50 protein-coding genes (2 of these 50 cut by a window edge) are annotated in these 56,236 nt (G+C 70.3%); 22 read left to right on the top strand and 28 right to left on the bottom strand.

The genetic code is table 11. From position 1 onward, the window contains the following. The 3 genes from pepN to JMJ56_RS06485 all read right to left on the bottom strand — a co-directional run. Positions 1-1,313 carry the 5' portion of an aminopeptidase N gene (gene pepN, locus JMJ56_RS06495; protein ID WP_236037431.1) on the bottom strand. 1,309 nt of this gene lie to the left of the window's left edge, so only the first 1,313 of its 2,622 coding nucleotides appear in the window; its start codon is at positions 1,311-1,313; the stop codon falls past the left edge of the window. Between the two features lie 263 nt (positions 1,314-1,576). Next, positions 1,577-3,232, bottom strand: coding sequence for an ABC transporter substrate-binding protein (locus JMJ56_RS06490; protein ID WP_202830737.1), 1,656 nt, complete (start codon positions 3,230-3,232; stop codon positions 1,577-1,579). A 52-nt stretch (positions 3,233-3,284) separates the two neighbouring features. Next, positions 3,285-4,262, bottom strand: coding sequence for a Bug family tripartite tricarboxylate transporter substrate binding protein (locus JMJ56_RS06485; RefSeq protein ID WP_202830736.1), 978 nt, complete (start codon positions 4,260-4,262; stop codon positions 3,285-3,287). A gap of 275 nt (positions 4,263-4,537) precedes the next feature. On the opposite strand from JMJ56_RS06485, the gene JMJ56_RS06480 reads away from it, so the two are divergent. Then, entirely contained in the window at positions 4,538-6,259 is a 1,722-nt protein-coding gene (locus JMJ56_RS06480; protein WP_236037430.1) for a PAS domain-containing protein, read from the top strand. A gap of 16 nt (positions 6,260-6,275) precedes the next feature. On the opposite strand, the gene JMJ56_RS06475 is transcribed toward JMJ56_RS06480, so the two are convergent. The 5 genes from JMJ56_RS06475 to JMJ56_RS06455 form a co-directional block, all read right to left on the bottom strand. Next, positions 6,276-7,241, bottom strand: a complete 966-nt coding sequence (locus JMJ56_RS06475; protein WP_202830735.1) for a Bug family tripartite tricarboxylate transporter substrate binding protein — start codon at positions 7,239-7,241, stop codon at positions 6,276-6,278. Further along, entirely contained in the window at positions 7,241-8,353 is a 1,113-nt protein-coding gene (locus JMJ56_RS06470; protein WP_202830734.1) for an S-(hydroxymethyl)glutathione dehydrogenase/class III alcohol dehydrogenase, read from the bottom strand. Before JMJ56_RS06470 ends, JMJ56_RS06475 begins: the two co-directional genes overlap by 1 nt. A 67-nt stretch (positions 8,354-8,420) precedes the next feature. Continuing rightward, positions 8,421-8,825 carry a DUF3597 domain-containing protein gene (locus JMJ56_RS06465; protein ID WP_202830733.1) on the bottom strand — a complete coding sequence of 135 codons (405 nt, stop codon included), beginning with the start codon at positions 8,823-8,825 and terminating at the stop codon, positions 8,421-8,423. Positions 8,826-8,884: 59 nt separating this feature from the next. Continuing rightward, entirely contained in the window at positions 8,885-9,541 is a 657-nt protein-coding gene (locus tag JMJ56_RS06460) for a DUF1028 domain-containing protein (protein WP_202830732.1), read from the bottom strand. Then, complete coding sequence (locus JMJ56_RS06455; RefSeq protein ID WP_202830731.1) at positions 9,538-11,097, bottom strand: acyl-CoA carboxylase subunit beta; 1,560 nt, start codon at positions 11,095-11,097, stop codon at positions 9,538-9,540. The genes JMJ56_RS06460 and JMJ56_RS06455 overlap by 4 nt, the downstream gene beginning before the upstream one ends. Before the next feature lie 71 nt (positions 11,098-11,168). On the opposite strand from JMJ56_RS06455, the gene JMJ56_RS06450 reads away from it, so the two are divergent. Both JMJ56_RS06450 and cutA read left to right on the top strand, forming a co-directional pair. Then, complete coding sequence (locus JMJ56_RS06450; protein WP_202830730.1) at positions 11,169-12,347, top strand: acetyl-CoA acetyltransferase; 1,179 nt, start codon at positions 11,169-11,171, stop codon at positions 12,345-12,347. A gap of 2 nt (positions 12,348-12,349) precedes the next feature. After that, positions 12,350-12,679, top strand: coding sequence for a divalent-cation tolerance protein CutA (cutA, locus tag JMJ56_RS06445; protein WP_202830729.1), 330 nt, complete (start codon positions 12,350-12,352; stop codon positions 12,677-12,679). A 3-nt stretch (positions 12,680-12,682) separates the two neighbouring features. Here cutA and JMJ56_RS06440 read toward each other — a convergent pair whose 3' ends face one another. After that, positions 12,683-13,438 (bottom strand): SHOCT domain-containing protein, encoded by a 756-nt coding sequence (locus JMJ56_RS06440; RefSeq protein WP_202830728.1) that lies wholly within the window; start codon positions 13,436-13,438, stop codon positions 12,683-12,685. A 101-nt stretch (positions 13,439-13,539) separates the two neighbouring features. Between JMJ56_RS06440 and JMJ56_RS06435 the strand changes: the two genes are divergently transcribed. Beyond that, positions 13,540-13,944, top strand: a complete 405-nt coding sequence (locus JMJ56_RS06435) for a hypothetical protein (RefSeq protein ID WP_202830727.1) — start codon at positions 13,540-13,542, stop codon at positions 13,942-13,944. 260 nt (positions 13,945-14,204) lie between these two features. Here the strand turns inward: JMJ56_RS06435 and JMJ56_RS06430 are convergent, their stop codons facing one another. Beyond that, positions 14,205-15,359, bottom strand: coding sequence for a bifunctional 2-C-methyl-D-erythritol 4-phosphate cytidylyltransferase/2-C-methyl-D-erythritol 2,4-cyclodiphosphate synthase (locus tag JMJ56_RS06430; RefSeq protein ID WP_202830726.1), 1,155 nt, complete (start codon positions 15,357-15,359; stop codon positions 14,205-14,207). A 122-nt stretch (positions 15,360-15,481) separates the two neighbouring features. Here JMJ56_RS06430 and dusB point away from each other — a divergent pair, with 122 nt between their 5' ends. The 11 genes from dusB (at position 15,482) to JMJ56_RS06375 (ending at position 28,088) form a co-directional block, all read left to right on the top strand. After that, positions 15,482-16,573: a tRNA dihydrouridine synthase DusB gene (gene dusB, locus JMJ56_RS06425; protein ID WP_202830725.1), complete on the top strand. Its 1,092-nt coding sequence runs from the start codon at positions 15,482-15,484 to the stop codon at positions 16,571-16,573. Continuing rightward, positions 16,570-17,721, top strand: coding sequence for a two-component system sensor histidine kinase NtrB (locus JMJ56_RS06420; protein ID WP_202830724.1), 1,152 nt, complete (start codon positions 16,570-16,572; stop codon positions 17,719-17,721). The genes dusB and JMJ56_RS06420 overlap by 4 nt, the downstream gene beginning before the upstream one ends. Beyond that, positions 17,718-19,157, top strand: a complete 1,440-nt coding sequence (gene ntrC / locus JMJ56_RS06415; protein ID WP_202830723.1) for a nitrogen regulation protein NR(I) — start codon at positions 17,718-17,720, stop codon at positions 19,155-19,157. The genes JMJ56_RS06420 and ntrC overlap by 4 nt, the downstream gene beginning before the upstream one ends. Continuing rightward, positions 19,157-21,478, top strand: coding sequence for a sensor histidine kinase NtrY-like (locus JMJ56_RS06410; protein ID WP_202830722.1), 2,322 nt, complete (start codon positions 19,157-19,159; stop codon positions 21,476-21,478). The genes ntrC and JMJ56_RS06410 overlap by 1 nt, the downstream gene beginning before the upstream one ends. Then, positions 21,468-22,877 (top strand): nitrogen assimilation response regulator NtrX, encoded by a 1,410-nt coding sequence (gene ntrX / locus JMJ56_RS06405; protein WP_202830721.1) that lies wholly within the window; start codon positions 21,468-21,470, stop codon positions 22,875-22,877. The genes JMJ56_RS06410 and ntrX overlap by 11 nt, the downstream gene beginning before the upstream one ends. A gap of 32 nt (positions 22,878-22,909) precedes the next feature. Beyond that, positions 22,910-23,782: a D-amino-acid transaminase gene (locus JMJ56_RS06400; RefSeq protein WP_202830720.1), complete on the top strand. Its 873-nt coding sequence runs from the start codon at positions 22,910-22,912 to the stop codon at positions 23,780-23,782. Then, positions 23,779-24,426 (top strand): HAD family hydrolase, encoded by a 648-nt coding sequence (locus tag JMJ56_RS06395; protein ID WP_202830719.1) that lies wholly within the window; start codon positions 23,779-23,781, stop codon positions 24,424-24,426. Before JMJ56_RS06400 ends, JMJ56_RS06395 begins: the two co-directional genes overlap by 4 nt. Before the next feature lie 162 nt (positions 24,427-24,588). Beyond that, positions 24,589-24,906: an RNA chaperone Hfq gene (gene hfq / locus JMJ56_RS06390; RefSeq protein WP_202830718.1), complete on the top strand. Its 318-nt coding sequence runs from the start codon at positions 24,589-24,591 to the stop codon at positions 24,904-24,906. Then, on the top strand, positions 24,902-26,251 hold the full coding sequence (hflX, locus tag JMJ56_RS06385) for a GTPase HflX (protein WP_202830899.1): 1,350 nt from the start codon (positions 24,902-24,904) through the stop codon (positions 26,249-26,251). Before hfq ends, hflX begins: the two co-directional genes overlap by 5 nt. 23 nt (positions 26,252-26,274) lie before the next feature. Next, positions 26,275-27,081 carry an inositol monophosphatase family protein gene (locus tag JMJ56_RS06380; RefSeq protein ID WP_202830898.1) on the top strand — a complete coding sequence of 269 codons (807 nt, stop codon included), beginning with the start codon at positions 26,275-26,277 and terminating at the stop codon, positions 27,079-27,081. A gap of 110 nt (positions 27,082-27,191) precedes the next feature. After that, positions 27,192-28,088, top strand: coding sequence for a pirin family protein (locus tag JMJ56_RS06375; RefSeq protein ID WP_202830717.1), 897 nt, complete (start codon positions 27,192-27,194; stop codon positions 28,086-28,088). Positions 28,089-28,271: 183 nt separating this feature from the next. Here JMJ56_RS06375 and mazG read toward each other — a convergent pair whose 3' ends face one another. From mazG to JMJ56_RS06330, 9 genes are all read right to left on the bottom strand, one after another. Further along, the gene (gene mazG, locus JMJ56_RS06370) at positions 28,272-29,093 is read right to left on the bottom strand and encodes a nucleoside triphosphate pyrophosphohydrolase (protein ID WP_202830716.1); all 822 of its coding nucleotides are present in this window, start codon (positions 29,091-29,093) and stop codon (positions 28,272-28,274) included. A gap of 234 nt (positions 29,094-29,327) precedes the next feature. Beyond that, a complete protein-coding gene (locus JMJ56_RS06365) occupies positions 29,328-30,122 on the bottom strand; it encodes an MBL fold metallo-hydrolase (protein WP_202830897.1) in 795 nt (264 codons plus the stop codon). 6 nt (positions 30,123-30,128) lie between these two features. Next, positions 30,129-30,905 carry a TatD family hydrolase gene (locus tag JMJ56_RS06360; protein WP_202830715.1) on the bottom strand — a complete coding sequence of 259 codons (777 nt, stop codon included), beginning with the start codon at positions 30,903-30,905 and terminating at the stop codon, positions 30,129-30,131. 3 nt (positions 30,906-30,908) lie between these two features. Then, positions 30,909-32,429 carry a methionine--tRNA ligase gene (metG, locus tag JMJ56_RS06355; protein ID WP_202830714.1) on the bottom strand — a complete coding sequence of 507 codons (1,521 nt, stop codon included), beginning with the start codon at positions 32,427-32,429 and terminating at the stop codon, positions 30,909-30,911. An 11-nt stretch (positions 32,430-32,440) separates the two neighbouring features. Further along, positions 32,441-33,457 carry a DNA polymerase III subunit delta' gene (locus JMJ56_RS06350; protein WP_202830713.1) on the bottom strand — a complete coding sequence of 339 codons (1,017 nt, stop codon included), beginning with the start codon at positions 33,455-33,457 and terminating at the stop codon, positions 32,441-32,443. Then, positions 33,454-34,074 (bottom strand): dTMP kinase, encoded by a 621-nt coding sequence (gene tmk, locus JMJ56_RS06345; RefSeq protein ID WP_202830712.1) that lies wholly within the window; start codon positions 34,072-34,074, stop codon positions 33,454-33,456. Before tmk ends, JMJ56_RS06350 begins: the two co-directional genes overlap by 4 nt. After that, a complete protein-coding gene (locus JMJ56_RS06340) occupies positions 34,074-35,333 on the bottom strand; it encodes a D-alanyl-D-alanine carboxypeptidase family protein (RefSeq protein ID WP_202830711.1) in 1,260 nt (419 codons plus the stop codon). Before JMJ56_RS06340 ends, tmk begins: the two co-directional genes overlap by 1 nt. 110 nt (positions 35,334-35,443) lie before the next feature. Then, complete coding sequence (locus JMJ56_RS06335) at positions 35,444-36,340, bottom strand: septal ring lytic transglycosylase RlpA family protein (protein WP_202830710.1); 897 nt, start codon at positions 36,338-36,340, stop codon at positions 35,444-35,446. Beyond that, positions 36,337-37,296: a lytic murein transglycosylase gene (locus JMJ56_RS06330; RefSeq protein ID WP_202830709.1), complete on the bottom strand. Its 960-nt coding sequence runs from the start codon at positions 37,294-37,296 to the stop codon at positions 36,337-36,339. Before JMJ56_RS06330 ends, JMJ56_RS06335 begins: the two co-directional genes overlap by 4 nt. 102 nt (positions 37,297-37,398) lie before the next feature. Between JMJ56_RS06330 and JMJ56_RS06325 the strand changes: the two genes are divergently transcribed. Then, on the top strand, positions 37,399-38,799 hold the full coding sequence (locus JMJ56_RS06325; protein WP_202830708.1) for an MmgE/PrpD family protein: 1,401 nt from the start codon (positions 37,399-37,401) through the stop codon (positions 38,797-38,799). Positions 38,800-38,839: 40 nt separating this feature from the next. Here the strand turns inward: JMJ56_RS06325 and nrdR are convergent, their stop codons facing one another. From nrdR to rpiB, 3 genes are read right to left on the bottom strand one after another with little or no spacing between them, the layout of a single operon-like run. Then, entirely contained in the window at positions 38,840-39,292 is a 453-nt protein-coding gene (nrdR, locus tag JMJ56_RS06320) for a transcriptional regulator NrdR (protein WP_202830707.1), read from the bottom strand. Beyond that, complete coding sequence (glyA, locus tag JMJ56_RS06315; protein WP_202830706.1) at positions 39,289-40,590, bottom strand: serine hydroxymethyltransferase; 1,302 nt, start codon at positions 40,588-40,590, stop codon at positions 39,289-39,291. The genes nrdR and glyA overlap by 4 nt, the downstream gene beginning before the upstream one ends. A 4-nt stretch (positions 40,591-40,594) precedes the next feature. Further along, complete coding sequence (gene rpiB / locus JMJ56_RS06310) at positions 40,595-41,038, bottom strand: ribose 5-phosphate isomerase B (protein WP_202830705.1); 444 nt, start codon at positions 41,036-41,038, stop codon at positions 40,595-40,597. Between the two features lie 158 nt (positions 41,039-41,196). Between rpiB and JMJ56_RS06305 the strand changes: the two genes are divergently transcribed. Genes JMJ56_RS06305 through JMJ56_RS06295 form a run of 3 tightly spaced genes read left to right on the top strand, consistent with a single transcriptional unit; the run spans position 41,197 to position 44,311 of the window. After that, on the top strand, positions 41,197-42,489 hold the full coding sequence (locus tag JMJ56_RS06305; RefSeq protein WP_202830704.1) for an O-acetylhomoserine aminocarboxypropyltransferase/cysteine synthase family protein: 1,293 nt from the start codon (positions 41,197-41,199) through the stop codon (positions 42,487-42,489). After that, on the top strand, positions 42,486-43,505 hold the full coding sequence (hemB, locus tag JMJ56_RS06300; RefSeq protein WP_202830703.1) for a porphobilinogen synthase: 1,020 nt from the start codon (positions 42,486-42,488) through the stop codon (positions 43,503-43,505). Before JMJ56_RS06305 ends, hemB begins: the two co-directional genes overlap by 4 nt. A 14-nt stretch (positions 43,506-43,519) precedes the next feature. Beyond that, entirely contained in the window at positions 43,520-44,311 is a 792-nt protein-coding gene (locus JMJ56_RS06295; RefSeq protein WP_202830702.1) for an SDR family NAD(P)-dependent oxidoreductase, read from the top strand. Here the strand turns inward: JMJ56_RS06295 and JMJ56_RS06290 are convergent. From JMJ56_RS06290 to JMJ56_RS06275, 4 genes are read right to left on the bottom strand one after another with little or no spacing between them, the layout of a single operon-like run. Continuing rightward, on the bottom strand, positions 44,280-45,266 hold the full coding sequence (locus JMJ56_RS06290) for an alpha/beta fold hydrolase (RefSeq protein ID WP_202830701.1): 987 nt from the start codon (positions 45,264-45,266) through the stop codon (positions 44,280-44,282). The genes JMJ56_RS06295 and JMJ56_RS06290 overlap by 32 nt on opposite strands. 30 nt (positions 45,267-45,296) lie before the next feature. Further along, on the bottom strand, positions 45,297-46,517 hold the full coding sequence (locus JMJ56_RS06285; protein WP_202830700.1) for a CaiB/BaiF CoA transferase family protein: 1,221 nt from the start codon (positions 46,515-46,517) through the stop codon (positions 45,297-45,299). Positions 46,518-46,573: 56 nt separating this feature from the next. Continuing rightward, a complete protein-coding gene (locus JMJ56_RS06280; protein WP_202830699.1) occupies positions 46,574-47,899 on the bottom strand; it encodes an SLC13 family permease in 1,326 nt (441 codons plus the stop codon). Positions 47,900-47,952: 53 nt separating this feature from the next. After that, positions 47,953-49,422 (bottom strand): malonyl-CoA decarboxylase, encoded by a 1,470-nt coding sequence (locus JMJ56_RS06275; RefSeq protein ID WP_202830698.1) that lies wholly within the window; start codon positions 49,420-49,422, stop codon positions 47,953-47,955. Between the two features lie 72 nt (positions 49,423-49,494). Here JMJ56_RS06275 and JMJ56_RS06270 point away from each other — a divergent pair, with 72 nt between their 5' ends. Further along, positions 49,495-49,794 carry a hypothetical protein gene (locus JMJ56_RS06270; RefSeq protein ID WP_202830697.1) on the top strand — a complete coding sequence of 100 codons (300 nt, stop codon included), beginning with the start codon at positions 49,495-49,497 and terminating at the stop codon, positions 49,792-49,794. A gap of 62 nt (positions 49,795-49,856) precedes the next feature. Continuing rightward, positions 49,857-51,368, top strand: coding sequence for an aldehyde dehydrogenase family protein (locus JMJ56_RS06265; RefSeq protein WP_202830696.1), 1,512 nt, complete (start codon positions 49,857-49,859; stop codon positions 51,366-51,368). A 111-nt stretch (positions 51,369-51,479) separates the two neighbouring features. On the opposite strand, the gene JMJ56_RS06260 is transcribed toward JMJ56_RS06265, so the two are convergent. After that, positions 51,480-52,835, bottom strand: a complete 1,356-nt coding sequence (locus JMJ56_RS06260; protein ID WP_202830695.1) for a glycerophosphodiester phosphodiesterase family protein — start codon at positions 52,833-52,835, stop codon at positions 51,480-51,482. A gap of 189 nt (positions 52,836-53,024) precedes the next feature. Here JMJ56_RS06260 and JMJ56_RS06255 point away from each other — a divergent pair, with 189 nt between their 5' ends. Then, entirely contained in the window at positions 53,025-53,978 is a 954-nt protein-coding gene (locus JMJ56_RS06255; RefSeq protein WP_202830694.1) for a TIGR03557 family F420-dependent LLM class oxidoreductase, read from the top strand. 36 nt (positions 53,979-54,014) lie between these two features. Here the strand turns inward: JMJ56_RS06255 and JMJ56_RS06250 are convergent, their stop codons facing one another. After that, a protein-coding gene (locus JMJ56_RS06250) for a 1-deoxy-D-xylulose-5-phosphate synthase N-terminal domain-containing protein (RefSeq protein ID WP_456318777.1) crosses the window boundary here: on the bottom strand, positions 54,015-56,236 show its 3' portion. 175 nt of this gene lie beyond the right edge of the window; only the last 2,222 of its 2,397 coding nucleotides appear in the window; the start codon falls outside the window, past its right edge — the gene reads right to left on this strand; the stop codon is at positions 54,015-54,017.

Here is a 56,236-nt window from a genome sequence, read left to right as displayed (position 1 = left end):
AAGGAGGAGAGATCGACCCCCGATGCCTCCTGCATCGCCGCGACGAAATCCTCGATCGTCACCGCCCGGTTGTCGCAACGCGCGATGTAGAGATCCATCCCCCGGCGGAAGGCCGCCGGCCCGATCCGCGTATGGATCAGCCGCACCACCTCCGCGCCCTTCTGGTAGACGGTCGGCGTGTAGAAATTGTCGATCTCGATGTAGCTGTCCGGCCGCACGGGGTGCGCCATTGGCCCCGCATCCTCCGGGAATTGCGCCGCCCGCAGCCCCCGCACGTCGCGGATGCGCTTCACCGCCCTGCTTCCCTGGTCGGCGCTGAACTCCTGGTCGCGGAAGACCGTCAGCCCCTCCTTCAGCGAGAGCTGGAACCAGTCCCTGCAGGTGACGCGGTTGCCCGTCCAATTGTGGAAATACTCATGCGCGATGACGGTCTCGATGCCCTGGTAGTCGCCATCCGTTGCCGTCTCCGGCCGGGCGAGCACATATTTGGTGTTGAAGACGTTGAGCCCCTTGTTCTCCATTGCCCCCATGTTGAAGTCGGAGACGGCGGCGATGTTGAACACGTCGAGGTCGTATTCCAGCCCAAACACTTCCTCGTCCCAGCGCATGCTGCGGATGAGGCTGTCCATCGCATGCCCGCAGCGATCCTCGTCGCCCCGCCGCACCCAGATGTTGAGCGCCACATCCCGCCCGGAGCGGGTGACGAAGCGGTCGCGCACCGCAACAAGGTCGCCCGCGACCAGGGCGAAGAGGTAGCTCGGCTTCGGATGCGGATCGACCCAGCGCGCCCAATGCGTCCCGTCCTCCCTATCGCCCGTGCCGTCCGGATTGCCATTCGACAGCAGCACCGGGCACCGTGCCTTGTCGCCATGGAGTGTCACGGTGAAGCGCGCCATCACATCCGGCCGGTCGGGGAAGAAGGTGATGCGCCGGAACCCCTCCGCCTCGCATTGCGTGTAGAAATTCCCCCCCGAGGTATAGAGCCCCGACAGCTCGGTGTTCTTCTCCGGCGCGATCCGCACCAGCGTCTCCAGCACGCCCTGGTCGGGCGCATCGCCGATGGTCAGCGACCCATCTGCGCCGAGCCTCGTCCGTTCCTCCGCCAGCGCCACCCCGTCGAGCCTCGCCTCCAGCAGCGTCAGCCCATCCCCGTCCAGCCGGAACTCCCCCGGCCCATTCCGCCGGAAGGCCAGCCGTGCCCGCACCAACGTCGCCGCCGGATCGAGCCGGAATTCCAGCTCCACCGTATCGATGTGGAAGGCCGGTGGCCGGTAATCGGCCCGGCGGGTCGTCTGCGGAGCGCTATCGGGCATGTCTCGTATCCAGTCCATCACGCGCCCAACCGGCGCAGCACAATCTCGAGCCTGCGGAAAATCGGGTCCGCATGGCCAATGTGCCAGGGCAAATCCCGAACAGGCGGCAGAATCTGGCCGCAGACAGGCGCTCGACCGGACGATGGCTCAAAGCGTGAGCCGCCCCATGGCTCCCCGGCAAGGCGACGCAGCCCGAAGCCCCGCCCCGTCAGAAGCCCCGCCCCGTCACGGGCAACCCCCGCCCGCAACGACGCCCCGCCTTCCTACCCGGCGGCGATATCCAGCCGCGACCAATCGACATAGAAGCCGTTCGGCGCCGCATAGCCGCTGATCCGCGCGCTGATGGCCCGCGGCGACACGTCGTGCACGAACCAGACGAAGCAGGCCTCCTCCACCAGCCGCGCATGCAGCCGCGCGAGCGCCGCGTCGCGCTCCGCCGCATCGAAGCTGGTGCGCGCCGCCGCCGTCAGCCGGTCGAGCTCCGGGTCGCTGACGAAGCCCCAATTGTTGGACACCGGCGGCGCCATCCGCGAGTCGGCGAAGCGCGCCACCGCGAAGAAGGGATCGATGGTGGCGATCGAGACATTCGTCGCCGTCGCCCCGCGCGCCACCGGCGCCCGCGGCCCCTCGCGCCAATTGGCGAAGAGCGTGCCCCACTCCAGCACCTCGAAGCACACCTCGAAGAAGGCCCGCGCCAGTGCCGCCTGGATCGCCTCGTTCATGGCCAGCGACTGCATCTGCCCCGAGCCGACCGAGGTGACGAGCACCTTCACCTGGGCCGGCCGCTGCGCCGAATAGCCCGCCTCCATCATCAGCCGCCGCGCCTCGGCGAGGTCGTGCCGCAGCACGAAGCCCGGCTCGCCGAACCAGGGATGCCCCCGCCGCACCTGGCCGAAGGCCGGCTCCGCCAGCCCCCCGTTCAGCAGCACAAGCTCCTCGCGGTCGATGGCGAGGTTGGCCGCATGCCGCACCCGCCGGTCGCGCCAGGGCGAGCCCTCCAGCATCGAGAGCTGCCAGGGCCAGACATGCGCCATGGCGCTGGTGACGATGTTGAAGCCCCGCGCCCGGATCGAGGGCGCCGCATCCGGCGGCGGCGCCTCGATCCAATCCACCCGGCCGGACAGCAGGGCCGCCGTTCGCGCGCTGGTATCCGGCACGGGCAGGAAGACCAGCCGGTCAAGCTTCGGCACCCGCGCCCGGTCCCAGTAGGCTGCGTTGCGCACCAGCTCCAGCCGCTGCCGCGGCACCAGCCGCGCCAGCCGGAATGCGCCGGTCCCGGAAGGGTCGAGGCTGAAAGCCTCCCAGGCGCGGATCGCCCGCTGCGCCGGGTCTGCCACCTCCGCCGGCACTGCCGCCAGCTTCGCCGCCCATTGGGCCGGCGAGGCGATGAAGAGGTTGGCGATGTTGAGCGGCAGGAAGGCATCCGGCTCGGCGGTGACCAGCTCGACCGTCAGCGCGTCGATCGCCCGCCCCGCCCGCAGCGTCGGCATGCGCGAGAGGGTGAAGCCCACCTGGCTCGCATCGAAATGCGGCGCCTCCTTGTCGAGCACCTTGCGCAGGTTCCAGACCACCGCCTCGGCATCGAAGGCTGAGCCGTCATGGAAGCGCACGCCCGGCCGCAGCCGGAACACCCATTTCGTCCGGTCCGCCGGATCGACCGCCCAATCGGTCGCCAGCGCTGGGGCGATGCGCGTCCCCGTCTCGTAATCCCAGGCGGTCAGCGCGTCGTAGAGGGTGAGGCCGGCGACCCGCACGCCCTCGAAGGCCTGGTCCGGCTGGCCATGCGTCTTCGGGATGTCGCCGGCGGTCATCGCCACCCGCACCACCTTCTCCGCCGCCCGCGCCGGCCCGGCGCCGGTCAGCCCGGCGAAACCGAGGGCGGCAAGCGGGCGGCGCCCGATGGCAAGGGAAGGGGGCATGTCCTGGCTCCGGCTGTCTGCCGTAGCCGAAGCACGCCCCATGCCAGCCGGATTATTCCACCCGGATGCGGTTCGCCTCGATCACCTGGCGGAACTGCTCCCGATGGGTCTTGAGGAAGGCGGTGAACTCGGCCGTACCGCGCGGCTCCGGCTGGAAGCCGATGGCGGCGAGACGCGAGCGCACCTCATCCGTCGCCATCGCCCGCCCGGTCTCCTCGGCGAGCTTCGCCACGATCTCCGGCGGCGTCCCCGCCGGCATCATGTACCCGCCGAAAGCCCCGACATCGAAGCCCGCCGCCTCCGGCACGCTGCCGAGCGGCGCGATGCCTGGCGCCAGCGGGCTCCCCGCCCCGAGCGTGATGCCTAGCGCGCGCAGCGCCCCCTGCTTCACCAGCGGCCCCGTCGCCGCCAGCGTGTCGATGGCGAAATCCACCTGCCCCGCGACGACCGAGGTCAGGGCCGGCCCACTCCCCTGGAAGGGGATGTGGACGGTGTCCAGCAGCCCCGTCCGGCTTAGGAACATCAGGGTGATGAGGTGCGCCGCCGCCCCGGTGCCGGAGGAGGCATAGGTGAACTTGCCCGGATTGGCCTTGACCACGCGGATGAACTCCGCCGTGTCCTTTGCCGGGAAATTGTTCGTCACCGTCAGCAGGTAGGGCGAGATGCCGATCATCGCGACCGGCGCGAAATCCTTCTCGGGATCATAGGGTGTGCGCTGCACCAGCGGCGCCGTGGTGATCGGCCCGGTCGAGGCGGCGAGGATGGTGTAGCCGTCCGGCGCCGCCTTGGCGACCGCATCCGTCCCGATCATTCCGCCCGCGCCCGCCTTGTTGTCCGGCACGATGGTCTGCCCCCATTGCGCCGCGACCTGCTGCGCCGCAACCCGCGCCATGAGGTCGGTCGCCTGCCCCGGCGGCCAGGGAACGATGAGCCGCACCGGGCGGGAAGGGTAGGGGCCTTGCGCCTGGGCGAGGCCAATGCGCGGAGCGGCAAGCCCCGCGCCGGTGAGCAGAAGGGTACGACGATCCACGGCAACGCTTCCCCGTTTTGTTTTGTGTGATGAGAATAGGTCGTTCCGCAGAACGCGGCCAGCCGGGCACCGCATCGGATCTCGCGACAGAGTGCACCGTATACGTTCCGCTTTGCCGTTGCGAGACCGGTATCCGACAGGCAAAGCGGGTGAAAGTCTCCTCCGTGGCATCAACCCACCGATGTGCGGAGGATCATCTGGTCAAAGCACCCGAGAGCCTTATCTGTCCCATGCACTGGCCTCCAGCAGGCCGGATTCGCCGTTGGAGATCCTGTTTGACTGACCCGACCGAGACGGCCGCCGGCGTCCCCGCGGACGCCTCCATGGACCAGGGCGCGTTGGAACCACTGGGCCGTCCCGGCCTTCACCACTGGCGCCAGGCGGAAATCTCCGACACCACCCTCGATGAGCGCGGCAGCGTCTTCTTCGCCGCCGTCGAGATGACGCGCATGCCGATGATCCTGGCCGACCCGCGCCAGGAGGACTGCCCCATCGCCTTCGCCAACAACGCCTTCCTCGACCTCACCGGCTACGAGGAGGCGGAGGTCGTCGGCCGCAACTGCCGCTTCCTCCAGGGCACCGGGACCGACCCCGCCTCAGTCCGCCAAATGCGTGAGGCGATTCAGGAGCGCCGCCCCACCGCCCTCGAAATCCTGAACTACCGGCGCGACGGCACGCCCTTCTGGAACGCCATCTTCATGGGCCCCGTCTTCGACCGGGACGGGGAACTGATCTTCTTCTTCGCCTCCCAGCTCGACGTCTCCAAGCGGCGCGAGAGCGAGCAGTCGCTGCGCCAGGCGCAGAAGATGGAAGCCATCGGCCAGCTCACCGCCGGCCTGGCGCATGACTTCAACAACCTGCTCCACGTCATCGACGGCAGTCTCGAGCGGCTGAAGACGAAACGCCACGACGACAGTGCCTTCGAGCGATTCCACAAGGCCGCCATCGCCGCCACCGAGCGCGGCACCAAGCTGACCCGCCAGCTTCTCGCCTTCGCCCGGCGCACCCGGCTGGAGCCCAGGGGCGTCGACCTCACCAGCCTGGTGAATTCCTTCTCGGAACTGCTGAATACCTCGGTCGGCGACAAGACGGAGCTGCATCTCAGCCTGCAGCAGCGCCTGCCGCTGGTGAGGGTCGATGTGAACCACCTCGAGATGGCGCTGCTCAACATCGTGGTGAATGCCCGCGACGCCTCGCCCGGCGGCGGCGCGATCACCATCACCACCCGCGCCGTCCACCTGAACGGCGACGCCGCCGCGCGGCACCTCGAGCCCGGCGACTACGTACTGCTCTGCGTCACCGACGAGGGGGTGGGCATGCCCTCCCATGTCCGGGCGCGGGCGACGGAACCCTTCTTCACCACCAAGGGGCCGCAGCACGGAACTGGGCTCGGCCTCGCCATGGTGCATGGCTTCGTGCAGCAATCGGGCGGCCGGCTGGAAATCGAGAGCGAGCTGGGCGAGGGCACCACCGTGCGGATGATCTTCCCGCGCCACATTCCCGAAGAGGCGGCGGAAGGCGCCGCGCCGACCGGCTATCAGGCGAGGGCGGTCGACGAGGTTGCCCGCGTGCCGCTGATCCTCGTGGTGGACGACGGCCGCGAGATCGCGGAGATGGCGCGGGACGCGCTGGCCGAGACAGGCTACCGGGTCGCCACCGCGCACAGCGCCGAGGAAGCGCTCCGCTCCTTCGACGAGGCCGCCGCCGCCGGCGATCCCTTCGACCTCGTCTTCTCCGATGTGCTGATGCCGGGCGGCGCGAACGGGCTGGTGCTGGCCGAGCAGGTGCGCGCACGCTCCGCCGCGACACCGGTCATCCTGACGACAGGCTATAATGACGAGATGTCGATCGACGGACCGCAGGCGATCGCGCTGGAAGTGCTGGGCAAGCCCTACAAGCGGACGGAACTCATTGACCGCATCCAGGCCGGGTTGCGCCGCGGCGCCCGTATGGGCTCGCCGCGGGAGACCTCCGACTTCGGTCATATCGAGGCCTGAGCCGGGGAGGGGCCGCTCAGTCCACTCGCATTCCCGCGCGCTGCACCACCGGCGCCCAGCGCGCCCGGTCCTCGGCAAAGAAGCGCGTGAACTCCTCCGGGCTGGCGCTCGGCTCCACCTCCAGGCCGCCCTCCAACAGCCGGCGCCGGATCTCCGCATCCTCGAGCGCCGCGTTCAGCGCCGCGTGCAGCCGCGCGATGCGCTCCGGCGCCGTCCCACCCGTCGCCAGCAGCCCGAACCAGGTCGCCGCCTCGATCTGTGGGAAGCCCTGCTCGCCCGTCGTCGGCAGCTCCGGCATGGCGCTGCTCCGCTGCCGCCCGGCGATCGCCAGCGCCCGCGCCGCGCCCGACCGGATATGCGGCTGCAAGGGCGCCAGCGCATTGGTGAAGACCTGCACCCGCCCGGCAATCAGGTCGTTCAGCGCCGGGCCGGTGCCGCGATAGGGGATGTGCTCCATCGGCACGTCGAGCGCCTGCGCGATCATCGCCCCCGCCGCATGCCCCGTGCTCCCCACCCCCGGCGAGGCATAGGAGAGCGGCACCGGCGCCGCCCTTGCCACCGCCTGCAGCTCCCGCAGGTTCCTCGCTGCGACCGAGGGGTGCACGGTGATGACGTTCGGCCCGACGCCCATCAGCCCGATGGGCGCGAAGGCGGTGGCGACGTCATAGGGCACCCGCGCCTGCACCAGGCTGGTGATGGTGAGGCTCCCGCTGCCGCCGAGCACCAGCGTGTAGCCGTCCGGCGTCGCCTTGGCGACGACCTCCGCCCCCAGCATGCCGCCCGCCCCGCCGCGGTTCTCGATGACGACCGGCTGCCCGAGCCTCGCCGCCATCCCCTCGCTGACCAGCCGCCCGACGATGTCGTTCGTCCCGCCCGGCGGCCAGGGGATGACCAGCCGGATCGGCCGGTCGGGGAAGGGTCCCTCGGCGCGCGCGACCGCGGGCGCCGCCAGCAGCCCCGCCAGCAGCGCGCGCCTCTGCATCAGTAGACGACCACGCTGCGGATGCTCTCGCCCCGCTCCATCAGCTCGAAGCCATGGTTGATCTGGTCGAGCGGCATGGTGTGGGTGATCAGGCTGTCGATGTCGATCTTCCCCTCCATGTACCAGTCGACGATCTTCGGCACGTCGGTCCGCCCGCGCGCGCCCCCGAAGGCGGTGCCGCGCCAGTTCCGCCCGGTGACGAGCTGGAAGGGCCGGGTGCTGATCTCCTCGCCCGCGCCGGCGACGCCGATGATGATGCTCTCGCCCCAGCCGCGATGCGTGCACTCCAGCGCCTGCCGCATCACCTTGGTGTTGCCGATGCACTCGAAGGAGAAGTCGGCCCCGCCGCCCGTCAGGTCGACGATCGCCTGCACGACCTTGTCCGCGCCGACCTCGCTCGGGTTGATGAAATGCGTCATCCCGAATTGCCGCGCCATCGCCTCCCGCGCCGGATTCAGGTCGATGCCGATGATCTTGTCGGCGCCAACCATCCTGGCGCCCTGCAGCACGTTGAGCCCGATTCCGCCGAGCCCGAAGACCGCGACATTCGCCCCCGGCCAGACCTTCGCCGTGTTGATGACGGCCCCGACGCCCGTCGTCACGCCACAACCGATGTAGCAGATCTTGTCGAAGGGCGCGTCTTCCCGGATCTTCGCCAGCGCGATCTCCGGCAGCACGGTGAAGTTGGCGAAGGTCGAGCACCCCATGTAGTGCATCACCTGCGTCCCCTCGCAGGAGAAGCGGCTCGTCCCGTCCGGCATCAGCCCCTTGCCCTGCGTCGCCCGGATCGCCGTGCAGAGATTGCTGCGTTGGCTGAGGCAGGTTTTGCACTGCCGGCATTCCGGCGTGTAAAGCGGGATGACATGGTCGCCCGGCTTCAGGCTGGTCACGCCTGCGCCCACCTCGCGCACGATGCCCGCCCCCTCATGTCCGAGGATTGCCGGGAACAGCCCTTCCGGGTCCCGCCCGCTCAGCGTGTACTGGTCGGTATGGCAGAGGCCGGTCGCCATGACCTCGACGAGCACCTCGCCCGGCTTCGGCCCCTCGATCTCGATGGTCTCGATGCTCAGCGGCTTCCCCGCCGCCCAGGCCACCGCCGCGCGCGTCTTCATCAGGCTGTCCCCCTGCCGGTCTTGGCGGCACTCTGCCGCCAGTCCCGGCAAGGGTCCAGAACCCGGTTCAGTCCTTCAGCTCGGCCGGCACCTTGCCGCCATTCGCCGCGAGCTTCGTCATGACCTGCTTGTGCAGCCAGATGTTCATCGCCGCCGAGTCACCCGTATCCCCGGTGTAGTTGAGCTCCTTGGCGAGCTCCTTCCGGTTCTCGAGGCTGCTGTCCAGCTCCAGCAGCTTCATCAGGTCGACGATGGAATGCCGCCAGTCGAGCTTCTGCCGCTGCTGCGAGGCCAACCCGTCGAGGATGCCCGTCACATCGATCGGCGCCGCGCTGGCTGCCCCGCCCGAGGCGGGAACGTCATCCGCCGGCCCTGGCGATTGGGCCGGCGCGGCCGCTGCCCCGTCCTGCGATGCGGGTGCCGCCTGGGCATGGCCCTTCAGCTTATCGAGAATTCGACCGAACCAACTCATGCGGATGATCTCCTTGAATGACCAACGGCCCAACGATCCGCGCCCCATTCGGTTCAATGTCAGATGACCGGCGCGCCTTCCGGCTCCCGCGCCCGGGCGAGGAATCCATCCGCCAGCGGCGCGTAGTCTTCCCAAAGCGCCCTGAGCGCCGGCAACGGCGCCTCCGCCTTGTCCACCCGCAGATCGACATAGGGAAAAGCCTCCCGCCAGACGACCATGAGGCTCGCCGAACTCACCGCCCCATGCTCGCCGCCGGCCGCCTCACCCGCCTCCAGCCCGCGCAGCAGCCGCACCGCCAGCGGCAGCCCCGGCGCGGCGAGGAAAGCCGCGGCCATTGCCCCCGGCACCCGGTCGGAGGCGAGGATGTTGCCGATCGCCACCACTCCCTCGCCATGCGCCGCACCCCGCTCCGGCTTCACCTTCGCCCCGTCGAAATGCGCCGTCCTCCCGGCGGCATCCATTACCGCGATCTGCCGCCAGGCATGGTGCGGCGTCGAGGCCACCAGCGCCGCCACTGCCGCCTCCGCCCCGCAGCCCGAGCGCAACAGGTCGAGCCCCCGCGGCCCCAGCCCGGGGTCGGTCCGGTGCTGCGTCAGCACCGCCCCGACGCCCGCCGCGCAGAAGGGCACCCGGCTGCCGACGGCGATGGAGGAGGTCGTCACCGCCGCCCCGATCTGCCCCGTGCGCGCGCAGCGCCCGATCAGCGAGAAGGTCACGGCCGCACTCCGCGCCCGATCCGCCCCGGCTCCCGCAGCTTCTCGGCGTAGTCGGCGAAGTCGCAGAGCAGCCGCCTGGTGTGGCGGGGGTCGATGATCTCCTCCGCCCAGAAGGCCTCCGCCGTCCGGAGCGGACTCCGCAGCTTCTGCAGCCGGGCCTCGATCGCGGCGAGCGCCGCCTGTGGGTCCTCGGCCGCCTCGATATCCGCCCGATACGCCGCCTCGATTCCGCCTTCCAACGGCAGCGACCCCCAGCGCGCCGAGGGCCAGGCATAGCGGATCGAGAACCGCCCGGCCGGCTGGTGGATCGCCCCCGCCACGCCGAAGGCGTTGCGCAGGATCACCGTGCACCAGGGCACGCGGCTCTGGTTGATCGCCGCCATCGCGCGCACGCCCCAGCGGATCGTCCCCCGCTGCTCCGCCTCGAGGCCGATCATGAAGCCCGGGCAGTCCATCAGGTGGACCACCGGCAGGTGGAAGGTATCCGCCAGATCGACGAAGCGGATGATCTTGGCGCAGGCATCCGCCGTCCAGGACCCTGCATAGAACATCGGGTCGCCCGCGATCACCGCCACCGGCAACCCGTTCAGCCGGGCCAGCGCGGTCACGACCGAGCGCCCGAAATACCGGCCCATCTCGAAGACGCTTCCCTTGTCGAGCAGGCCCTCGATCAGGGGCCTGATCCGATAGGCCTTCCGGATCTCCCGCGGGATGGCCGACAGCCACCCCTCCTCGGTCCTGCCGGGATCGTCCTCGCACGCCTCCCGCGCCGGCAGCTCATGCACCGAGCTCGGCAGATAGCTGAGGAAGCGACGCGCCGCCGCGAACGCCTCCTCCTCGCTGTCGACCGCATAGTCGACCGAGCCGGCCCGCGTCTGCGTCTCCCATCCCCCGAGCTCCTGCTTGGTGAACTGCTTCGGGCCCAGCGCATTCACCACCGGCGGCCCGGCGACGAACATCGCCGAGGCCTTGGTCATCACCGAGAAATGGGTCGCCGCCAGCCTTGCCGCCCCGAGCCCCGCGACCGAGCCCAAGCCCAGCCCCACCACCGGCACGACCGAGAGGTTGTCGCCCGAGAGGTGGTACATCTGCTCCCCGCCGATCCCGCCCGGCAGGTTGGCCCGCCCCGTCGTCTCGATGGTCTTGACCGAGCCGCCGCCGCCCGAGCCCTCGATGATGCGGATCAGCGGCAGCCGCAACTCGCGCGCCATCCGCTCCGCCATGATCGGCTTCTCGCGGATGGTCGCATCGGCACTGCCGCCGCGCACGGTGAAGTCGTCGCCCACGACGACAACCGGCCTCCCCTCGACCCGGCCCCGTCCCATCACGCAGTTCGACGGCGTGAACTCGGCCAGTTCCCCATCCGCCCCGTACCTGGCCTTGCCCGCGATCGCCCCTACCTCATGGAAGGAGCCGGCATCCAGCATCCGGTCCACCCGCTCCCGCACCGTGAGCCGCCCCCCGGCATGCTGCCGCGCCACCTTCTCCGGCCCACCCATCGCGCGCGCCATCGCCTCGCGCCGGGCGAGGTCCTCCAGCTCCGGCTGCCAGCTCATCCGTCCCTCCATGCCTTTCACCGGATGCTAGCCGCGCCTATCTTCCCCGTGGAGAGGAACGGAGCACTTTCATGGCCGAGACGCTGGACGCCTGCATCGTGGGCTGGGCCCATACCCCCTTCGGCAAGCTGGAGGAGCCGGACATCGAGAGCCTGCTCGCCCGCGTCGGCCGCGCCGCCATCGAGGATGCCGGCATCTCGCCGGCCGAGATCGATGCCGGCTTCCTCGGCGTCTTCGGCGAGGGCTTCACCAACCAGGGCTTCCCCAGCTCGCTGGTCCTCCAGTCGATCCCCGAGCTGCGCTTCAAGCCCATCACCCGCTACGAGAATGCCTGCGCCACGGGCTCGGCCGCCATCCACGGCGCCCTCGACTTCCTGGCGGCGAAACGCGGCCGCTTCGCCCTGGTCCTGGGCGCCGAGAAGATGACCGCGACGCCCGGCCCCCAGGTCGGTGAGATCCTGCTGAACGCCAGCTACCGCAAGACCGAGCAGGACATCCGCGGCGGCTTCGCCGGCGTCTTCGGCCGCATCGCCGAGGCCTATTTCCAGCGCCATGGCGACCAGTCCGACGCGCTTGCCGCCATCGCCGCCAAGAATCACAAGAACGGCGTCGACAATCCCTGGGCGCAGATGCGCAAGGATCTCGGCTACGCCTTCTGCCGCGCGGAGTCGGAGAAGAACCCCTTCGTCGCCCCGCCGCTGAAGCGCACCGATTGCAGCCTCGTCTCCGACGGCGCCGCCGCCATGATCATCACCGACAGCGAGACCGCGAAGGCGATGCAGAAGGCCGTCCGCTTCCGCGCCGCCGTGCAGGTGAACGACTACCTCCCCATCGCCGCCCGCGACATCATCCGCTTCGAGGGCCCGCGCGAGGCCTGGTCCCGCGCCCTCGACCAGGCCGGGCTCGGCGCCGCGACCGACCTCTCCTTCGTCGAGACGCATGACTGCTTCACCATCGCCGAGCTGCTGGAATACGAGGCGATGGGCCTGACGCCGGAAGGGCAGGGGTCTCGCGCCATCCTCGAGGGCTGGACGGCCGCCGACGGCAAGCTGCCCGTCAACCGCTCCGGCGGCCTGAAGGCGAAGGGCCACCCCATCGGTGCGACCGGCGTCTCCATGCATGTGCTTACGGCGATGCAGCTCACCGGCACCGCCGGCGACCTGCAGCTGCCCAAGGCCGATATCGGCGGCGTCTTCAACATGGGCGGCGCCGCCGTTGCCAACTACGTCTCCATCCTCGAACGCGCCTGAGGATGGAAGCGGCCGACCCCGTCCTCTGGGTCTGGGTCACCGCCGCCGATGCGGAGGAAGCCCGCCGCATCGGCCGGACGCTGGTGGAGGAGCGCCTGGCCGCCTGCGCCAACCTCCTCCCCGGCCATGTCGCAATCTACCGCTGGGAGGGTGAGATAAGGGAGGACCCCGAGTCAGCCCTCATCCTCAAGACCACGGCCAGCCGCTTCGAGCCGCTCCGCGCCCGCATCCGCGCCCTGCACAGCTACGACCTGCCCGCGATCCTCGCCCTGCCTGGCGCGACCGGCGACGAGGAATTCCTCGCCTGGGTCAGGCAGCAGACGAGCGGCTGAGCCTCACACCCGCCCCAGCAACTCCGTCTTCTTCGCCTGGAACTCCGCATCCGTCAGCATCCCCTGGCGATGCAGCTCCGCCAGCCGCCGGATCAGCGCGACCGGGTCGCCCCCAGCCGATGCAGCGGGCGAAGCTTCCGCCGCGGGAGCCGCGCCATGGGACGGGGCAGGGGCCGAGCGAGAGGAATGATCAGAGGCAGGAGCAGGCGTCTCGCCCCTCACCTCCCGCAGCGCCTCCAGCCGGACCTCCCCGCGGTCGCCGCTGAAGGCCAGCACCTGCCCCGAGCCCTGCTGCTGCGACACCCCGCCGATCCGGTGGTCGCCGGTATCGAAGACCCGCACCCGCCCGTCCTGCCGCACCGCCAGCCGCCGCGCCGCCGGGAAGAGCGCATAGCCCATCCCGTTCTGCGTCCCGCTCGCCGCCGGGCTGCCCAGCTCCGCCGGCCACCACCCGCCCTGCGCAGCCGGCGCCGCCGCCTCGGCGAAGACCGGCTCCCCGCCGCGCAGCAGCCCGGCCAGGTCCCGGCACAACGCATCCACCCGCGCCTTGAGCGCTTGATTGAACATATCGCCGACCATGACCATTCTGCCCTGCGACCACTGCCCCATGCCGCCGAGCTCCGGGTGGCTGAACTGCGCCATGCTCCCGCCGCCCTCCGCCAGCGCATGCAGCAGCACCAGCGCCGCCTCTCGGCCGACGCCGTGCCGCGCCGCGATCGCCGCCACCTGCCGCTCCCCGGCCCCGGTCAATTCCCGCATCGCCCCGCCTCCATCATCGCCCCGAGCCCTGCCAGAACCGCCCCACGGCGAACAGTCACGTCCCCGCGGCGTTACGACCGGAACCCTCTCTGGAATCCCCCATGCCCCGCTGGACCCGCCTCGCCGACCCCGCCACCGATGCCGATCTGCTGCCCGCCTGGTTCGTCCAGCGCATGCTCGGCGCGACGGAGGGCCATTTCGGCCTGCTGCTGACGACCGGCGACGTGCTGCGCGTGGCCGGCCTCCGCGCCGCCCATATCGCCGAGGACGGCACCATCCTGCTCGACCTGCTGCTCGACCATGCCGGCGTGCCGAGCCTCGCCGATGTCGCCTGGCAGTCGAAGCACTATCTCGGCGCCCCGGTCCCCGGCGCGGTGGAGGCGACGGTGAACCTCGCCCAGGTCGTCTGCGCCGTGGAGTTCACTGCCGAATCCACCCTGACCGGCAAGGTGGTCGAGCTGCGCCAGGCCGCCGAGGAGGCCGTGGAGCGCCAGGAAGTCGCCTGACCGCGGCGGGGCAGGGGCGCCACGCCGCCCTTGCCCTCCGCCCCTCGTTCCTGCTATGTTCCGAGCCGCCGAAAGCCCCGACCGCGACCAGCGTCCGGCAGACGCCTGAAATCCTAAATCCTAGAATTCAGTGCCAGCCGCAGCGAGGGTCGGGAAGTCGCCTAAATCCCTCAATTCCTCAAATCACGGAGGATGAAGGCTGCAAGATCAATTACTTGCGCCGCCATCCTGTCCGCCGATTTGAAACGGTTTGAAGCGCCTCAACCCGGCACCAGCACCATCGCCGCCGCCTGCGCCGCGATCCCTTCGCCCCGCCCGGTGAAGCCGAGCCGCTCGGTCGTCGTCGCCTTCACGCCCACGATGCCGGGGTCGACGCCCAGCAGCTCCGCCAGCCGCGCCTGCATAGCCTCGCGGTGCGGCCCGATCTTCGGCCGCTCGCAGAGGATCGTCACATCGACATTGGCGATGACCCCGCCCCGCGCCGCCACCCGCCCGGCCGCATGGCGGAGGAATTGCGCGCTGTCCGCGTCCTTCCACTGCATTTCGGAGGGCGGGAACCACCGCCCGATATCGCCCTCCGCCAGCGCCCCGTAGATCGCGTCGCACAGCGCGTGGATGCCGACATCCGCATCCGAGTGCCCCTCCAGCCCGAACTCGCAGGGCACGACCACGCCGCAAAGCACCATCCGCCGCCCCACCTCGGTCCGGTGAACGTCGAAGCCGGTGCCGACCCGCGGCACCAGCCGCGCCTGCATCTGGCCCGCCACCCGCTCCAGATCCTCGGGGAAGGTGATCTTCACGTTCGTCTCCGAGCCCGCCACCAGCACCACCCTCTCGCCCGCGATTTCCAGAAGCTGTGCATCATCCGTCGCCTCGCCGCCTGCCGTCCGGTGGGCAGCCAGCAGGGCGCCGAAGCGGAAGCCCTGCGGCGTCTGCGCCCGGTAGAGACCGGCCCGCGCCACCGTCTCCACGATCGTGGCGCCGTCGCCCCGCTTCAGCGTATCCGCCACGGGCTGAGCCGGGATCGCTCCGGGGGCGCCCTTCAGGGCCTCGATAAGTGAGAGGATGGTCCCCCTCGGCACCACCGGCCGCGCCGCGTCGTGCACCAGCACGACCTCGGGCACCTCCGGCGCCTGCTTCGCCAGAGCCTCCAGCCCGGCGCGGACGCTCGCCTGCCGCGTCGCCCCGCCCGCCACCGCCGGCAGCACCGGCAGCCCGTCGAGCAGCGCCGCGATCCGCGCCTCTTCTCCGGTGACACAGACCGGCAGCAGGATGTCGACCAGCCCCTCCGCCAGCAGCGCCTCGGCGGCATGGCGGATGACGGGGCGCCCCAGCAGGGGAAGGTACTGCTTGGGCTGCGCGGCGCCGAAGCGCGTGCCGCTGCCGGCGGCCATCAGGAGGGCGGCGATGCTCATCGCCCGCTTCTAGCCCAGAACCCCGGCGCGGCAAAAATTGGTACGTTTCTCGGCGATACGCCCTGGCGGGCGTTGCCGAAGCGCCGCACTTCGCCTAGTTTGCCCAAATCATGAGCATGACAATGCCCGAGTCTCAGGCCTGCCCGGCGCTGGCTGCCCCGGAATCGGGCGGTTTGCCGCCTATCCTGGTCGGCGGTATCCGTATCGATACGCCCGTCTACCTTGCCCCCATGTCCGGCGTGACGGACCTGCCCTTCCGCCGCCTCGCCCGCCGCCTCGGCACGGGAATGGTAGTGAGCGAGATGATCGCCTCCCAGGCCATGGTCCGGGAGAACCGCCAGACGCTGAAGATGGCCGAGGTGGATGGCTTCGGCGCGCCCTCCGCCGTCCAGCTCGCCGGCTGCGAGCCCATGGTGATGGCCGAGGCCGCGAAGCTCGCCGCCGACCGCGGCGCCGCCATCGTCGACATCAATTTCGGTTGCCCGGTGAAGAAGGTCGCGGTCGGCCAGCAGGCCGGCAGCGCCCTGATGCGCGACGAGACCCGCGCCGCCGCCATCCTCGAGGCGGTGGTGAAGGCGGTCACCGTCCCCGTCACCCTCAAGATGCGCATGGGCTGGGACCACGCCTCGCTCAACGCCGCGAACCTCGCCCGCATCGCCGAGGCCTGCGGCATCCGCCTCGTCACCATCCACGGCCGCACCCGGCAGATGCTCTACACCGGCCGCGCGGACTGGGCCTTCATCCGCGGGGTGAAGGAGGCGGTCTCGATCCCCGTCCTCGCCAATGGCGACATCCTGACGCCTGAGCACGCCTCCGAGGCGCTCCGCCTGTCGGGCGCCGACGGGGTGATGATCGGCCGTGGCTGCTACGGCCGCCCCTGGCTGCCCCGCCAGGTCGCCGAGTACCTCCGCACCGGCGAGACACCCGCCGAGCCCAGCCTCGCCGAGCAGCTCGCCATCCTGCTGGAGCACTATGCCGACATGCTCTCGCATCACGGCACCCAAACCGGCCTCCGCCTCGCCCGCAAGCACATCGCCTGGTACTCCAAGGGCCTGCCGGGCTCGGCCGAGTTCCGCTCGCAGGTCAACCAGATGGAGACCGCGGGGGAGGTGATCCGGCTGATCGAGGGCTTCTACCAGCCCTTGCTCGATCTCGGACTGGAGGCCGCCCGCGCCCGGTTCCATGCCCAGGGGCTGGAACGGATCGCGGCATGAACAGCGTCACCGCCCGCGCCCGGGTCACGCCCCTGCCGGCCCGCAGCACCCCGCTGCCGGATTTTGCCGCCATCCTCGCGGCGCTGCCCATGCCGGCGGTGGTGATCGATGCCGAGGACCGCTTCCGCTATGCCAATCAGGCGGCGGAGCTGTTCTTCCAGCTCTCCTTCGCCTCCCTAGCCATGGTCCGCCTCGGCGACCTGCTGCCGCCGGACAGCCGGCTCTTCGCCCTGCTCGACCAGGTCCGCCAGCATGAGGCGCCGGTCTCCGACCATGACCTGACGCTCGACAGCCCCCGCCTCAACCGCCGCGGCGTCGCCGCCCATGGCGCCCCGCTGCCCGAGATGCCTGGCGCCGTGGTCCTGACGCTGCAGGACGGCTCGACGGCGCAGATGATGAACCGCCAGCTGAACTTCCTCGGCGCCGCCCGTGGCACCTCGGCCATGGCGGAGATGCTCGCCCATGAGGTGAAGAACCCGCTGTCGGGCATCCGCGGCGCGGCCCAGCTCCTTGAGCAGGGCGCCTCCGAGCCCGACCGCGAGCTTTGCCAGCTCATCCAGGACGAGGCAGACCGCATCCGTAACCTGGTCGATCGGATGGACATGTTCTCCGACCGCCCGGTGGAGTTGGCCCCGGTCAACATCCACCAGGTGCTCGACCATGTGCGGCGCGTGGCGCAGACCGGCTTCGCCGCCCATCTCCGCATCGTCGAGGAGTACGACCCCTCGCTGCCGCCGGTCTGGGGCAACCGCGACCAGCTCGTGCAGATCCTGCTGAACCTCGTCAAGAACGCCGCCGAGGCGGTCGATCCGCTCGGCGGCGAGATCGTCCTCGCCACCGCCTATCACCACGGCGTCCGCATCGCCGTCCCCGGCAGCAAGGAGCGCGTCCACGTCCCCCTCCAGGTGATCGTGCGCGACAACGGGCCAGGCATTCCGGAAGCCGTCCGCGCCACCCTCTTCGAGCCGTTCGTTACCACCAAGCGGGGCGGGCAGGGGCTCGGCCTCGCCCTCGTCGCCAAGCTGGTCGCCGATCAGGGCGGGCTGATCGAATGCGACAGCCGCCCCGGCCGCACCAGCTTCCGCCTGTCCCTCGCCATGCCGCCCGCTGGACTGCGTCTCGATGGAAAGCAGATGGACCGTTCATGAGCGATAGCCGAACCATCCTCATCGCCGACGACGACCGGGCGATCCGCACCGTGCTCAGCCAGGCGCTCGGCCGCTCGGGCTACCAGGTGCGTGCCACCTCCTCCGCCTCGACGCTCTGGCGTTGGGTGGAGGATGGCGAGGGCGACCTCGTCATCACCGATGTGGTGATGCCGGACGAGAACGGCCTCGACCTCGTCCCCCGCATCAAGCGCATCCGGCCCGAAATGCGCGTCGTGGTGATGTCGGCGCAATCGACCTTCATGACGGCGCTGAAAGCCGCCCAGCGCGGCGCCTTCGAGTACCTGCCGAAGCCCTTCGACCTGAAGGAGCTGCTGGCGGTGGTCGAGCGCGCGCTCGCTGCCCCCCAGGCCCCGGCGCCGGCGGAGGAGGCGGAGCCCGAGGAGCGCCTGCCGCTGGTCGGCCGCAGCCCGGCCATGCAGGAGATCTACCGCACCGTCGCCCGGCTCACGACGACCGACCTGACGGTGATGATCACCGGCGAGTCGGGCACCGGCAAGGAGCTCGTCGCCCGCGCCCTGCACGATTACGGCCGCCGCCGCGGTGGGCCCTTCGTCGCCATCAACATGGCGGCCATCCCGCGCGAGCTGATCGAGAGCGAGCTCTTCGGCCATGAGCGCGGCGCCTTCACCGGCGCGCTCAACCGCGGCATCGGCCGCTTCGAGCAGGCCGCCGGCGGCACGCTCTTCCTCGACGAGATAGGCGATATGCCGCCCGAGGCGCAGACCCGCCTGCTGCGCGTGCTGCAGGAAGGCGAGTTCACCACCGTCGGCGGCCGCAACCCGATCAAGGCGAATGTCCGCATCGTCGCCGCGACCCACCGCGACCTGCGCCAGTCGATCCGGCAGGGGCTCTTCCGCGAGGACCTGTTCTACCGGCTCAATGTGGTCCCCATCCGCCTGCCGCCCCTGCGGGAGCGGATGGAGGACATCCCGCTTCTCGCCCGCCACTTCCTCGAGCGCGCCCGCACTTCCGGCTTGCCGCTGAAGCAGTTGAGCACGGAGGCCGTGGACCGGCTGAAGGGCCATGCCTGGCCCGGCAATGCGCGTGAGCTTGAAAACCTGATGCGTCGCCTCGCGGCCCTCTACCCGCAGGAGACGATCGACGCCGAGGCCGTCGCCGCCGAGCTGTCGGAGGCGGAGCCGCCGGCCGAAACCGGCCTCCGCCGCGCGGAAACGCTGGAACAGGCCGTGGAGCGGCACCTGAAGGCCTTCGTCGCCGCCCACAAAGACGGGCTGCCGGTGCGCGACCTTTATGACCGGGTGCTGGCCGAGGTGGAGCGGCCGCTGCTTCGCCTCGTCCTCGGCGCCACGCGCGGGAACCAGATCAAGGCGGCGGCGATGCTCGGCCTCAACCGCAACACCCTGCGGAAGAAGATCCGCGAGCTCGACCTGCCCGTGGTGCGCGGGCTCGGCTGATGGCTGCCGGCGAGCCGCGCCAGCGCGGCCTGCCCCGCCGCATCGCCGATGTGCTGCTGGGCCGGGGGATGACCCTCGGCCTCGCGGTCAGCGCGCTGCTGCTCGGCATCGTCACCTTCTCCGTGCTGTCGGATGGCAGCCCGCTGGGCCCGACCAAGCCCGGCGCCGTGGTCGGCCTCGTGCTCGTCAACGCCGCGGTGCTGCTGCTGCTGATGGCCTCCCTGGCGGGTCGGCTGGTGCGGGTCTGGGCGGAGCGCAGGCGGGGCTCTGCGGGCTCGCGTCTGCATGTGCGTCTCGTGCTGCTCTTCGGCGTCGTCGCCGTGGTGCCGGCCATGCTGGTCGCCGCCTTCGCCGCGCTGTTCTTCAACCTGGGCATCGAGACTTGGTTCAGCGACCGGGTGCGGACGGCGCTGGAGGCCAGCCTCCAGGCCAGCCGTGGCTATCTGGAGGAGCACCGCAACACCATCCGCGGCGATGCGCTGGCCATGGCGGCCGACCTCTCCCGCGCGCGCGTCCTGCTGCCGGACAACGGCCTCGCCTTCGCCCGCGTGCTGGCGACGCATACCGCGCTCCGCAACCTGACCGAGGCCGTCGTCTTCGACCCGGCGACCCAGCAGGTCGTGGCGCATGCCGGCTATACGACGAGCTTCACCCTCGACCCGCCGCCCGAGGATGCCATCGCCCAGGCGAGGCTCGGCGACGTCGCCGTCCTGCCGGCCGAGGATCGGGTGCGGGCCGTAGTCGCGCTCGACTTCGGCGAAGGCTGGATGCTGCTGATCGGCCGCCCGCTCGACGCCACGGTGCTGGCGCATCAGCGCTCGGTCGAGAAGGCGGTCGCGGAGTATGTCGAGCTCGACAATAACCGCTCCGGTCTCCAGATCACTTTCGTCATGATCTTTGCGATCGCGGCCCTGCTGGTGCTGCTGGCGGCGGTGCTCATCGGCCTCGTGCTCGCCAACCAGCTGGCGCGACCGATCGGGCGGCTGATCGTCGCCGCCGAGCGGGTGCGGGGGGGCGACCTCGCCACCCGAGTCGAGGAAGGCGCGGCGGATGAGGAGATCGCCAGCCTCGCCCGCGCCTTCAACCGCATGACCAACCAGCTCGCGGCGCAGCGTTCTGAACTGCTCCAGGCTTATCGCCAGATCGACGAGCGGCGGCGCTTCACCGAGACCGTGCTGGCCGGCGTTTCGGCGGGAGTCATCGGCCTCGAGACGGATGGGCGGATCAACCTGCCGAACCGGCGGGCCAGCGAACTGCTCGGCATCGACCTCGACTCGGCCATCGGCCGGCCCATGGCCGAGGCGGTGCCTGAATTCGCCCCGCTGCTTGCCGCCGGCGCCGAGCGCACCGCCGAGATCCGCATCGGCCCGCCGAGCAACCGCCGGACCCTGCTCGCCCAGATCGGCGAGGAGCGGCAGGCGGGTGGGCAGGGAGAGCTCGCCGGATTCGTCCTCACCTTCGACGACATCACCGAGCTGCTCTCCGCCCAGCGCAAGGCGGCCTGGGCCGATGTGGCGCGGCGCATCGCACATGAGATCAAGAACCCGCTGACCCCGATCCAGCTGTCGGCCGAGCGGCTGAAGCGGCGCTACCTGAAGCAGATCAGCAACGACCCGGAGACCTTCGTCGCCTGCACCGACACGATCGTCCGCCAGGTCGGCGATATCGGTCGGATGGTGGACGAGTTCTCCGCCTTCGCCCGCATGCCCCAGCCGGTGATCCGGCCGGAGGACCTCTCCCAGGTGCTGCGCGAGGCGCTGGTCCTGCAGCGGGATGCGCATCCCGGCATCCGCTACGGGGTGGAATTGCCGGAGGGGGGCCGCGGGCCGCAGGTCGCCTGCGACCGCAGGCTGCTTGGCCAGGCGCTGACCAACCTGCTGATGAATGCCGCCGACGCCGTGACCATGCGCGCCCAGGCCGAGCGGGAGGCCGGCCAGGACCCCGGCCAAGCCCTCGGACACATCACCGTGCGCATCGAGCAGAGCGAGGATAGTGTCGCCATCGCGATCGAGGATGACGGAATCGGCCTGCCTCAGGGGGATGAGCGGGACAGGCTCACCGAGCCTTATGTCACGCATAAACCGAAAGGAACCGGCCTCGGCCTTGCCATCGTGAAGAAGATCATGGAGGACCATGGGGGCAGGCTGGGGTTGGAAGACCGTCCCCATGAGGCCGGCTCGGGGCGCGGTGGGGCCCGGGCCGTCCTTACCCTGCCGTGGCGACCCGGGGCCGACCGCATGGCGGAGCGCCCGGCCGGCACGGAGAGCGAGACACTGGACCCCTGGCCGGATGGCAGCATGAGGCGCGCGCATGGCGCATGAAATCCTGATCGTGGATGACGAGCCGGACATCCGGGCGCTGATCGAGGGCATCCTCTCGGATGAAGGCTACGAGACGCGGCAGGCGGCGAATTCCGACCAGGCGGTGGCGGCCTTCAAGCAGCGCCGGCCGTCCATGGTGGTGCTCGACATCTGGCTGCAGAACTCGAAGCTGGACGGGCTCGGGATCCTGGCGGAGCTCCACAAGGAGGAGCCGCAGATCCCTGTCGTCATGATCTCCGGCCATGGGACGATCGAGACGGCGGTCCGGGCGATCCAGCAGGGTGCCTACGACTTCATCGAGAAGCCCTTCAACTCCGACCGGCTGCTGCTGGTGGTGGCGCGTGCCCTGGAGGCGGCCCGCCTCCGACGGGAAAATTCCGAGCTCCGGTTGCGTGCCGGGCCGGAGACGGAGCTGGTCGGCAACTCGGCGAGCCTCGCCCAGCTCCGCGCCGCGATCGAGAGGGTCGCGCCGACCGGCAGCCGGGTGCTGATCGCCGGCCCTGCCGGGGCGGGGAAGGAGGTGGTGGCACGGATGATCCATGCCCGCTCCCGCCGCGCCGACGGGCCCTTCGTCGCGCTGAACTGCGCGACGCTGAACCCAGCCCGCTTCGAGGAGGAGCTGTTCGGCATGGAGGCGGGTGCCGATGCCCAGGCCTCACCGCGCCGCGCCGGCGTGCTGGAACGCGCCCATAACGGCACCCTGCTGCTGGACGAGGTGGCCGACATGCCGCTCGAGACCCAGGGCAAGATCGTCCGTGCCCTCCAGGAGCAGGGCTTCGAGCGGATCGGCGGGGCGACGCGGGTGAAGGTCGATGTTCGCGTCATCGCCACCACCAACCGCGACCTCCAGGGCGAGATCGCGGCCGGGCGCTTCCGCGAGGATCTCTACTACCGCCTCGCCGTGGTGCCGCTGCGCATCCCGGCGCTCCGCGAGCGGCGGGAGGACGTGCCGGCGCTCGCCCGGCACTTCATGACCCGTTCCGGCGCGACCTCCGGCATGCCGCCACGAGAGCTGGCCGAGGATGCGATGGCGGCCCTCCAGGCCTATGACTGGCCCGGCAATGTCCGGCAGCTCCGAAACCTCATCGACTGGCTGCTCATCATGGCACCCGGCGAGGCGCGGGAGCCGATCCGCGCCGAAATGCTGCCACCCGAGGTGGGCTCCGCCGCACCCGCCATGCTGAAGCTCGACCGCAGCTCCGAGATCATGACCCTGCCGCTGCGCGAGGCGCGGGAGCTGTTCGAGAAGCAGTATCTCGAGGCCCAGCTGCTGCGCTTCGGCGGCAACATCAGCCGCACCGCCAATTTCGTCGGCATGGAGCGGAGCGCCCTGCACCGGAAGCTGAAATTCCTCGGCGTCCACGCCGAGGACCGGGTGCCGGCCGGTCCGGCGCTGTGAAAGACTACGGAACGACCTAGCCGGGATTCTCCATGTCGCGCATCGCTTACGTCAACGGCCGCTATGTCGACCAGCGGCTGGCCGAGGTGAATATCGAGGATCGCGGCTACCAGTTCGGTGACGGCATCTATGAGGTCGTCCACCTCCACGGTGGCCGCTTCATCGACGAGGAGCGCCACCTGGCCAGGCTGGAACGCTCGCTCGCCGAGATCCGCCTGCCGATGCCGATGACCCGTGTGGCGTTGCGCCATGTCCTGGCCGAGGTCGCCCGGCGCAACCGGGTATCGGAGGGGCTGCTCTACATGCAGGTGACGCGCGGCGTCGCGCGGCGGGACCATGCCTTCCCGAAGCAGCCGGTGCCGCCGGCGCTGGTGGTGACGGTGAAGCGCATCGCCCCCTATCCGGCGAGCGTCGATGGCTGGGGTGCCAAGGCGATCACCCTGCCGGACCTGCGCTGGGCACGGCGCGACATCAAGTCGATCAACCTGCTGCCCAACTGCCTGGCCCGCCAGGCGGCGCGGGAGCAGGGGGCGATCGAGGCCATCCTCTACGACGAGGCAACGGGGATGGTGACCGAGGGCGCCGCCACCACCTTCTGGATCGTCGATGCGGCGGGCGCCATCGTCACCCGCCAGCTCGACCACGTCATCCTCCCCGGCTGCACCCGCGCCGCGCTGATGGCCGAGATGCAGGCCGCCGGGCTCCGCTTCGAGGAACGCGAGTTCAGCCTGGAGGAGGCCCGCAACGCGCGGGAGGCCTTCCTCACCTCGGCAACCTCCTTCGTGAAGCCGATCCTCGCCCTCGACGGCCAGCCGGTCGGCGACGGGCAGGTCGGGCCGGTGGTGCGGCGGCTCTTCGACCTCTTCGCCCGGCATGTGAAGGGCGACCTGAGGAACGCCGCGTGACGCCGAAGGGAATCCTCTGGGACTGGGACAACACCCTGGTCGACGGCTGGCTCGCCATCGCCGCCGGGCTGAACGCCGCCTTCGACCGCTTCGGCCTGCCGCGCTGGACGCTGGAGGAGGTGAGGGGCCGCGTCCGCCGCTCGCTCCGCGAGACCTTCCCCGAGATGTTCGGCGAGCATTGGGAGGAGGCGAGGGACGTCTTCTATGCCGAGGTCCGCGCCCGCCACCTCGCCGTGCTGGCGCCGATGCCGGGGGCGGGTGAGGCGGTCGCCGCCATCGCCGCGCTCGGCCTGCCGCAGGGGGTCATCAGCAACAAGCAGGGGCCCTTGCTGCGGGCGGAGGCGGTACATCTCGGCTGGGCACCGCGGTTCCGCATCCTGGTCGGCGCCGGCGATGCGTCGGTGGACAAGCCCGACCCGGCGCCCTTCCGGCTGGCTCTGCCGGCGCTTGGCCTGCCGGCCGGCTCGGTCTGGTATGTCGGGGACACCGCGCTCGACATGGAGGCGGCGCGGCGCGCGGGCTGCACCGCCGTGCTGCTCGGCGATGCGGCGCATGACGGCGGGCCGGCCGCCGCCGCGCCCGATCTTGCCTTTCCGGACGCTATGGCGCTGACTGCCTATCTCCGAGGCGATCGCCAGGGCTGATGCCCCGGGCGACGGCAGGCCCTGCCGCCATGCGCCGATGCGGGGTCAGGCCTGCCTTGCAAACGGCGACGTGAGGATGGATTGTGCGGCCTCCGGCGGGGCGACCCGTCTCGGGCGCGCCGCCAGATCAGAGCGGCCGCGAAAAACAAGAAGGACCCTGCCGTGGCAGCCGAGAAGTCCCAGAACGTGCAGGACGTGTTCCTGAACCACGTTCGCAAGAGCAAGACTCCCGTCACGATCTTCCTCGTGAATGGCGTCAAACTTCAGGGAATTATTACCTGGTTCGATAACTTCTCCGTCCTTCTCCGCAGGGACGGTCATACCCAATTAGTCTACAAGCATGCCATCAGCACCGTGATGCCGGGCGCGCCGATCCAGCTCTTCGACGCCACCGCGGCGGCCCGTGAAGGGGCGACGGTGAGCCGCGAAGGCACCACCTTGACCATGAACCGTGAGGCCAATCCTGTCGGCGGAGATTGAACCAGGGCTTCCAGCCCCCGCGAATGACCGGGGCGACGGCACCGAGACCGGCCCCACGAGGGCAGCCGTCATCCTGCCCTATGAGCGCCAGCCGCGAGGCCTCGGCCCACAGCAGGACACGGCACCGCGGGCGGCGGAGGCCCGGCTGGCGGAGGCCGTAGGCCTTGCCGCCAGCATCGGCGTGACCATCGTCCATCAGGCGATCTACCCGCTGCGCGAGCGCCGCCCCAGCACCTATCTGGGCGAGGGCCAGGTCGCGGCCGCGCGGCAGGCGATCGACGACCAGCGCGTGGCGCTCGTCGTCGTCGATGCTGCGCTCTCGCCGGTGCAGCAGCGCAACCTGGAGCGCGAGTGGCGCTGCAAGGTCATCGATCGCACCGGCCTGATCCTTGAGATCTTCGGCGAGCGGGCGCGGACCAAGGAGGGTTCGTTGCAGGTCGAGCTGGCCCATCTCGACTACCAGCGCACCCGCCTCGTCCGGTCCTGGACCCACCTCGAGCGCCAGCGAGGCGGCTTCGGCTTCCTCGGCGGTCCCGGCGAGTCGCAGATCGAGATCGACCGGCGCCTCATCACCGACCGCATGGTGAAGCTGAAGAAGGAGCTGGAACAGGTACGCCGCACCCGCGGCCTGCACCGGCGCCAGCGGGAGAAGGTGCCCTACCCGGTCATCGCCCTCGTCGGCTACACCAATGCCGGCAAGTCGACGCTGTTCAACGCCCTCACCGGCGCCGGTGTCTATGCCCAGGACCAGCTCTTCGCCACGCTCGACCCGACCATGCGCGGCATCCGGCTGCCCTCCGGGCGGCGGGCCATCCTGTCAGATACCGTCGGCTTCATCTCGGAACTGCCGACCCAACTGGTCGAGGCCTTCCGGGCGACGCTGGAGGAGGTCGCGGCGGCAGACATCATCCTGCACGTGCGCGACGTCGCACATCCCGACACCGCGGCGCAGCGGGCCGATGTGCTTTCCGTGCTTGAGGAGATGGCGGCCGGTGCCAACGCCCCGCTCGACGAAGGCTGGCAGCGCCGGGTGCTGGAAGTGCTGAACAAGGCCGACCTGCTCGGCGGAGTCGGTTCCGTGCCCGGCGGCTCGGCCGAGGGCGCCGTCGCCGTCTCGGCCCTGACCGGGGAGGGGCTGCCCCAGCTGCTGGAGGCGCTCGATGCCCGGCTCTCCGCCAATATGGAGACGGTGCGCTATGCCATCCCCTCGGCGGATGGGGCGAGGCTCGCCTGGCTCTACCGCCATGGCGAGGTGATCGAGCGCGCCGATACCGAGAAGGATGTCCAGGTGACCGTACGCCTCTCGCCGACCGACCGCGCCCGATTCGAGCAGCCCTCGGCGTGAGCGCGCAGCTCGACGGCCGGGCGATGGCCGATGTCGCCGCGCTGCTCCGCCAGGCGACACGGGCGGAGATCCTGCCGCGGTTCCGCCGCCTCGCCGCCGGCGCGGTGCGGGCGAAGAGCGGGCCGCTCGACCTCGTCACCGATGCCGACGAGGCCGCCGAACGGGTCATCACCGCGGGGCTCCAGGCCCGCTTCCCCGGCTGCGTCGTGGTCGGCGAGGAGGCGACGGCGGCCGACCCCAGCGTGCTCGGCCGGCTGGCCGGGGCCGATCTCGCCTTCGTCGTCGACCCCGTGGACGGCACGGCCAACTTCGCCGCCGGCCTGCCGGTCTTCGGCTGCATGGCGGCCGCCATCATCCGCGGCGAGATCGCTGCGAGCTGGATCCATGACCCGCTCGGCGACGACACCGCCATGGCGTTGCGCGGAGAGGGTGCCTGGATCGAGGCTCCGGATGGGCACCGGGCCCCGCTGCGGGTGGCGGCGCCGGTGCCGCTCGGGCGCATGGTCGCCGGCGTCTCGTGGAGCTATATGCCGGAGCCATTGAAGAGCCGCGTCGCCTCGCGCCTGCCACGTCTGGCGGCGACGCTGAACTTCCGCTGTGCCGCTCATGAGTACCGGCTGGTGGCCGGTGGCCATGCCCATGCGCTGGTCTACAACAAGCTGATGCCCTGGGACCACGCGCCCGGCTGGCTGCTGCACCGCGAGGCAGGTGGCTATGCGGCGCGCTTCGACGGCACGCCCTATGGGCCGGAGACCATCACGGGAGGGCTGATCCTCGCCCCCGACCGGACGAGTTGGGAAGCGCTTCGCGAAGTCCTGCTGGCGGAGTAGCGCCGGCGCGGCCCGACCCTGGACCAACCGGGTGGTGGGCAGACCTCGGTTGTGCCCACCCAGGGCGAGAGCCGCTAGTCTCCCGGCTGAAACCGAGGAGACACCCTGCCATGTCCGGTACCACGCCCGCCCTGGTCATCCTGCCCCGTGCCCATGACGTGGGGGGCTTCGAGGTCCGCCGCGCGCTGCCTGCCAAGGAGCGGCAGATGGTCGGGCCCTTCATCTTCTTCGACGAGATGGGGCCGGGGGAATTCCTCGAGGGCACCGGGCTCGATGTGCGGCCTCATCCACATATCGGCCTCTCCACCGTGACCTATCTCTTCGAGGGCTCGATCCAGCACCGCGACAGCCTTGGTTCCGACCTGGCAATCGTGCCCGGTGACGTGAACTGGATGACGGCGGGGAGGGGCATCACCCATTCCGAGCGCAGCAGCTCGGAGAGCCGGCAGGTGCGGCGGCGGATGGCCGGCATCCAGTCCTGGGTCGCCTTGCCGAAGGAGGCCGAGGAGACCTCGCCGGATTTCGCCCACCATCCGGCGGCAACCCTGCCGCTGGCAGGCGAAGGCGGGTTGCAACTCCGCCTGATCGCCGGCGAGGCCTGGGGGATGAAGGCACCCGTCGCCGTCTCCTCGCCGCTCTTCTATGCCGATGCGGTGCTGGCGCCGGGGGCGGTGGTGCCGATGCCCGATCAGCACGAGGAGCGCGCCGCCTATGTGATCGAGGGCGCGGTAACCGTCGGCGAGGACCGGCATGAGGCGGGGCGGATGCTGATCTTCCACCCGCGCTCCGGCCTCGCGCTGCGGGCCGGGCCGGAGGGGGCGCGGTTGCTCCTCCTCGGCGGGGCAGCGATGGACGGGCCGCGCTACGTTTTCTGGAATTTCGTCTCCTCCTCGCATGACCGCATCCAGCAGGCAAAGGAAGACTGGAAGGCCGGCCGCTTCCCCAAGGTCCCCACCGACTCGGTCGAGTTCATACCGCTTCCGGAGACGGTGCGGGTGAGGGCGTAAGGCCCGCTCCAACCTGATCACCTCGTTGGTGTTTCCGTTAAGTTCCTGAAAAATTCTTTGCTGCCTCACGGGTGCCTTGGCAGCCACGCAAAGCCTTTACTTCATGTTGTGAAGTCTTGACATTCCTGTGTGAAAAATTCTCTGGCGTGAGCCGTGATGCGCCCAAACCGATTGTGAAGTCTTTTACATGTGCTGTTTTTCCTCAATTTTCACCGCTTGCCACTCGGCTTCCATGGCCTCCAGTGAGGCATCGCCCGGGGCCAGTCCACGCAGCGCCAGCCGCGCCTCGACACCCTGGAAGCGGCGCTCGAACTTGGCATTGGCCCCGCGCAAGCATTCCTCCGGGTCGAGATCCAGCTTCCGCGCCAGGTTGGCGAGAGCGAAGAGCAGGTCGCCCACCTCATCGGCCAGCCGTGCGGGGTCAGCGCCGGGCAGCTCGGCCCGCAGCTCGGCCGCTTCCTCCTCCAGCTTGTCGAGCACCGCGGCGGCATCCGGCCAGTCGAAGCCGACCCGGGCAGCACGGCGGGTCAGCTTGGCGGCGCGGGTCAGGGCAGGGAGGCCGGAAGGCACGCCCGCCAGCGTCCCGGTCTCGGCCCGGGCGGCGCGCTCATTGGCCTTCTGAATCTCCCAGGCAGCCGTCTGGGTGGCGGCGTCGCGGGCGGCAGCCTCGCCGAAGACGTGCGGGTGGCGGCGGATCATCTTCTCGCTGATCGTCTCCGCCACATCGGCAAAGCCGAAACGGCCCAGCTCCGAGGCCATTTGCGCGTGGTAGACGACCTGGAAGAGCAGGTCGCCCAACTCGTCCTGCAAGGCCCCGAAATCCGGGCCGTGGCGGATGGCATCCGCCACCTCATAGGCTTCCTCGATCGTATAGGGTGCGATGCTGGCGAAATCCTGGACCTGGTCCCAGGGACAGCCATTCGTCGCCCGGAGCCGGGCCATGATGGCGAGAAGGCGGCCCAAGGCAGTCTCAGGGGCGGCTTCAGGCTTCGGCTGGTCGGTCATGGCGCGGCTCCTCGATCGATCGGAGGCTCCCGTCGCAGATGGAGGAAAGCCGCGCAATGGCTGGCAGGGCGCGTAGGGAAGGGTTTGTCCCAGGCTTTGTCCACAGCCACGATTGTTGGATAAGATATATTATGGAAAAAAAACACCTGGGGATAAGGCTGTGGCTAAGCCTGTGGGCATCGCGTTCGGCCAGTTGACCGTGGTTTCTGCGCAGCACGCTGTGATCCGAAGGTCTCAGTCCAGCGGGACTTCCAGCACCAGCCCGTCATGCGCCGGCTCGATATGCGGCGGCAGTTCCCGCTTCAGCGTCGCGTAGTCCATCGCGGTGCCCATATGCGTCAGCACCGTCCGTCTCGGCTTTAGCCGTTCCACCCAGTGGAGCACTTGCGACAGATTGGCGTGGACCTTGTGCGGCCCGCGCTGGAAGCAGCCGACAACCCAGGTATCTAGACCCTCCAGCGCCGGCATGCTCTCCTCCGGCAGCATCACCACATCGGTCGAATAGGCGAAGCGGCCGATGCGGAGACCGAGCGTGTCCATCACCCCATGGTCCTGGCGGAACACCTCTACCGCCAAGCCGGCCGCTTCGAAGCGGTCGCCATAGGCCACACGCCGGCCCTCGAGCGCCGGCCGGTAGAAGAATGGCGGAGTCGGGCCGATGAAGGCGTAGTCGAAGCGGTCATCCAGCTTCTGCAGCGTCGTTCGCGTTCCGTACGCGTCGAGCGCCCGGCCGGTAATGCGGTTCACCTGCCGCAGGTCGTCGATGCCGAGGCAGTGATCAGCATGTGCATGGGTGAAAAGGATTGCATCCAGCCGGCCAGCGCCAACCGCCAGGAGCTGCTGCCGCAGGTCCGGCCCAGCATCGACCAGCAACCGCCCGCCCTCCGGCCCCTCGATCAGGGCGGAGGTGCGGGTGCGGCGGTTGCGGGGCTCGGCGGGATCGCATTCGCCCCATTCGCCCCCCTCGCCCGCTCCCCCGATCAGCGGCACCCCGCCGGAGCCGCCGCAGCCGAGAATGGTGACCCGCAGCACCCCTCAGGCGACCTTGCGGAACAGCCGGCGGAAATTCGCCGTGGTCAGCGCCTCGACCTCCGCCCCGCTGAGGCCGCGGGCCTCGGCCAGGACGCGCGCCGTATGCGCCACATAGGCCGGCTCACAACGCTTCCCGCGCAGCGGCACCGGGGCGAGATAGGGGCTGTCCGTCTCCACCAGCAGCCGCTCGGCCGGCAGCTCCGAGGCCACCGCCCGGATCTCGGGCGATTTCGGGAAGGTCAGGATTCCGGAGAAGGAGACATACCCCCCCATCGCCACCGCCTGCCGCGCCAGCTCAGGGCCCGAGGAGAAGCAGTGCAGTAGGAAGTCGAACTCGCCGCCCGACGCACGCTCCTCGCGCAGGATGCGGATGATGTCCTCATCTGCCTGCCTGGCATGGATGGCGAGCGGCAGCCCGGCCAGGCGCGCAGCGCGGATATGCCGCCGGAACCCTTCCTGCTGCGCATCGTGCGGCGACTTGTCGTAGAAATAGTCGAGCCCACTCTCGCCGATGCCGATGATGCGCGGATGGTCGGCTAGCGCCACGATCTCCTCGACCGTCGGCAGCCCTTCCGGCTCACCGGCATTGTGCGGATGCACGCCGACCGTGCCCCAGACATCCGGGAAGCGCTCGGCCAGCGCCTTCACCGCCGCCGCCTGGCCGACCCGCACGCCGATGGTGACCAGCAAGCCGACGCCCGCCTCGCGGGCCCGGCCGACGATTCCCTCGATCTCGGCCTCGGTGAAGTAGTCGAGATGGCAATGGCTGTCGACGAGCATGGGTCAGGCTTCGACCTTGCGAAAGAGCGGGGCGGGCGGCGGCAGCGTGGTACCCTCAGGCAGCGGCTCGGCGAGGGCATCGAGCCCCCTGCCCTCCGCCGGCACGCCGAGCTGGTCGAGCATCGCCGCCATGGTCGTCGGCATGAAGGGCTGCAGCACGGTGGCGAAAACCCGCAGCGCGCTGTGCAGGTGCCGCAGCACCACCGCCATGCGCAGGGGATCGGTCTTCTTCAGCGCCCAGGGTGCCTGGACGGTGACATAGCCATTGGCTGCCCGCGCCTCGGCGAGGATCGCCTCCAGCGCCAGGTGGAATTCCTGCCGCTCGACATGCACGCCGACCCGCCCAGGCAGGCTCCCGAGCCCGGCGAGCAGCTCCGCATCCCCCTCGGCCGCCCCGGCCGGCGCCGGGAGCGCACCGCCGCAATTGCGCTGGATCAGCGAGAGCGTCCGGTTTGCCAGGTTGCCAAGCGTATCCGCCAGCTCCCCGTTGAGCCGCCCGATCAGCGCGGCGCGGGAGAAGTCGCCGTCATTGCCGAAGGGCACCTCGCGCAGCAGGAAGTAGCGCACCGGGTCGAGCCCGTATTCCTCGACCAGCGTCACCGGGTCGATGACGTTGCCGAGGCTCTTCGAGATCTTCTGACCCTCATTGGTCCACCAGCCATGGGCGAAGACCCGCCGCGGCGGCGCGAGCCCCGCCGCCTGGAGGAAGGCCGGCCAGTAGATGGCGTGGAAACGGACGATATCCTTGCCGACGAAGTGGACATCCGCCGGCCAGAACTTCCACCGCTCCGCCGAAGTGTCGGGATAGCCCGCCGCCGTGATGTAGTTGGTCAACGCATCCAGCCAGACATACATCACATGGGCCGGGTCGCCCGGCACCGGAATGCCCCAAGTGAAGCTGGTCCGGCTGATGGACAGGTCCTGCAGCCCGCCCTCGACGAAGCGCATCACCTCGTTCCGGCGAGAGGTCGGGGCGATGAAATCCGGGTTGTCCCGGTAGAAGTCGAGCAGCCAGGGGCCCCATTTCGCCAGACGGAAGAAGTAGCTCGGCTCCCGTACCCACTCGACCGGCGCGCCGGTCGGGGCGAAGCGGCGGCCGTCCCGTTCCTCGATCTCGTCCGGGCCGTAGAAGGCCTCGTCCCGCACCGCGTACCAGCCCTCGTAATGGCCGAGATAAATCTCGTCGCGGCGGACCAGCTCCTCCCACAGCGCCTGGCAGGCCGCCTTGTGCCGCGGCTCCGTGGTGCGGATGAAGTCGTCGTTGGAGAAGCCCATGGTCGCGGCCAGGTCGCGGAAATGCTGGCTCACCTGGTCCGTGAAGGCCTGTGGGTCCATCCCCGCATCCTGCGCCGCCTTCTCCACCTTCTGCCCGTGCTCGTCCGTACCGGTGAGGAAGAAGACCTCGTCGCCCGAGAGCCTCGCCCAGCGCGCCATCACGTCGGTGGCGAGCGAGGTGTAGGCATGGCCGATATGGGGCCGGTCGTTCACGTAATAGATGGGAGTGGTGAAGTATTTCGTTGCCATGGCTGCGTCTTTCAGCGGACCGCGAGCATCCCGAGGCTGCTCAGGACGGCCTGCTTGCGGTCGAGGTTCAACCGCTCCGTCTCGTCCGCGAGGCGGCCCAGCTTCTCCCACAGGGTAGACCACTCGGCAAGCGAGCGGCCCTCGGCCCAGCGCAGCGCCGTGCCCTCGCGTGCCGCGCCGCGCAGCCCTGAGGCCATCGCCCGCCGCAGCAGGGCCATGAAGGTGGTGAGCGCCGCCGCATCGCGCCGTGCCGTCACCCGGTCGGCGATGTCCTGCGCCAGGCGCGGGTCGAGCCGCGGCAAGCCCGCCAGTACCTCATCGACAAGGGATTGCAGGGCAAGCCCCTCGCCTTCCGCCAGCAGCAGGGCGCGGCCGGGGCAGCCATCGGCGATGCGGGCGAGTCCGGCCCGCTCCGGCCCGCCCAGCTCCGGCAGCCAGCGGCCGAGCAGCCCCTGCATCGCCGGATCGGGCAGCGGCGCCAAGTCGAGCCGCCGGCAGCGGCTGCGGATGGTCGGCAGCAGCCGGTCCGGCGCGCTGGTGACGAGCAGCTGCACGGTGCGCGGCGGCGGTTCCTCCAGCGTCTTCAGCAGGATGTTGGGGACGACCTCGCGCTCCGCCCGCTCCAGCTCCTCGACGACGACGGCGCGCCAGCCGCCCTCGGCCGCGGTCATCGCCATGAAGCGGAGGGCGGCGCGGGCATCCTCGGCCCGCAGCACCTCCTTCTTGCCGCGCTCGCCTGTATTGGGCGCCATGCTGAAGAGGTCGGCATGGGCGCCGGCGGCGACACGGCGGAAGACAGGGTGTTCTTCCGGCAGACGCAGCGGCACAGCACCCCGCGCGGCCGGCGGCAGCCCGGCCAGCAGCCACCGGGCGAAGCGATAGGCGAGCGTCGCCTTCCCGACTCCGGAAGGCCCTGCGATCAGCCAGGCATGCGGCAGCCGGCCGGAGCGCGCCGCCTCCTCCAGCGTGCGTGCGGCATCATCGTGCCCGACGAGCTCCGGATTGGCGCGGGGCTCGGGCGGCGTCACGGCAGCAGGCGGGCGCGGACGGCCTTCAGGATTGCGCCGGCGACGCCCTCCGGCGTGCCGGTCGCGTCCAGCAGCAGGCACCGATCCGGCTCGGCCGCCGCAATGGCGCGGAAACCGTCGCGGACCCGGGCATGGAAGTCGGTATCCATCGCCTCATAGCGATTGGCGTCGCCGCGGGCGGCGGCGCGGGCAAGGCCCGCCTCGGGATCGATCTCCAGCACCAGCGTAAGGTCGGGCCGCAACCCCTCCAACGCAAGCGCCGCCAGCGCATCGAAGACCCGGCGCGGCACGCCCTGGCCGAAGCATTGATAGGCGAGCGTCGAGTCGGCGAAGCGGTCGGAGACGACCCAGGTTCCGGTCTCGAGCGCCGGCCGGATGGTCCGCTCCACATGCTCCCGCCGCGCGGCGAAGTGCAGCATGCACTCCGCAACCCCGTCCCACGGCCCCTGCCCGAGCAAGACGGAGCGGATCGCCTCCGCCCCCGGCGCCCCACCCGGCTCGCGCGTGCGGAGCATTGGGATGCCCTCTGCCGCCAGCGCCGCGACCAGCCGCCCTGCCTGGGTGGACTTCCCCGCCCCCTCCCCGCCTTCCAGCGTGATGAAGCGGCCCCGCACCATCAGCCGCCGATCCAGCGGCCGATCACCGCCGGGATGCGTGAGACGAGGCCGAGCTTGTCAACATCGGCCCCGGCCAGTAGCGGCAGGGAGAGGTTCGGCACGCCCTGGCCGCCGACCTCCAGCCGACCAAGCTCCTGCCCCTTCAGCACCGGGGCGGTGAGCGGCGCGTCATAGCGCAGCTTGGCCTGAAGGCGCTGGCGCCACTGCCGCGGCAGGGTGACGACCACATCCTTGCCGCCGACCAGCGGCACAGTCTTGCGGTCGCCGAGATGCACCGGCACCTCCTCGATCACGTCGGCCGCGCGGAACAGCACGACGTTCTCGAACTCGCGGAAGCCCCACTCCAGCAGCCGTTCGCTCTCCTCGCCGCGCGCCCGCATGGTGGGGAGGCCGTTGAAGATCAGGATCAGCCTCCGGTCGCCCCGCTTGGCGCTGGCCGTCAGGCCGTAGCCGGCCTCCTCGGTATGGCCGGTCTTGAGGCCGTCGGCACCGGGGACGCGGGCCAGGGTCGGATTGCGGTTCTCCTGGGTGATGTTGTTCCAGGTGAAGCTGCGCTCGTTGTAGTACTTATAGTATTCCGGGAAGTCGTTGATGATGTGCCGGGCGACCCGGGCGAGGTCGCGGCAGCTCATCCGGTGCTCCGGATCGGGCCAGCCGGTCGCGTTGCGGAAGGTGCTGTCGGTCAGACCGATCTGCTTCCCCTTCTCGTTCATCATCTCGGCGAATTGCTGTTCGGAGCCGGCGATGCCCTCCGCCAGGACGATGCAGGCATCGTTGCCCGACTGCACGATGACGCCGCGGATCAACGCCTCCACCGGCACGGTGCCGCCGATCTGCACGAACATCTTGCTGCCCTGCATGCGCCAGGCGCGCTCGCTGACCGGTAGCTCCTGGTCCAGCTTGAGCCGGCCCTCCTTCAGCATGCTGAAGACCATGTACATGGTCATCAGCTTCGACATGGAGGATGGCGGCATCCGCTCATCGGCATTCTTCTCGAGCAGCACCGCATCGGTGTCGGCATCGATGATGAGTGCCTGGCGGGCGATGGTGTCGAAGGGGCCGAGCGGCGTGCTGGCGGGGCTCGGCGCCGGGCCGGAGGGCGCATTGCGTGGTGCCGCGCCGCCGGGACGGGCGGAGTTGCGCGGCTGCGCCAGGGCCGGGAGGCTGGCAGCGGTCAGGGCCGCGGCGGCAGGCAGGACCAGGCCGCGGCGGGTGGGACCCAGGACGCCGGGCTTCGGGGCATCAGGGCGGGAGGACATGGCGGGCGGACTCCGGTGCGCTCCGCATCGCATACGCCGTTGCACCCCAGCCGCTCAAGGCCTTGTGTGCGCCTGCCGAAAATCGAGATGCTGGCGTGGCTTGCGGGACGCTATTCGACCAGCAGCCGAGCCTCCGGCAGACCCGCCCGCAGCACCGCGCCAATCGCCCGGTCGGCCGTGGCGATGTCGGGGAAGGGCCCGGCGACGACCCGGTATTGCGGCAGGCGTCCCGCCCCGAAGGGCTCGACCCGCGGCCGAACGCCAGGAATTCGCGCCGCCTGGCGCTGTGCCAGGTCACGGCGGAAGAAGCTGCCGGCCTCGACCACCAGCCGTCCAGGCTGCGCCGGCCGGCTGGTGATGGCCTCCGGCAGCGGGTCGGGCGGTATTTCCGGTCGCGCCTCGGCCAGCGGCCGTGCCGCCGTCTGCGCGAGGGCCGGGCGCACTGCCGCCTCCCGCGCACCCGGCAGCGGCGGAAGGGCCTCGCGCTCGACGGCGGCACGGGGGGCGGCGACCAAGGTGAGAGCTGGCCGGTCCAGGCTCGGCAAGGCGCCGGCGAGGGCCTGGCTCGGCCCGGTCTCGACCCGGATGCGCACCTGCGCCGCTCCGCCCGCGGCGATGCCGAGCAGCTGTGCCGCCCGTGGCGAAAGGCCCACGACCCGCCCCGGCTGCGCCGGCCCCCGGTCGTTTACCCGGATGCGGATCTCCCGCCCGTTCTCGAGGTTCCAGACCGAGAGGATGACGGGAAGCTGCAAGGTCCGGTGCGCGCCGACCAGCCGGTCCGGGTCATAGGCCTCGCCATTGACGGTACGCTGGCCAGGCCGGCCACGCGGCAGCACGGTGGCGATGCCGCTCTCCTCCAGGCCAAAATCCTCGCGCGGGTAGGACCAGACTCCGCCCAGCGCATAAGGCTCGCCAAGCATGTAGCGGCCGGTCGAGGCCGGCGGTGGCGCCTGACGATCGCAGCCCGCCGCCAGCAGGACCAGCGCCAGGGCTGCGGCCTGCCTCAAGCGACGCGGTCCGACAGCAGCCCCACGGCCAACGCGTAATTCACGGGCGGATTGTAGCGGCGGATCACCTGAAAATTCTTATGGCAGAGGAAGACCTGGGTGGTGCCGTTCCGCGGCAGAACGAGGCCCGTCTCGATCTCCGAAGCCGGCAGCGGCCCGCCATCCTGCCGGCGGAAGCCCATCCGGCTCCAGTCCCGCAGCGGGCGCTTGCTCTCCGTCTCCGCCCGCTCCTGCTCGAAGCCGGCCGGGGCGAGCACCGCCTGGCCCCAGGGCTCCTCGTCGCGCCAGCCATGGCGGGCGAGGTAGTTGCCAATGGAAGCCAGAGCATCCGCCCGGCTGTCCCAGATGTCCCGCCGCCCGTCGCCGTCGAAATCGACGGCCAGCCGCTCGAAATTGCTCGGCATGAATTGCGGCTGCCCCATCGCCCCGGCCCAGCTTCCCTTCATCCGCGCCGGCGCCACATGCCCGCCATCCAGCACCTTCAGCGCCGCGATCAGCTCCGTGCGGAAATAGCTCGACCGCCGCCCGTCCCAGGCCAGCGTCGCCAGCGCCTCGATCACCCCGAAGCCGCCGGTATTGGTGCCGAAATTGGTCTCCATCCCCCAGATCGCCACGATCACACGGGGATCGACCCGGTAGCGCGTGCCGATGGCGGAGAGCAGGCTGCGGCTCTCGGCATAATTGCGCCGCCCGTTCTCGATCCGCGTCTGGGATACGATGCGGTCGCGATACTCCTCCCAGCTGAGCGACCCTTCGGGCTGGCGCCGGTCCAGCTCCAGCACCCGATCGATCGGACGGAGGCCGCTGAGGGCCCGTTGGATGGTGCCGGGCGAGACGCCGGCGCGGCGGGCATCCCCGCGGACGCCGTCGAGGAAGGCATCGAAGGAGGCGGTGGCGGCGCGGGCCGGTGCGGCGAGCGCCAGCGGAATCGCAAGGAACGAGCGGCGAGGAATCATGCCGCGACAGGTGCCACGGGCCCTGGCCCTTCCGCAACTACCGCGTGCTCTTGGAAGCCGGGGCGATGGTGCTAGGATCGAGGGAAGCCGAGGGAAAACGTCATGGTCGCCGTCACCGAAACCATCGCCCAGTATTGCGCGACGCTCGATTTCGCCACCCTGCCGCCCGAGGTGCAGCAGCGCACCCGCTTCCTGGTGCTCGACCTGGTCGGGAACATCATCCGCGGCCGGCACGATGCGGAGAGCACCCCTGCCCTGCTCGCCATGGCCCGCGCCCTCGGCCTCGCCGCCGGCGGTTCCGCCGTGCTCGGCGACAGCGCCCGCTACACCCCGGCCGGCGCCGCGATGCTGAACGGCGCGCTGGCCCATAGCCTCGACTTCGACGACACCCATGCGGCCGGCACGCTGCATCCCGGCGCCCCGGTGATCCCGGCGGCGCTCGCCGCCGCCGAGATGGTCGGCGCCGATGGCCGCACCGTCCTCTCGGCCATCGTCGCCGGCTACGAGGTCACCTGCCGCCTCGCCCTCGCCCTGCCGGGCGGCGACCACTACGACCGCGGCTACCACCCGACCGCCACCTGCGGCGCCTTCGGCGCGGCCGCCGCCGCCGCGCGGGTCTTCGGCCTCGATGCCAAGGGGATGCAGGACGCCTTCGGCATCGCCCTCTCCCAGGCCGCCGGCAGCCTGCAATTCTTGGCGAACGGCGCCTGGACCAAGCGCTTCCAGGTCGGCTGGTCGGCGATGAACGGCCTCGCCGCCGCGACGCTGGCGCGCGAGGGCTTCCGCGGCGCCGCCGAGGCCTTCGAGGGCAAGGCCGGCTTCCTCCGCGCCTATGCGCCGAACCCGGTGCCCGAGCGCGCCCTCCAGGGCCTCGGCCACCAGTTCGAGCTGATGAACACGGCGGTGAAGCCCTACCCCTCCTGCCGCTACGGCCATGCCTGCGTCGACGCCGCCATCGCCTTCCACAACGAGCTTGGGCTGAAGGCGGAGGAAATCGAAGCCGTCACCATGGGCCTGCCCAACAAGGGCATGCTGCTGGTCGGCGCCCCGCTTGCGTACAAGCAGAACCCGCAGAACGTGGTGGACGGCCAGTTCAGCGGCCCCTTCGTCGTCGCCTGCGGCCTGGTGCATGGCCAGATGGGCTGGGACAGCTACGCCCTGCTGCAGGACCCGGCCGTGCGCAGCGTCCTGCCCAAGGTCGATTGCGTCGAGGACCCCGAGATTCAGGCCTTCTTCCCGGAATACATGTCCGGCAAGCTGACGCTCCGCGCCCGCGGCCAGGAGCATGTCCGGGTGGTGAAGATCGCCAAGGGCGAGCCGGAGAATTTCCTCACCGAGGCCGAGCTGCGGGCCAAGTTCCATGGGCTGGTCGATGCCGTGCTCGGCCGCGACCGTGCGGTGCAACTCGCCGATGCCGTGATCGGCCTCGACCGCGCGGCCGACGTCAACGGCATGCTGCGCCTCGGCGCGCCGATGATGGCGGCACGGCTCGCCGGGGAATAACCCCCGGCGCCAGGGCGGGCCAGGGCCTGGCGCCCCGGCCCTACTTGTCCTCGAGTTGGCCGAGGAAGGCGCGGAAATCCTTCGCCTCGCCGAAATTGCGGTAGACGCTGGCGAAGCGGACATAGGCCACCTGGTCCACCTCCTTCAGCGTCTCCATGACGATCTCGCCGATCTGCCGCGAGGTCACCTCCGAGTCGGCCTCGGTCTCCAGCCGACGCTGGATGCCGTTGACGATGCGCTCCACCCGGTCCTCGTCGACCGGCCGCTTGCGCAGCGCGACGCGGATGGACCGCGCCAGCTTCTCCCGGTCGAACGGCGCCCGGCGCCCATCGGTCTTCAGCACCGTCAGCTCGCGGAGCTGCACCCGCTCGAAGGTGGTGAAGCGGCTGCCGCAGGCCGGACAGGAGCGCCGGCGGCGGATGGCCGCCGCGTCCTCCGCCGGGCGGCTGTCCTTCACCTGGGTGTCGTCACTGCCGCAATAGGGGCATTTCATCGATAGATCGGGAAGCGCTGGCAGAGCGCCAGCACCCGCGCCTTCACGCTCTCCTCCACCGCCGAGTTGGCCGCGGCATCGTTGGCCCGCGCCAGCCCGTCCAGCACCTCGCCGATCAGCCGCCCGACCTCGCGGAACTCCGCCTCGCCGAAGCCGCGCGTGGTGCCGGCCGGCGTGCCGAGGCGGACGCCGGAGGTGACCATGGGCTTCTCCGGGTCGAAGGGGATGGCGTTCTTGTTGCAGGTGAGGTGCGCCCGGTTGAGCGCCCCCTCGGCCGCCTTGCCCGTCAGCCCCTTCGGCCGAAGGTCGACCAGCAGCAGGTGGTTCTCCGTCCCGCCGGTGACGAGGTCGAGGCCCTGCGCCTTCAGCTCCTCGGCCAGCGCCACCGCATTGGCGACGACGGCGCGGGCATAGGCGCGGAACTCGGGCTTCAGCGCCTCGCCGAAGGCCACCGCCTTGGCGGCGATCACATGCATCAAGGGCCCGCCCTGAAGCCCCGGGAAGACGGCTGAGTTGAATTTCTTCGCCAGCGCCTCGTCATTGGTGAGGATCATGCCGCCGCGCGGCCCGCGCAGCGTCTTGTGCGTCGTCGTCGTCGCCACATGCGCATGCGGAAAGGGCGAAGGGTGCGCCCCGCCGGCGACGAGGCCGGCGAAATGCGCCATGTCGACCATGAACCAGGCGCCCACCTCGTCGGCGATCGCCCGGAACGCGGCGAAGTCCCAGACCCGCGCATAGGCCGAACCGCCGGCGATGATCAGCTTCGGCTTGTTCTCGAGCGCGATCCGGCGGACCTCCGCCATATCGATCAGCTGGTCCTCCTGCCGCACCGTATAAGGCACCGGCTTGAACCACTTGCCGGAAAGGTTGGCCGCCGAGCCATGGGTCAGGTGCCCGCCCGCCGCCAGGTCGAGCCCCATGAAGGCATCGCCCGGCTGCAGCAGCGCCAGGAACACCGCCTGGTTGGCCTGCGCCCCGCTATGCGGCTGCACATTGGCGAAGCCGCAGCCGAAGAGCTGCTTCGCCCGCTCGATCGCCAGCGTCTCCGCCACGTCGACATACTCGCAGCCGCCGTAATAGCGCCGGCCCGGATAACCCTCGGCATATTTGTTGGTCAGCACCGAGCCCTGCGCCTCAAGCACCGCCTGGGAGACGATGTTCTCGGAGGCGATCAGCTCGATGCCATCCTGCTGGCGGCCCAGCTCCTGCCCGATGGCGGCGGCGAGCTCGGGGTCGGCTTCGGCCACCGAGGCGCTGAAGAAGCGATCAGGGCTGCGGTAGGCGGTTGTCTCGTTCATGGCGTCACCCGTTCGGAGCAAGCTTGGCGAGGCGCCGGGCATGCCGCCCGCCCTCGAATTCGGTGGCGAGGAAGGCCCGCAGCGCATCCAGCGCCAATTCCGGCCCGGTCGTCCGGGCCCCGAAGCAGGCGATGTTGGCGTCGTTATGCGCGCGGGTCAGCCGCGCCTCGGTGGTGGAATGCAGCACCGCCGCGCGGATGCCTGCATGACGGTTGGCCGCGATCTGCACGCCGATGCCGGTCCCGCAGACCAGCACGCCGAAGCGCGCCTCGCCCGTCTCCACCGCGCGGGCGACCTTGTGGGCGAAATCCGGGTAGTCGACACTCTCGGCCGAGTTGGTGCCGACATCGATCAACCGGTATCCGGCCTCGGCCAGGACCTGCTGCAGCACGGATTTGAGCGGCAGCCCGGCATGGTCGCCGCCGATGGCGATGGGGAGCTGGGTCATGGGCCGTCCCTACCACGCAATGGGGTGGTCGGGATATGGTGCCCACAAGGGCTTGGGCGCAACCCTGGCCTGCATCCGCGCCGTCCCGGGGCCCCTCCTCATCCCGCTTCCGTCCCGGCCCCGGACATGGCACGGATAGGCGGACGGAGGAACACCCCATGGTCAACAGCACCAATCCCGAGACCCTGGCGCTGCATGGCGGCAGCTACCGGGCCGACCCGACCACCGGCTCGGTCGCCGTGCCAATCCACCAGACGACGAGCTTTCAGTTCCAGGACACCGGCCATGCCGCCCGGCTCTTCGGCCTGGCCGAGCTCGGCAACATCTACACCCGCATCATGAACCCGACCTGCGACGCCCTCGAGACGCGGATCGCGGCGATCGAGGGTGGCGTGGCGGCGCTCGCGGTCGGCTCCGGCCAGGCGGCGACCAGCTTCTCGGTGATGAACCTTTGCTCGGCGGGCGACAACATCGTCTCCTCGACGGACCTCTACGGCGGCACCTGGAACCTCTTCGCCAACACGCTGAAGCAGTTCGGCGTCGAGGTCCGCTTCGTCGACCCCGCCGATCCGGAGGGCTTCGCCCGCGCCACGGACGCCCGCACCCGCTGCTACTACGCCGAGGTGCTGCCGAACCCGAAGCTGCAGGTCTTCCCGATCGAGGAGGTCGCCGCCATCGGCCGCCGCCTCGGCGTGCCGCTGATCATGGACAACACCGCGGCTCCCATCATCTGCAAGCCGCTCGCCCTCGGCGCCGCCGTCGTCATGCACTCGACGACCAAGTTCATCGGCGGCCACGGCACCAGCATCGGCGGCATCGTGGTCGATGGCGGCAATTTCGACTGGGAGGCCGGGGCTGATCGCTTCCCGACGCTCAACCAGCCGGATCCGAGCTACCACGGTGCCGTCTGGAGCCAGGCGGCGAAGCCGCTCGGCCCCATCGCCTACATCCTCAGGATGCGCACCTGCCTGTTGCGCGACATGGGCGCCCCGATGTCGCCCTTCAACGCCTTCATGTTCCTCCAGGGGCTGGAGACGCTGCCGCTGCGCATGGAGCGCCATTGCGCCAATGCGCTGAAGGTCGCCGCCTACCTCTCCTCCCACCCCAAGGTGACGAAGGTCATCCACCCCAGCGTCCAGACCGGCGAGGCGAAGCGCCGGGCCGACGCGGCGCTGCATGGCGGCTACGGCAGCCTCATGGGCTTCGAGATGCAGGGCGGCGCCGAGGCCGGCGCCCGCTTCATCGACAACCTGAAGCTGCTCTACCACGTCGCCAACATCGGCGATGCGCGGTCCCTGGCCATCCACCCGGCGACCACCACCCACAGCCAGCTTTCCGCCGAGGAGCAGGCGGCGACCGGCGTGACCCCCGGCTATGTCCGCCTCTCCATCGGCATCGAGCATGTGGAGGACATCATCGCCGACCTCGCCCAGGCGCTGGAGGCGGCATGAGCATCGGCACCCCGACCGGGGCCTTCCCGGCGACCCGCATGCGCCGCAACCGGCGCGATGCCTGGACGCGCCGGCTGAATGCCGAGAACACGCTGACGGTCGACGACCTGATCTGGCCGATCTTCATCCGCGAGGGCACCGGCCAGACCACCGACGTCGCCTCCATGCCAGGCGTCGTGCGCGTCACGCTCGACCGCCTCGCCGGCCATGTCGAGCAGGCGGCGAGCCTCGGCATCCCCGCCGTCGCGCTTTTCCCGATGACGCCGCCGGAGCTGAAGGATGCCGAGGGCACCGAGGCGCTCAACCCCGAGAACCTGATGTGCCGCGCCGCCCGCCTGCTGAAGCGCGAATTCCCCGATCTCGGCCTGGTCGGCGACGTGGCGCTCGACCCCTATACCGACCACGGCCATGACGGCGTCATCCGCGGCACGCCCACCGGCGAGTACGTCCACAACGACGAGAGCGTCGCCATCCTCGTCACCCAGGCGGTGAACCAGGCCGCGGCCGGCATCGACGTCATCGCCCCCTCCGACATGATGGACGGCCGCATCGGCAGCATCCGCGCGGCGCTCGACGAGGCCGGGCTGATCGACACCCGCATCATGTCCTACGCGGCGAAATACGCCTCCGCCTTCTACGGCCCCTTCCGCGACGCCGTCGGCAGCGGCAAGGCCCTTCGGGGCGACAAGAAGACCTACCAGATGGACCCGGCCAACACCGACGAGGCGCTGCGCGAGGTGGCGCTCGACCTCGCCGAGGGCGCCGACATGGTCATGGTCAAGCCGGGCATGCCCTATCTCGATATCGTGCGCCGGGTGAAGGACCGCTTCGGCGTTCCGACCTTTGCCTACCAGGTGAGCGGTGAGTACGCGATGATCATGGCCGCCGTCCGCAACGGCTGGCTGGAGCACGAACGGGCCATGATGGAGAGCCTGCTCGGCTTCAAGCGCGCCGGCGCCAATGGCGTGCTGACCTATTTTGCAGTGGAGGCGGCGCGCCTGCTCAGGTCCCGCTGACGGAGGAGCACGCGATGAACACCGACTGGCTCGGCCTCGGCGACAGGATCGCCGTCGTCACCGGCGCCGCGGGCGGCATGGGCCGCGCGATCGCCGCCGCCTTTGTCGAGGCGGGCGCCGCCGTCGCCCTGCTCGACCGCGAGAAGGATGGGCTGCTGGCGCTCGAGAGCCAGCTGACCGCCGCCGGCGGCCGCGTCGCCGCCATCCGCTGCGACACCGGCTCCGAAGCCAGCATCGCGGACGCTGCCCGCGCCTCGGCCGACAAGCTCGGCCCGGCGGATATCCTCGTCAACAATGCCGGCATCCTGCGCGCAGGCCCGCTCGCCACCCTCCCGCTCGAGGAGTGGAACACGCTGCTCGCGGTGAATCTCACCGGGTACCTGCTCTGCGCCCAGGCCTTCCGCCCGCAGATGCTCGGCCGCGGCGGGTCCCTGGTCCACATCGCCTCCATCGCGGCGAGCAACCCTCAGCCCCGCAGCGGCGGCTACAGCCCGAGCAAGGCGGCGGTCGCCATGCTCTCGCGTCAACTGGCACTCGAATGGGGCCCGGACGGCATCCGCAGCAACGTGGTCAGCCCCGGCCTGATCCGCACGCCGATGTCGGAGAGCTTCTACCAGGCGCCCGGCGTCAAGGAGCGGCGCGAGGCGATCCTGCCGCTCCGCCGCATCGGCACGCCGCAGGACATTGCCGATGCTGTCATCTATCTCTCAAGCGCGCGGGCGAGCTACGTTACCGGCGGCGAGATCCTGGTCGATGGTGGCCTCGATCAGGCCATCATGGAGCTGACGCCCCGGCCGGGCTACTGAGCCCTTCGAAGAAGGCGCCGATCGCCCGCACCGAGAGGCTCTCTGCGTCCCGGTCGTAGAAGCCGCAATGTCCGCCGCCCGCGACGCGAAGCGGCAGCACGGCCGGACAGATGGCCCAGTCGATGCCGTCCATCACCGAGACCGGCACCAGCGGGTCGTCCTCCGCCATGAGCAGCAGGGTCGGCACGCGCAGCCGCGGCAGGGCGGCAGCCGGGCGGTTCACCTCGCAGAAGACGGCGAAGGAGGGATAGCCGAAACGCGGCGCCGTCACCTCCGCCTCGAATTCGGTGAGGGACCCAGCCTGCCGTGCCGCCCGGCGGAGCGCATCAGGGAGGTCGGCCGCCGGCACGGCCAGCACCTCCCGCCGGTAGAGCGCCAGCAGCGCCCGGCCGAGCACGGGGTTGGCATCGATCGCCGCATAGGCCACCTCGGGCTCCAGCGGCGGCCCGATGGCGGCCGCGCCGAGGATGGCGGGCATGCCTTCCCCGCCCCGTGCGAGCAGGTTCAGCACCAGCGCCCCGCCGAGCGACCAGCCGGCCAGCACCACTCCCTGCCCGGCCAGCGCCTCCGGCAGCAGGGCCAGCGCCTCGGCCAGGTCCGCGCTGCGGCCGAGATGGTAGTGGCTGGTGCTCCGCGCCAGGCTGCGCGCGCTGCCCCGCAGGTTGAGCCGCAAGACGGGAAAGCCCCGCCGCAGCAGTCCCGCCGCGGCCTCGCGCAGATAGGGGTCGTCCTCCGTCCCGGTCAGCCCGTGGACGAGCACGGCCAGCGGCCGGCCGGCGTCTGCGGTGGGAAGGTGCAGCATGGCGGCCAGCGCGTCGCCATCCGCCATCGGCAGCCAGAGCCGGTGCCCCGGCGGCAGCCGCGCCGGCCAGGGCCAGCGCAGCGCCCGAAGCGTCTGCAGGGTGCCGCCCAGCCAGGGCGGACGCGGGCGGAAGGGCACGAGCGAGGGCGTCATGCCCCCGCCAACGCGCTGCCGCTGCCGCGGTTACAGGACGCCCTTCTCCCGCAGCGCCGCGATCTCCGCCGCCGGCATCCCAAGCAAGCCGCCCAGCACCTCCTCCGTATGCTGGCCGAGCACCGGCGGCGGGCTGCGATAGGCGGGCGGCGTCGCCGAGAGCTTCACCGGGTTGGCGATGACCTTCACCGTCTCGCCCGAGGCATGCGGCAGCTCCAGCACCATGTTGCGCGCCTGCACATGCGGGTCGGCGAAGACCTGCTCCAGCGTGTTGATCGGCCCGCAGCCGATCTTCAGCGCCTCAAGCACCTCGATCCACTCCGCCGTGGTCTTCGACTGCATCACCGGCGTCAACGTTTCCGTCACCAGCTGCCGGTTCTGCACCCGCTTCGGGTTCGTGGCGAAGCGCTCATCGGCCAGCAGGTGCTCCAGCCCGTTCGCCTTGCAGAAGCGCTCGAAGGTCGGGTCGTTGCCGACCGCCAGGATGATGTAGCCGTCCTTAGTGGGATATTCCTGGTAGGGCGCGATGTTCGGGTGCTGGTTGCCGAGTCGGGGTGGGTTCTCGCCGGTCGCCAGGTAGTTCATCCCCTGGTTGGCCAGCCAGGCGACATGGGTGTCGAGCATGCCGATATCGATCTGCTGCCCCTCCCCCGTCGCGTTCCGATGATTCACCGCCGCCAGGATGCCGATGCAGCCATAGAGTCCGGCGAAGAGGTCGGCCACCGGCACGCCCACCTTCTGCGGCGTGCCATCCGGCTCCCCGGTGAGGGACATGACGCCGCCCATCGCCTGGATCAGCGCATCGTAGCCCGGCCGCGGCGCGTAGGGCCCGGTCTGGCCGAAGCCGGTGATCGAGCAGTAGATCAGCCGCGGGTACTTGGCCTTGAGCTGCTCCCAGCCGAGACCGTATTTCGCCAGCGCGCCCACCTTGAAATTCTCGACCAGGATGTCGCAATGCCCGAGCAGCCGGTGGATCACCGCCTGGCCGTCGGGGCTGGCGAGGTCGAGGGTGACCGACTTCTTGTTGCGGTTCACCCCGACGAAGTAAGCGCTCTCCTTCGTGTTGGGCACGAAGGGCGGGGCGAAGCCGCGGGTGTCGTCGCCGGCCTCAGGCCGCTCGATCTTGAAGACCTCGGCGCCGAGGTCGCCCAGCATCTGGGTGCAGGTCGGCCCCGCCAACACCCGCGTCAGGTCGAGCACCCTGAGCCCCTTGAGCGGCCCGACCGCCCCGCCTTCCCGTCCGTCCTGCATCGCCTTCTCCCTTGCCTCGGCGCCTGATCCCGCCCGTTGATGCACCAGCCGCGCCGCTACATCCAGCCCGGCAGGATGAAGACCAGCCAGGCCAGCGGCGGCCCGGCGACGACGACCAGGATGCTGTAGACCAGGAAGCGCCGGTACACCCCCTCCCGCTCCTCCGGCCGCGCATTCGCCACCACCAGCGCGCCGTTGGTCGAGAAGGGTGAGACATCGACGATGGTCGAGGAGATGGCGAGCGAGGCGATCATCCCCCCGACGCCGATCTGCCCCTGCTGCAGGAAGGGCACGGCGAGCGGGATGATCGCCCCCAGCACCCCCACCGAGGAGGCGAAGGCCGAGACTACGCCGCCGATGTAGCAGAGCAGCAGCGCCGCCAGCAGCGGCGCGCCGAGGCCGGAGACCCCCTGCCCCACGCTGTCGATCGCCCCCGACTTCTGCAGCACGCCGACATAGGTGACGACGCCGCCGACCAGCAGGATGGTGGACCAGCCGATCTTGTCGACCGCGCCCTTCTGCTCGTTCGGGTCGAGCAGGGCGAGCGCTACCGCGACCGTCACCGCCAGCAGCCCGATGTTGATGCCGAAGGCGAGCCCGCCGATTGCGAGCACCGCCAGCCCCAGCAGCGTTGCACCCTGATGCAGGTTGAGCCCGCCCTGCTGCGGGTGGGTCGGCGGCGTCAGGCTGGCATCGGCGCTGGTGCCGTGCCCCGCGATCGCCAGGCCGGTGACCGCCGCCCCCGCGCCATCCGTCGCCGGCGCCGTCGCCCGCCGACCGAGCAGCGCCCGCCCCCCAAAGGCGAGGAAGACGCCGGCCGAGACGACGAGGTTGAAGCCGAGGCTGGCCAGGAACAGCATCGTCTCGTGCCCCGGCAGGCCGGAGCGGGCGACGATCTGGTTGGTGATGCCGCCATAGATGCTGATCGGCGAGAAGCCGCCGCCCTGCGCCCCATGGATCACCAGCAGCCCCATCATCAGCGGGCTGATCGCATAGGCCCTGGCGAATTGCAGCGCGACCGGGGCAAGGATAGCGCAGGCCGCGGGGCTCACCGCCCCCACCGCGGTCAGCGCCGCGGCGACCGCGAACATGATCCAGGGGATGGCCGCGATCCGCCCGCCCACGGCCCGCACCGCCATATGGATCAGCCAGTCCACCGTCCCGTTCTTCTGCGCGATGGCGAAGAGGTAGGTGATACCGACCAGGGTGACGAAGAGGTCGCCCGGGAAGCCGGCGATGATCTGCGCGGAGGTCATCCCGACCGAGAGCGTCCCGATCAGGAAGGCCATGGCGAGGGCGAGCGCCCCCATGTTGAGGGGCAGGACGGTCGCGACGACGAACATCACGACCAGCCCCAGGATGGTGGTGGTCTGCGGCGACATGGGCACTCCCTCTCCCCCCGGGCCGGTCTCCGCCGGCCCGCCTCATCCTCGATTCAGGCCGGCTTGCCGCCGGGCTTCTCCTCGCCGCCCAGCAGCCGCGCCAGGGCGGAGCGGGACGGCGCGGCCTCTGGCTTCGGTGCCTGCAGCAGCGCCTCCACGGCGGCGGACCGTGCCACATGGCCCGAATGCACGAAGCGCTCGTGGTTCGCCTCGATCTGGTCGCGGTCGTAGAGGTAGTTGACCATCACCCCGAAGCTCTCGCGCATGCCGCGGGCGGAGGTATTGCCGAGCCAATTCACCCGCTCGAGCCGCGCGCCGTTGCCGAGGTGGAAGCGCGCCACCGGGTCGATGCCGGGCTTTCCCGCCGCCGGCCGGGTCAGGTAGGTGGCGGCCAAGCGCAGCAGCGGGCCGTGCAGCGCCTCCCGCTTCGCCTCCTCCTGCCACCATTCGCCCTCTGTCAGCGCGTGAAGGGCGGCCGGCTCATCTTCCGCCGCGGCGGTCGCGGTCAGCAGCGCGGCCTCCTCCGGGCGGAACAGACCCTCCTCCGGCGGCGATGCAATCTCCCGCTCCAGCCAGCGGCGGAAGCCGGGCACGGGCGAGAGCGTCGAGAAGGTAGTGAGCTGGGGCAGTTCCGCCTTCAGCTCCTCCACCACCTGCTTGATGAGGAAATTGCCGAAGGAGATGCCGCGCAGCCCCTCCTGGCAGTTGGAGATGGAGTAGAAGATTGCGGTATCCGCCCGCGCCGGGTCGGCCGGCGGTTCGTCCCGCGCCAGCAGCGGCTGCACCGCGGCGGCCAGGCCCTGGACCAGCGCCACCTCGACGAAGATCAGCGGCTCGCCCGGCAGGGCGGGGTGGAAGAAGGCGAAGCAGCGGCGGTCGGCATCGAGCCGGCGGCGTAGATCCTCCCAGCCCTGGATCTCATGCACCGCCTCGTAGCGGATCAGCTTCTCCAGCACAGCCGCCGGCGTCTGCCAGTCGATCCGGCGCAGTTCCAGGAAGCCGCGGTTGAACCAGGAGGCGAAGAGATGCCGCAGGTCGGAATCCAGCACCCGAAGCGCCGGCTCGCCCCTGATCAGCCCGGCCAGTTCTTTGCGCAGCCCGACCAGGGTGGTGGTGCCGCCGGGGGCCATGTTCATGCGTCGCAGCAGCTCTTGCCGGGGCGGCTCGGCGGCCTCGGCCAAGCGGGCCGCGGCCTCCGCCGTGGGCTCCGCCATCCAAGCCTCCGCCGCCCGGCGCAGCCGCTCCGGGTCGGGGCCGAAACCCTCGGCGAGGAAGCGGAGGAAGGCGACGCGGTCCTCCCCGACCAGTTGAGCGAGGCTCTCGTGCAGCTCCCGCGCCACCGCGGCACCGGAAGCCTCGCCGCGCTCGGAGAGCAGCGCCTCGGTCAGGTGCCGGGCCCGGTCGAGCGGCGGCAGCCGGCTCGACGGCACGTCGGCATAGGCCCGGCCACGATCGGCGATGCTGGACCAGACCCGCTCCAGCCAGGTGCGGCTGTCGGACAGGCTCAGGGCGACAGGCGGCATGCGATACCCCTCCTCTGGCAGGCGATGGCTTACGCCGTATGTCGTGCCAAAAGAAGTCGGGCAAGGAGCGCCATGCCGCCGCATCGAACCGCCCTGGAGGCCCGCTGGCTGGCGCTGACCCGGGAGGTGCTGCCCGGCATGGCCGCAGCCGAGGGCTGGCCCATCCGCCTCGACCACTGCTTCATGCGGGTCTGCCTCGATGCCGCCATCGGCCGGCCCTGGTCTGAGGCGGTGCGCCGCCCCGCCATCCGCCACCTGACCGAGCCGCAGCTGGCCGCGGCCGTCGCCATCGCCGAGCGCATCCAGGCCGAGCCCGCCCTGCTTCCCGGGCTGAACCGGCAATCGCTTCGCTATCGGGGAAAGCTGCGGTGACGGGGTGCCTTGCGGAAGCCCCACCCCATTGCCATGGTCCGGGCACAGCTTCGGAGGAACCCATGCTCGACCGGCCCATGCCGACCCCCGCCGCCCCCAGCCTCGACCCCTTCGCGCTGGCCAAGGCCCTCTCCGGCCACCACTTCATCGGCGGCGGTTACGTCCCCGGCCGCAACGGCCAGAGCTTCGCCGTGGTCAACCCGGCGACCGGCGAGGAGGTAGCCCGCGCCGCCGAGGGCGATGCCGCCGATGTCGACGCCGCCGTGCAGAACGCCGCGAAGGCCCAGAAGGAATGGGCGAAGATGCCGGCCCGCAAGCGCGGCGCCCTCGTCCACCAGTGTGCCGCGCTCATCAAGGAGCACCAGGAGGAGCTGGCCCGCCTCATCGCCCTCGAGACCGGCAAGGCGCTCCGCACCGAGAGCCGCGTCGAGGCCGGCGTCGTCGCCGACATCTTCGAATTCTTCGGCGGCTTGGGGAGCGAGCTGAAGGGCGAGAGCGTGCCCTTCGCGCCGAACGTCCTCAGCGTGACGGTGCGCGAGCCGCTCGGCGTGGTCGGCGCCATCATCCCCTGGAACGTGCCGATGCTGCTGATGGCGCTGAAGGTGGCGCCCGCCCTCGTCGCCGGCAACAGCGTCGTTGTGAAGAGCGCCGAGGAAGCCCCGCTCGCCGTGCTCCGCATCTGCGAGCTGATGAACCGCGTCCTCCCCGCCGGCGTCTTCAACATGCTCTCGGGCTTCGGCCCGGAGTGCGGCGCGCCGCTGGTCGAGCACCCCTTGGTCCGCAAGCTCACCTTCACCGGCAGCGTCGAGACCGGCAAAATCGTCGCCCGTGCGGCGGCCGAGAAGCTGATCCCCGTCACGCTCGAGCTCGGCGGCAAGTCGCCGATGATCGTCTTCGCCGACTGCGACTTCGACAAGACGGTCTCCGGCGCGCTCACCTCCATGCGCTTCACCCGCCAGGGCCAGAGCTGCACCGCGGCCAGCCGCATCTATGTCGAGCGCCCCATCTTCGATCGCTTCGTCCAGGCGATGAAGGACGCGGTGAACAAGATGGCCATGGGCGACCCGCTCGACGAGGCGACCGATATCGGCACCATCGTCTCTGAGGGTCAGCTCGAGAAGGTCCGCGGCTTCATCGAGGAAGGCAAGGCGACGCCGGGTGCGACGGCCCATGTCTGCTCCGCCATGCCGACCGACTCCGCGCTGAAGAAGGGGCTCTTCATCCAGCCCGTCATCTTCACGGGCCTCGGCCGCGACAGCCGCCTGGTGCGCGAGGAGATCTTCGGCCCGGTCACCGTCATCGCCCCCTTCGACGACCCGGAGTCGGTGCTGGAAGAGGCCAACGACAGCGAGTTCGGCCTCGCCGCCTCGCTCTGGACGAACAACCTGAAGGTTGGGCTCGACCTGGCGCACCGGCTGGAAGCCGGCCTCGTCCAGATCAACCAGAACCTCGTCGTCCAGGCCAACCTTTCCTATGGCGGCGTGAAGTCGAGCGGTCTCGGCAAGGAAGCCTCGCTCGAGGCGATGCTCGAGCACTTCACCCACAAGAAGACCATCATGGTGAACATGGGCTGATATCTCCCCACGACGCCGCTGCGCGGCGCCGCGGGGGCCCCGGAGGTTCGCTCCATCCCTCGAACCTCGCACCGCTTTCCGCGGCGAAGCCGCGGAAGGCAACCACGCTTGTCAGACGAACCACTGCCCCGTCGCGGCGAAATTCGCCTCGACCTGTGCCGCGACCGCATTCCAGTCCGTCACCTCGGCCCGGTCCGGATCGCCGAAGCCGATGCCCGAGACATACCACTCTCCGGTGCGCTCGAAGTTCCGCGCGGCCTCGGCGGCGATGGCATCCCAGTCGGCGCCTTCCCAGTTCCGCGCCTCGAATTCCTGGTTCACCGCGCCGCGGCCGATATCGGGGTTGTCGGTGAAGATGCCGTCGACGCCGATCTCGATCAGCGCCCGCGCCTCCTCCGTCAGCGTCTCGACCTTCCCGTCCGGCGTGAGGGAAAGGAAGCTTTCCTCCGCCCGCAGCGTATAGGGCGCCACCTCCAGCCCCGCCGCATGCGCATCCTCGACCAGCGAGGTGGTCTCGCCGGTGAGCTGCCGGGTGATCTCGGCCTCGCCGTCACCATCGCCATCCACCGGCGTCTCCAGCTCGGTGACCGGGCGGATGTAGTCCTTGTACGGACCGATCCCCTCTGCATAGACGCGCGCCATGGCCTGCAGCGCCTCGGCACTCAGCAGGTCCTCGTTGATCGCGCTCTCCATCGAGAGGTCGAGCCCGAGCACGTCATAGATCGACGCATCGGCACCGAGCGCCGCCTTGCCGGGGTCGAAGTTGAAGGCCAGGTCGTAGGAGCCGCCGAGCAGCTGCACCAGCGGCAGGTCGATGCCCGACGCCGGCATGATCTCCTTCTGCAGCTCGATCAGGTTGCCGAGCTCGAAGGACTGGATGGTGACGCGCTCCGGGTCGGTGAAGCCGGCCTTCACCAGCGCATCGACCAGCAGCTGGCTGGTGTCCTGCTGGATCGGCGTGCCGTCGAGATAGGTGCCCTCCTGGGCGAAGAAGGTCGGGTGCTTCGTTTCCGGGATGATGCCGATCTCGCGTCCCGTCCGGGCTTCCTCCTGTCGCACCAGCTCGATCACCTCGTCGAGGGTCGGGATGCGGTAGAGGTCGTCATACTCGGTGTTGTCCGGCCGCACCTCGGGGATGCGTTCGCGGGCATAGAGGGTCTTGATCTCGGCGAGGGTGAAGTCCTCGGCGAACCAGCCGGTGATCTCCTGTCCGTCGATCGTCTTCGTCGTCTCCCGGTCGGCGAATTCCGCGCGGTCGGCGACATCGGTGGTGCCGCCGAGCTCGTTCTCGTGGCGGGCGATCAGCACGCCGTCCCGGGTGACGACGAGGTCCGGCTCGATCACATCGGCGCCCAGCTCGATGGCCAGCCTGTAGGCTTCGAGCGTGTGCTCCGGCCGGTACCCGCTCGCCCCGCGATGCCCGATGACCTCCGGCGCCCCGCCGTCCAACGTATTGAACTCGCTCATTGATACCCCTTCCCAGGCTCGCCTGGCTGCGGCCGTGGCGCAGGAGGCTAGGGGCGAGGGGCAACAGCCGGATGACGCTCGGATGACAGCAGAGTTATATTGTATTCAATCCATATCATGTGGTCCCGAACCCGGCCGTAGGCACCACGTTGCCATAGGCACCCCTCCCTACCGGCAAGGCACCCCCTTATGACCACCCTGGGCTACAAGCTGATGGCCGAGGAGCACGCCCCGCGCGCCCTCGTCCGCAACCTCGTCGCGGCCGAGCAGGCCGGCTTCGAATTCTCCGCCATCTCCGACCATTTCTCCCCCTGGGTCGAGGAGCAGGGCCACGCCTCCTTCGCCTGGTCGGTGCTCGGTGCCATGGCCCAGGCCACCAGCCGCATCGGCCTGATGACCGCCGTCACCTGCCCGATCATGCGCTACCACCCGGCGATCATCGCCCAGGCCGCCGCCACCCTCGCCATCCTCAGCGAGGACCGTTTCACCCTCGGCCTCGGCGCCGGCGAGAGGCTGAACGAGCATGTCGTCGGCGAGGGCTGGCCCGGCGTCGGTGAGCGCCATGCCCGCATGGGCGAGGCGCTGGAGATCATCAACGGCCTCCTCACCGGCGAGCTCAGCAACTACCGCGGCCGCTACCTCCAGCTCGACCATGCGCGCCTCTTCGACCGGCCCGAGCGCAAGCCGCCGGTGATCTTCGCCGTCGGCGGCCCCGAGGCCGCCCGCCTCGCCGCCCACAAGGCCGATGGCATGATCGCCACCGAGCCGAAGCCGGAACTGGTGGAGGCCTACCGCGAGGCGGGCGGCAACGGCCCCTGCTATGCCGAGGTCTCGCTCTGCTTCGCCGCCAGCGAGAAGGAAGCAATGGAGACCGCCCACCGCTATTCCCGCTGGGCGCTGACCGGCTGGCCGGTGATGGCCGAGCTGCCGAGCGTCGAGGCCTTCGGCGCCGCCACCGCGCATGTGCAGCCGGAGATGATGGCCGCCCAGGTCCCCTGCGGCCCCGACCCGTCGCGCCACCTCGAGCGGCTGGAAACTTTCCGCAAGGCCGGCTTCGACCACCTGATCCTCAGCCAGATCGGCCCGGACCAGCAGGGCTTCCTCGACTTCTTCCGCGGCACCCTCGCGCCGGCTCTGCGCTAGACCGGCGTTGTGCCCGGGCCTGGCCCGGGCACCTCGCTACCCCAGCAAAGCCTGGGCGCAGGCATCGAGGATGCTGTCCGTGTCCAGCCCGTATTCCCGGTAGAGATCCGGGATGTCGCCGGCTTGGCCGAAATGGTCGACGCCGAGCGGCACCACCCGCTGCCCGCGCACCGCCCCGAGCCAGGCATGCGCCGCCGGATGCCCGTCCAGCACCGTCACCAGCGCCGCATCCGGTGCCAGCGGTGCCAGCAGCTGCTCCACCCAGCTCGGCGCTCCGAACCCGCCTCGCGCCTTCCGCCGCGACGCAAGCCACTCCGCATGCAGCCGGTCCGGACTGGTGATGGCGAGCAGCCCCGCCCCCGGCTCCTCCGTCCGCAGCTCCTCGAAGGCGGCGACGGCCTCCGGCGCCACCGGCCCCTGGTAGGCGATGGCGATCCGCGCGCCCGGCGCCGGCGGCACCACCCAATGCCCGCCCGCCACCACCGCCGCCGGGTCGAGTTTGCGCTGCGGCTGCTCCAGCCCCCGCGTCGAGAGCCGCAGCCACACCGCGCTGCCATCCGGCTTCTGCATATGCTCGAAGCCCCACCGCATCAGGATGCTCAGTTCATCCGCATGAGTCGGCTCGTAGCTGGCCAGCCGGTCCTGCGCGATGCCGATCAGCGGCGTGTTGATCGACTGGTGCTGCCCGCCCTCCGGCGCCAGCGTCAGCCCCGAGGGCGTGCTCACCAGCATGAAGCGCGCATCCTGGTAGCAGGCATAGATCAGCGCATCGAGGCCACGGTTGACGAAGGGATCATAGACCGTCCCCACCGGCAGCAGCCGCGCCCCGTATAGCGAGTGCGACAGCCCGAGCGCCCCGAGCAGCAGGAACAGGTTCTGCTCGGCGATGCCGAGCTCGATATGCTGCCCCTCCGGCGACATCCCCCAGCGCTGCGCCGAGGCCAGCTTCGCATCGCGGAACACGTCGTTCTTCAGGTGCCGGTCGAAGACCCCGCGCCGGTTCACCCAGGCCCCGAGATTGGTCGAGACGGTGACATCCGGGCTGGTGGTGACGATCCTGCTGGCGATCGGCGCCGCCGCCCCCTGCCCCCGCCCGAGCTCCGCCAGCACCTCGCCGAAGGCCGCCTGGGTCGAGAGCTTCCGCCCCGCCGGCACCCGCGGCAGCGGGAAGGCCTCCGGCACCGGCACGGTGGGCGAGTCGAGCCGCCGTCCCTCCTCCGCCAGGCGGCGCGCGAAGGGCACGCCTTCGATGAAGGCCCGCAGTTCCGCCTCCGGCACCTCCAGCCCGACGAAGGGCTCCCATTCCTGCCCGTCCGCGATCCCCATCCCGCGCTTGAAGCCGGCCATCTGCTCCTTGGTCATCAGCCCGGCATGGTTGTCCTTATGCCCGGCGAAGGGCAGGCCCATGCCCTTGATCGTATAGGCGATGAAGCAGGTCGGCTGGTCGCCCGCCGCGTCCTGGGCGCGGAAGGCCTCCAGCAGCGCCGCCACGTCATGCCCGCCGAGATTGGTCATCAGCGCGCCCAGCTCCTCGTCGGAGAGCGGGTCGATGATGGCGCGGATGCCCTCCTCGCGCCCCAGATCGGTCAGCAGCGCCGCCCGCCAGGCAGCGCCCCCCTGGAAGGTGAGCGCCGAATAGAGGCTGTTCGGGCAGTCGTCGATCCAGCGGCGCAGCGACTCGCCCCCCTCGCGGGCGAAGGCCGCCTCCAGCTTCCGGCCGTATTTGAGGGTGACGACATTCCACCCCATGTCGCGGAATAGGCCCTCGATCCGCCCGAAGAGCCGGTCCTGCACCACGGAATCGAGGCTCTGGCGGTTGTAGTCGATCACCCACCAGACATTGCGGACATCGTGCTTCCAGCCCTCGAGCAGGGCTTCGTAGATATTGCCCTCGTCCAGCTCCGCATCGCCGACGATGGCGATGTGCCGGCCCGCCGGCACTCCCGGCCGACTGAGCTTGTGCAGGTGTACGTAGTCCTGCACCAGGCTGCCGAAGCTGGTCAGCGCGACGCCGAGCCCGACCGAGCCGGTGGAGAAATCCACCTCCGCCCCGTCCTTGACCCGCGAGGGATAGGGCTGGATGCCGCCGAACTGCCGCAGCGTCTCCAGCTTCGCCCGGTCCTGCCGGCCGAGCAGGTAGTTGACGGCGTGGAAGACGGGCCCGGCATGCGGCTTCACCGCCAGCCGGTCCTCGGGCTTCAGAATCTCGAAATAGAGCGCTGTCATGATCGAGATGACGGAGGCGCAGGAGGCCTGAT

Source organism: Belnapia arida, assembly GCF_016773205.1.
In the GTDB taxonomy this organism is placed as follows: domain Bacteria; phylum Pseudomonadota; class Alphaproteobacteria; order Acetobacterales; family Acetobacteraceae; genus Belnapia; species Belnapia arida.
Note: the sequence above shows the minus strand (reverse complement) of the source record. Positions and strands in the feature narration are given on the sequence as shown.

Bases quoted from the DNA above. Each gene is read 5' to 3' on its own strand.
- JMJ56_RS06470 (WP_202830734.1), bottom strand. From the start codon at position 8,353: ATGAAGACGCGCGCGGCGGTGGCCTGGGCGGCGGGGAAGCCGCTGAGC.
- mazG (WP_202830716.1), bottom strand. From the start codon at position 29,093: ATGACCGACCAGCCGAAGCCTGAAGCCGCCCCTGAGACTGCCTTGGGC.
- JMJ56_RS06455 (WP_202830731.1), bottom strand. From the start codon at position 11,097: ATGAGCTGGCAGCCGGAGCTGGAGGACCTCGCCCGGCGCGAGGCGATG.
- JMJ56_RS06420 (WP_202830724.1), top strand. From the start codon at position 16,570: ATGAACAGCGTCACCGCCCGCGCCCGGGTCACGCCCCTGCCGGCCCGC.
- JMJ56_RS06270 (WP_202830697.1), top strand. From the start codon at position 49,495: ATGCCGCCGCATCGAACCGCCCTGGAGGCCCGCTGGCTGGCGCTGACC.
- JMJ56_RS06325 (WP_202830708.1), top strand. From the start codon at position 37,399: ATGGTCGCCGTCACCGAAACCATCGCCCAGTATTGCGCGACGCTCGAT.
- JMJ56_RS06450 (WP_202830730.1), top strand. From the start codon at position 11,169: ATGGCCGAGACGCTGGACGCCTGCATCGTGGGCTGGGCCCATACCCCC.
- JMJ56_RS06475 (WP_202830735.1), bottom strand. From the start codon at position 7,241: ATGCAGAGGCGCGCGCTGCTGGCGGGGCTGCTGGCGGCGCCCGCGGTC.
- hemB (WP_202830703.1), top strand. From the start codon at position 42,486: ATGAGCATCGGCACCCCGACCGGGGCCTTCCCGGCGACCCGCATGCGC.
- JMJ56_RS06375 (WP_202830717.1), top strand. From the start codon at position 27,192: ATGTCCGGTACCACGCCCGCCCTGGTCATCCTGCCCCGTGCCCATGAC.
- JMJ56_RS06490 (WP_202830737.1), bottom strand. From the start codon at position 3,232: ATGCCCCCTTCCCTTGCCATCGGGCGCCGCCCGCTTGCCGCCCTCGGT.
- ntrC (WP_202830723.1), top strand. From the start codon at position 17,718: ATGAGCGATAGCCGAACCATCCTCATCGCCGACGACGACCGGGCGATC.
- JMJ56_RS06295 (WP_202830702.1), top strand. From the start codon at position 43,520: ATGAACACCGACTGGCTCGGCCTCGGCGACAGGATCGCCGTCGTCACC.
- JMJ56_RS06340 (WP_202830711.1), bottom strand. From the start codon at position 35,333: ATGTCCTCCCGCCCTGATGCCCCGAAGCCCGGCGTCCTGGGTCCCACC.
- metG (WP_202830714.1), bottom strand. From the start codon at position 32,429: ATGGCAACGAAATACTTCACCACTCCCATCTATTACGTGAACGACCGG.
- JMJ56_RS06440 (WP_202830728.1), bottom strand. From the start codon at position 13,438: ATGCGGGAATTGACCGGGGCCGGGGAGCGGCAGGTGGCGGCGATCGCG.
- JMJ56_RS06275 (WP_202830698.1), bottom strand. From the start codon at position 49,422: ATGCCGCCTGTCGCCCTGAGCCTGTCCGACAGCCGCACCTGGCTGGAG.
- JMJ56_RS06465 (WP_202830733.1), bottom strand. From the start codon at position 8,825: ATGAGTTGGTTCGGTCGAATTCTCGATAAGCTGAAGGGCCATGCCCAG.
- dusB (WP_202830725.1), top strand. From the start codon at position 15,482: ATGCCCGAGTCTCAGGCCTGCCCGGCGCTGGCTGCCCCGGAATCGGGC.
- JMJ56_RS06400 (WP_202830720.1), top strand. From the start codon at position 22,910: ATGTCGCGCATCGCTTACGTCAACGGCCGCTATGTCGACCAGCGGCTG.
- JMJ56_RS06265 (WP_202830696.1), top strand. From the start codon at position 49,857: ATGCTCGACCGGCCCATGCCGACCCCCGCCGCCCCCAGCCTCGACCCC.
- JMJ56_RS06360 (WP_202830715.1), bottom strand. From the start codon at position 30,905: ATGCTCGTCGACAGCCATTGCCATCTCGACTACTTCACCGAGGCCGAG.
- JMJ56_RS06430 (WP_202830726.1), bottom strand. From the start codon at position 15,359: ATGAGCATCGCCGCCCTCCTGATGGCCGCCGGCAGCGGCACGCGCTTC.
- JMJ56_RS06330 (WP_202830709.1), bottom strand. From the start codon at position 37,296: ATGATTCCTCGCCGCTCGTTCCTTGCGATTCCGCTGGCGCTCGCCGCA.
- JMJ56_RS06285 (WP_202830700.1), bottom strand. From the start codon at position 46,517: ATGCAGGACGGACGGGAAGGCGGGGCGGTCGGGCCGCTCAAGGGGCTC.
- glyA (WP_202830706.1), bottom strand. From the start codon at position 40,590: ATGAACGAGACAACCGCCTACCGCAGCCCTGATCGCTTCTTCAGCGCC.
- JMJ56_RS06305 (WP_202830704.1), top strand. From the start codon at position 41,197: ATGGTCAACAGCACCAATCCCGAGACCCTGGCGCTGCATGGCGGCAGC.
- JMJ56_RS06410 (WP_202830722.1), top strand. From the start codon at position 19,157: ATGGCTGCCGGCGAGCCGCGCCAGCGCGGCCTGCCCCGCCGCATCGCC.
- JMJ56_RS06255 (WP_202830694.1), top strand. From the start codon at position 53,025: ATGACCACCCTGGGCTACAAGCTGATGGCCGAGGAGCACGCCCCGCGC.
- JMJ56_RS06380 (WP_202830898.1), top strand. From the start codon at position 26,275: ATGGCCGATGTCGCCGCGCTGCTCCGCCAGGCGACACGGGCGGAGATC.
- ntrX (WP_202830721.1), top strand. From the start codon at position 21,468: ATGGCGCATGAAATCCTGATCGTGGATGACGAGCCGGACATCCGGGCG.
- JMJ56_RS06260 (WP_202830695.1), bottom strand. From the start codon at position 52,835: ATGAGCGAGTTCAATACGTTGGACGGCGGGGCGCCGGAGGTCATCGGG.
- JMJ56_RS06435 (WP_202830727.1), top strand. From the start codon at position 13,540: ATGCCCCGCTGGACCCGCCTCGCCGACCCCGCCACCGATGCCGATCTG.
- JMJ56_RS06290 (WP_202830701.1), bottom strand. From the start codon at position 45,266: ATGACGCCCTCGCTCGTGCCCTTCCGCCCGCGTCCGCCCTGGCTGGGC.
- JMJ56_RS06280 (WP_202830699.1), bottom strand. From the start codon at position 47,899: ATGTCGCCGCAGACCACCACCATCCTGGGGCTGGTCGTGATGTTCGTC.
- nrdR (WP_202830707.1), bottom strand. From the start codon at position 39,292: ATGAAATGCCCCTATTGCGGCAGTGACGACACCCAGGTGAAGGACAGC.
- rpiB (WP_202830705.1), bottom strand. From the start codon at position 41,038: ATGACCCAGCTCCCCATCGCCATCGGCGGCGACCATGCCGGGCTGCCG.
- tmk (WP_202830712.1), bottom strand. From the start codon at position 34,074: ATGGTGCGGGGCCGCTTCATCACGCTGGAAGGCGGGGAGGGGGCGGGG.
- cutA (WP_202830729.1), top strand. From the start codon at position 12,350: ATGGAAGCGGCCGACCCCGTCCTCTGGGTCTGGGTCACCGCCGCCGAT.